The sequence below is a fragment of the Pseudoalteromonas sp. KG3 genome (assembly GCF_030436385.1).
GTDB classification, from domain to species: domain Bacteria; phylum Pseudomonadota; class Gammaproteobacteria; order Enterobacterales; family Alteromonadaceae; genus Pseudoalteromonas; species Pseudoalteromonas prydzensis.
Map to the genome: position 1 here is coordinate 2099243 of NZ_CP098523.1, position 57671 is coordinate 2156913.

The 57671-nt window shown below is 36.9% G+C and carries 47 protein-coding genes and 4 pseudogenes (1 of these 51 cut by a window edge); 6 read left to right on the forward strand and 45 right to left on the reverse strand.

Annotation, left to right across the window (positions count from 1 at the left end; translation table 11 throughout):
• Nucleotides 1-300 precede the first annotated feature (300 nt).
• The 3 genes and pseudogenes from NDQ71_RS09940 to NDQ71_RS09950 form a co-directional block, all read left to right on the forward strand.
• Nucleotides 301-1001 (forward strand): annotated as a pseudogene (locus NDQ71_RS09940) (IS3 family transposase); the annotation flags it as partial.
• Nucleotides 1002-1667: 666 nt separating this feature from the next.
• Entirely contained in the window at nt 1668-3191 is a 1524-nt protein-coding gene (gene ltrA, locus NDQ71_RS09945; RefSeq protein ID WP_192543234.1) for a group II intron reverse transcriptase/maturase, read from the forward strand.
• A gap of 80 nt (nt 3192-3271) precedes the next feature.
• Nucleotides 3272-3739 (forward strand): annotated as a pseudogene (locus tag NDQ71_RS09950) (IS3 family transposase); the annotation flags it as partial.
• 1797 nt (nt 3740-5536) lie between these two features.
• Here the strand turns inward: NDQ71_RS09950 and NDQ71_RS09955 are convergent.
• The 36 genes and pseudogenes from NDQ71_RS09955 to NDQ71_RS10125 form a co-directional block, all read right to left on the reverse strand.
• Entirely contained in the window at nt 5537-6712 is a 1176-nt protein-coding gene (locus NDQ71_RS09955; protein WP_301561541.1) for a DegT/DnrJ/EryC1/StrS aminotransferase family protein, read from the reverse strand.
• 20 nt (nt 6713-6732) lie between these two features.
• Nucleotides 6733-7737 (reverse strand): ATP-grasp domain-containing protein, encoded by a 1005-nt coding sequence (locus NDQ71_RS09960; protein WP_301561542.1) that lies wholly within the window; start codon nt 7735-7737, stop codon nt 6733-6735.
• Nucleotides 7734-8264 carry a GNAT family protein gene (locus tag NDQ71_RS09965; RefSeq protein ID WP_301561543.1) on the reverse strand — a complete coding sequence of 177 codons (531 nt, stop codon included), beginning with the start codon at nt 8262-8264 and terminating at the stop codon, nt 7734-7736. Before NDQ71_RS09965 ends, NDQ71_RS09960 begins: the two co-directional genes overlap by 4 nt.
• A complete protein-coding gene (locus tag NDQ71_RS09970) occupies nt 8248-9165 on the reverse strand; it encodes a 1-aminocyclopropane-1-carboxylate deaminase/D-cysteine desulfhydrase (protein ID WP_301561544.1) in 918 nt (305 codons plus the stop codon). The genes NDQ71_RS09965 and NDQ71_RS09970 overlap by 17 nt, the downstream gene beginning before the upstream one ends.
• On the reverse strand, nt 9158-9769 hold the full coding sequence (locus tag NDQ71_RS09975) for a sugar transferase (protein WP_301561545.1): 612 nt from the start codon (nt 9767-9769) through the stop codon (nt 9158-9160). Before NDQ71_RS09975 ends, NDQ71_RS09970 begins: the two co-directional genes overlap by 8 nt.
• Complete coding sequence (locus NDQ71_RS09980; RefSeq protein WP_301561546.1) at nt 9750-11021, reverse strand: glycosyltransferase family 4 protein; 1272 nt, start codon at nt 11019-11021, stop codon at nt 9750-9752. Before NDQ71_RS09980 ends, NDQ71_RS09975 begins: the two co-directional genes overlap by 20 nt.
• 1 nt (nt 11022) lies before the next feature.
• Complete coding sequence (locus NDQ71_RS09985; protein ID WP_301561547.1) at nt 11023-12171, reverse strand: glycosyltransferase family 4 protein; 1149 nt, start codon at nt 12169-12171, stop codon at nt 11023-11025.
• 22 nt (nt 12172-12193) lie between these two features.
• Nucleotides 12194-13465, reverse strand: a complete 1272-nt coding sequence (locus tag NDQ71_RS09990) for a hypothetical protein (protein ID WP_301561548.1) — start codon at nt 13463-13465, stop codon at nt 12194-12196.
• Nucleotides 13466-13639: 174 nt separating this feature from the next.
• On the reverse strand, nt 13640-14686 hold the full coding sequence (locus NDQ71_RS09995) for a TDP-N-acetylfucosamine:lipid II N-acetylfucosaminyltransferase (protein ID WP_301561549.1): 1047 nt from the start codon (nt 14684-14686) through the stop codon (nt 13640-13642).
• A 1-nt stretch (nt 14687) separates the two neighbouring features.
• Nucleotides 14688-15695, reverse strand: coding sequence for an ATP-grasp domain-containing protein (locus tag NDQ71_RS10000; RefSeq protein ID WP_301561550.1), 1008 nt, complete (start codon nt 15693-15695; stop codon nt 14688-14690).
• Nucleotides 15692-16606, reverse strand: a complete 915-nt coding sequence (locus NDQ71_RS10005) for a 1-aminocyclopropane-1-carboxylate deaminase/D-cysteine desulfhydrase (protein WP_301561551.1) — start codon at nt 16604-16606, stop codon at nt 15692-15694. Before NDQ71_RS10005 ends, NDQ71_RS10000 begins: the two co-directional genes overlap by 4 nt.
• Nucleotides 16603-17055, reverse strand: a complete 453-nt coding sequence (locus NDQ71_RS10010) for a GNAT family N-acetyltransferase (RefSeq protein WP_301561552.1) — start codon at nt 17053-17055, stop codon at nt 16603-16605. Before NDQ71_RS10010 ends, NDQ71_RS10005 begins: the two co-directional genes overlap by 4 nt.
• Nucleotides 17048-18139 carry a DegT/DnrJ/EryC1/StrS aminotransferase family protein gene (locus NDQ71_RS10015; RefSeq protein WP_301561553.1) on the reverse strand — a complete coding sequence of 364 codons (1092 nt, stop codon included), beginning with the start codon at nt 18137-18139 and terminating at the stop codon, nt 17048-17050. Before NDQ71_RS10015 ends, NDQ71_RS10010 begins: the two co-directional genes overlap by 8 nt.
• Nucleotides 18132-19586, reverse strand: a complete 1455-nt coding sequence (locus NDQ71_RS10020; RefSeq protein WP_301561554.1) for a lipopolysaccharide biosynthesis protein — start codon at nt 19584-19586, stop codon at nt 18132-18134. Before NDQ71_RS10020 ends, NDQ71_RS10015 begins: the two co-directional genes overlap by 8 nt.
• The gene (rfbA, locus tag NDQ71_RS10025) at nt 19583-20461 is read right to left on the reverse strand and encodes a glucose-1-phosphate thymidylyltransferase RfbA (RefSeq protein ID WP_301561555.1); all 879 of its coding nucleotides are present in this window, start codon (nt 20459-20461) and stop codon (nt 19583-19585) included. Before rfbA ends, NDQ71_RS10020 begins: the two co-directional genes overlap by 4 nt.
• 106 nt (nt 20462-20567) lie before the next feature.
• Entirely contained in the window at nt 20568-20927 is a 360-nt protein-coding gene (locus NDQ71_RS10030) for a four helix bundle protein (protein WP_301561556.1), read from the reverse strand.
• 145 nt (nt 20928-21072) lie between these two features.
• The gene (locus NDQ71_RS10035) at nt 21073-22242 is read right to left on the reverse strand and encodes a dTDP-glucose 4,6-dehydratase (RefSeq protein WP_301561557.1); all 1170 of its coding nucleotides are present in this window, start codon (nt 22240-22242) and stop codon (nt 21073-21075) included.
• A 1025-nt stretch (nt 22243-23267) separates the two neighbouring features.
• Nucleotides 23268-25502: a polysaccharide biosynthesis tyrosine autokinase gene (locus tag NDQ71_RS10040; RefSeq protein WP_301561558.1), complete on the reverse strand. Its 2235-nt coding sequence runs from the start codon at nt 25500-25502 to the stop codon at nt 23268-23270.
• Nucleotides 25503-25516: 14 nt separating this feature from the next.
• On the reverse strand, nt 25517-25951 hold the full coding sequence (locus NDQ71_RS10045) for a low molecular weight protein-tyrosine-phosphatase (RefSeq protein WP_192542882.1): 435 nt from the start codon (nt 25949-25951) through the stop codon (nt 25517-25519).
• Nucleotides 25952-25964: 13 nt separating this feature from the next.
• Nucleotides 25965-27083 (reverse strand): polysaccharide export protein, encoded by a 1119-nt coding sequence (locus tag NDQ71_RS10050; RefSeq protein WP_301561559.1) that lies wholly within the window; start codon nt 27081-27083, stop codon nt 25965-25967.
• 1108 nt (nt 27084-28191) lie between these two features.
• On the reverse strand, nt 28192-28680 hold the full coding sequence (gene rfaH / locus NDQ71_RS10055; RefSeq protein ID WP_301561560.1) for a transcription/translation regulatory transformer protein RfaH: 489 nt from the start codon (nt 28678-28680) through the stop codon (nt 28192-28194).
• A gap of 162 nt (nt 28681-28842) precedes the next feature.
• Nucleotides 28843-29958 (reverse strand): non-hydrolyzing UDP-N-acetylglucosamine 2-epimerase, encoded by a 1116-nt coding sequence (gene wecB, locus NDQ71_RS10060; RefSeq protein ID WP_301561561.1) that lies wholly within the window; start codon nt 29956-29958, stop codon nt 28843-28845.
• Nucleotides 29959-30023: 65 nt separating this feature from the next.
• Nucleotides 30024-31262 (reverse strand): UDP-N-acetyl-D-mannosamine dehydrogenase, encoded by a 1239-nt coding sequence (wecC, locus tag NDQ71_RS10065; RefSeq protein ID WP_301562668.1) that lies wholly within the window; start codon nt 31260-31262, stop codon nt 30024-30026.
• Nucleotides 31263-31540: 278 nt separating this feature from the next.
• Nucleotides 31541-32639, reverse strand: a pseudogene (locus NDQ71_RS10070) (ISAs1 family transposase).
• A 29-nt stretch (nt 32640-32668) separates the two neighbouring features.
• Nucleotides 32669-32824, reverse strand: a complete 156-nt coding sequence (locus tag NDQ71_RS10075) for a hypothetical protein (protein WP_301561562.1) — start codon at nt 32822-32824, stop codon at nt 32669-32671.
• A 217-nt stretch (nt 32825-33041) separates the two neighbouring features.
• A complete protein-coding gene (locus tag NDQ71_RS10080) occupies nt 33042-34253 on the reverse strand; it encodes a hypothetical protein (RefSeq protein WP_301561563.1) in 1212 nt (403 codons plus the stop codon).
• Nucleotides 34246-35151 (reverse strand): Wzz/FepE/Etk N-terminal domain-containing protein, encoded by a 906-nt coding sequence (locus NDQ71_RS10085; RefSeq protein WP_301561564.1) that lies wholly within the window; start codon nt 35149-35151, stop codon nt 34246-34248. The genes NDQ71_RS10080 and NDQ71_RS10085 overlap by 8 nt, the downstream gene beginning before the upstream one ends.
• Nucleotides 35152-35658: 507 nt before the next feature.
• On the reverse strand, nt 35659-35784 hold the full coding sequence (locus tag NDQ71_RS24390; protein ID WP_367318015.1) for an SWIM zinc finger family protein: 126 nt from the start codon (nt 35782-35784) through the stop codon (nt 35659-35661).
• 1334 nt (nt 35785-37118) lie between these two features.
• Nucleotides 37119-37595: pseudogene (locus NDQ71_RS24395) on the reverse strand (glycosyltransferase family 2 protein); the annotation flags it as partial.
• Complete coding sequence (locus NDQ71_RS10095; protein WP_301561566.1) at nt 37588-38616, reverse strand: glycosyltransferase family 4 protein; 1029 nt, start codon at nt 38614-38616, stop codon at nt 37588-37590. The pseudogene NDQ71_RS24395 and the gene NDQ71_RS10095, both read right to left, overlap by 8 nt.
• A 33-nt stretch (nt 38617-38649) precedes the next feature.
• A complete protein-coding gene (locus NDQ71_RS10100) occupies nt 38650-39240 on the reverse strand; it encodes a sugar transferase (protein WP_301561567.1) in 591 nt (196 codons plus the stop codon).
• Complete coding sequence (locus NDQ71_RS10105; protein WP_301561568.1) at nt 39225-40199, reverse strand: Gfo/Idh/MocA family protein; 975 nt, start codon at nt 40197-40199, stop codon at nt 39225-39227. The genes NDQ71_RS10100 and NDQ71_RS10105 overlap by 16 nt, the downstream gene beginning before the upstream one ends.
• A gap of 2 nt (nt 40200-40201) precedes the next feature.
• Complete coding sequence (locus tag NDQ71_RS10110) at nt 40202-41296, reverse strand: DegT/DnrJ/EryC1/StrS aminotransferase family protein (protein ID WP_301561569.1); 1095 nt, start codon at nt 41294-41296, stop codon at nt 40202-40204.
• A 23-nt stretch (nt 41297-41319) separates the two neighbouring features.
• Nucleotides 41320-41916, reverse strand: coding sequence for an acyltransferase (locus tag NDQ71_RS10115; RefSeq protein WP_301561570.1), 597 nt, complete (start codon nt 41914-41916; stop codon nt 41320-41322).
• Nucleotides 41917-41924: 8 nt separating this feature from the next.
• Nucleotides 41925-42947 carry a DUF354 domain-containing protein gene (locus NDQ71_RS10120; protein ID WP_301561571.1) on the reverse strand — a complete coding sequence of 341 codons (1023 nt, stop codon included), beginning with the start codon at nt 42945-42947 and terminating at the stop codon, nt 41925-41927.
• Between the two features lie 396 nt (nt 42948-43343).
• Nucleotides 43344-44492: a polysaccharide pyruvyl transferase family protein gene (locus NDQ71_RS10125; RefSeq protein WP_301561572.1), complete on the reverse strand. Its 1149-nt coding sequence runs from the start codon at nt 44490-44492 to the stop codon at nt 43344-43346.
• Between the two features lie 134 nt (nt 44493-44626).
• Here NDQ71_RS10125 and NDQ71_RS10130 point away from each other — a divergent pair, with 134 nt between their 5' ends.
• The 3 genes from NDQ71_RS10130 to NDQ71_RS10140 all read left to right on the forward strand — a co-directional run bounded on the left by NDQ71_RS10130 (nt 44627) and on the right by NDQ71_RS10140 (nt 48830).
• A complete protein-coding gene (locus NDQ71_RS10130) occupies nt 44627-45934 on the forward strand; it encodes a flippase (RefSeq protein ID WP_301561573.1) in 1308 nt (435 codons plus the stop codon).
• Nucleotides 45931-46827 carry a sulfotransferase family 2 domain-containing protein gene (locus NDQ71_RS10135; RefSeq protein ID WP_301561574.1) on the forward strand — a complete coding sequence of 299 codons (897 nt, stop codon included), beginning with the start codon at nt 45931-45933 and terminating at the stop codon, nt 46825-46827. Before NDQ71_RS10130 ends, NDQ71_RS10135 begins: the two co-directional genes overlap by 4 nt.
• 140 nt (nt 46828-46967) lie before the next feature.
• A complete protein-coding gene (locus tag NDQ71_RS10140; RefSeq protein WP_301561575.1) occupies nt 46968-48830 on the forward strand; it encodes an acyltransferase family protein in 1863 nt (620 codons plus the stop codon).
• 159 nt (nt 48831-48989) lie between these two features.
• On the opposite strand, the gene NDQ71_RS10145 is transcribed toward NDQ71_RS10140, so the two are convergent.
• The 9 genes from NDQ71_RS10145 to NDQ71_RS10185 all read right to left on the reverse strand — a co-directional run.
• Complete coding sequence (locus NDQ71_RS10145) at nt 48990-49586, reverse strand: hypothetical protein (protein WP_301561576.1); 597 nt, start codon at nt 49584-49586, stop codon at nt 48990-48992.
• An 81-nt stretch (nt 49587-49667) separates the two neighbouring features.
• Entirely contained in the window at nt 49668-51152 is a 1485-nt protein-coding gene (locus NDQ71_RS10150) for a hypothetical protein (protein ID WP_301561577.1), read from the reverse strand.
• A 457-nt stretch (nt 51153-51609) separates the two neighbouring features.
• Nucleotides 51610-53673: a secretin N-terminal domain-containing protein gene (locus NDQ71_RS10155; RefSeq protein ID WP_301561578.1), complete on the reverse strand. Its 2064-nt coding sequence runs from the start codon at nt 53671-53673 to the stop codon at nt 51610-51612.
• Nucleotides 53663-54139, reverse strand: coding sequence for a hypothetical protein (locus tag NDQ71_RS10160; RefSeq protein ID WP_301561579.1), 477 nt, complete (start codon nt 54137-54139; stop codon nt 53663-53665). Before NDQ71_RS10160 ends, NDQ71_RS10155 begins: the two co-directional genes overlap by 11 nt.
• A complete protein-coding gene (locus NDQ71_RS10165; protein WP_301561580.1) occupies nt 54136-54699 on the reverse strand; it encodes a hypothetical protein in 564 nt (187 codons plus the stop codon). The genes NDQ71_RS10160 and NDQ71_RS10165 overlap by 4 nt, the downstream gene beginning before the upstream one ends.
• Complete coding sequence (locus NDQ71_RS10170) at nt 54689-55798, reverse strand: hypothetical protein (protein WP_301561581.1); 1110 nt, start codon at nt 55796-55798, stop codon at nt 54689-54691. The genes NDQ71_RS10165 and NDQ71_RS10170 overlap by 11 nt, the downstream gene beginning before the upstream one ends.
• Nucleotides 55788-56684 carry a general secretion pathway protein GspK gene (locus NDQ71_RS10175; protein WP_301561582.1) on the reverse strand — a complete coding sequence of 299 codons (897 nt, stop codon included), beginning with the start codon at nt 56682-56684 and terminating at the stop codon, nt 55788-55790. The genes NDQ71_RS10170 and NDQ71_RS10175 overlap by 11 nt, the downstream gene beginning before the upstream one ends.
• Nucleotides 56684-57388 carry a prepilin-type N-terminal cleavage/methylation domain-containing protein gene (locus NDQ71_RS10180; RefSeq protein WP_301561583.1) on the reverse strand — a complete coding sequence of 235 codons (705 nt, stop codon included), beginning with the start codon at nt 57386-57388 and terminating at the stop codon, nt 56684-56686. Before NDQ71_RS10180 ends, NDQ71_RS10175 begins: the two co-directional genes overlap by 1 nt.
• Nucleotides 57382-57671, reverse strand: the 3' portion of a protein-coding gene (locus NDQ71_RS10185; protein WP_301561584.1) for a prepilin-type N-terminal cleavage/methylation domain-containing protein. Its footprint extends 118 nt past the window's final position; the window shows 290 of its 408 coding nt (coding positions 119-408); its start codon lies off the right edge, out of view — the gene reads right to left on this strand; its stop codon occupies nt 57382-57384. The genes NDQ71_RS10180 and NDQ71_RS10185 overlap by 7 nt, the downstream gene beginning before the upstream one ends.

Consider the following 57671-nt stretch of genomic DNA (forward strand, 5'->3'; position numbering starts at 1 on the left):
CCTTAGCTTTAGCGATCACTTATTCACTTTATTGTCCTGAAAGTGAATAAGTTACATAAAATAGTTTTACCACCGAGAACACCGAGGCGCTTCGCTACACCGAGATAAGGCCAAAAAATAAATCTATTAGCTCTTTAATCTCTACCTCTGTGCTCTTCGTGGCCTCTGTGGTGAATTGACTTATTTAATTTTTTACCACCGAGCACCGAGACGCTTCGCTACACAGAGAAAACCTGTAATGGTCTAATGAAACTGGACAGGTTTATAGCGTAAAATGAGCTAAACCCAAAAGGTATCACTATGACCAGAAAATCAAAAGTAACACTCAGTGCACAACAAAAACTTGAATATGCCAAATTAATGGTAGAAGAAGGTTATACCAATAAGCAAATTGAAGAGATGTCTGGCGCAGGAAAGTCAGCAGTATCACGTTGGAAGCAACAATATCTATCTGAGCTAGATGGTAAGAGCCCGGGAAATGTACAAGCACTCACACCAGAACAGCAACGTATTCAATTGCTAGAGAAGCAGCTACAGCGAGCTTTAAGGGATAATGATATATTAAAAAAAGCCACCGCTTTCTTCATTCGCGACAATCAAAATTTAAAGTAATTAAAGCGTTGAAGAAAGCGACCCCAAGCTATACGGTATCTGAGTTGTGTCGTGCTTTAGAAGTCAGTACAAGTAGTTATTACTATGCGCCCGTCGCGCCAAATAAGTCAGAGCAGGCACTGCTGGAGTTAATTAAATCTATCGCTGACGATTCTGGTTATACGTATGGTAGACGCAGAGTGAACGTTGAACTGAATGCGTTAAATCATACGATTGGAATATATAAAACAGCGGCACTGATGAAAAAGTTGAATATAAAAGCCATCAGGCCGAAGAAAAAACATTACTACCCTAACTCAGGTGATGAACATAAGTACGCACAGAACCTCTTAAAACGAGAGTTTAACCCTGATTCACATAACACGCATTGGGTCGGTGATATTACCTATAGTGTGCTCGGAGTTCAGCACTAGCAAGGATTGCTTTAATGAACTACAAGTCTATTTGAAATGCGTAAATTAAATAGCAGAAGCTAGCTAATTTGCGTCGCTACTTGGTTGTGCAAGTAGTTGAGTCTGGGCAGCGGTGACTCATTGTATGCTAATGAGGTGACGTAACCTGCTGACAACGGGAAGTGAGGCGAATTCGTTAAGCCAAGATGCTTCTCTAGACTGAGTATTGGACGGATGAAGAACATGAACCGATTAACCCGCATCTGTGGGCTGAAATGTCGCCACTGCCTACACGAATTAATAGGCAGTATGATACTAATAGAGTGTTATAGGTAGGTGCATTCTATTCGATTTAGTAGATGACAAATATGCATCTATTAATGGACAAAAGTTTACGTCACAATTTAAGCGTTTGAGTATCATCACCTTACAGCACGATAAGGTTAAAGACTGCGATCGGCATCCCCCCCAATATGTTTGAGTTCAAATAGGTGAACCGAGGAAGGCTTGCAGTGAATGTTAAGGGAGCAAGACCCCGATGACACGCAAGTTGGCGGAGCGTTCGTAGTAGTCCGAGATGGGGAAAGCCCATTACATGGCGAAGGGGCGCAGTTTAATTGATTTGCGTGAGCAAATTATCTGACCTTAATGGGGTGAAGACCTTTGATAATCAGTGAAATGCAACGTAAATTAGCAACATGGACAGCAACCGATAAAACGCATCGCGTTAATCGATTACTGCGCCTTATCAGTCACCCGCAATGGCTTTGCCAAGCGGCCGAGGTAACGCTTTCTTCAAAGGGGGCCAAAACACCTGGCATTGATGGGATAACGAAAATTCATTTACAGGCTAATCTGAATGACTACCTAGATGAAATCAGAGATGATTTACTCTCAGGTAATTATCAACCTATGCCTGCCAGAAGAATTTATATTCCTAAAGCCAATGGGAAGCAACGCCCTTTAGGTATACCAACCTTAAGAGACAGGATAGTGCAACGTGCCATGCTCATGGCGATGGAACCAATATGGGAAAATGACTTTCATTCATTATCTTATGGTTTTAGACCTGAGCGAAGCGTTCATCATGCCATTCGTACAGTTAAGCTACAGCTAACTGATGCAAATGAGTCGAGGGGACGTTGGGTAATTGAAGGAGATCTATCAAGTTACTTTGATACAGTTCACCATCAATTATTAATGAAATGTGTGCGAAAGCGTATTAGTTGCCAGAGATTCAATAAATTACTTTGGCGATTTATAAAGGCAGGTCACATTGAACGTAATTTATTCTGTGCTACAAGCGAAGGTGTACCACAAGGTGGTGTTATTTCTCCACTGCTATCAAATATCATGCTCAACGAGTTTGATCAGTATTTGGATAAATGTTACTTAGGCAAGAAAGCACGTAAAAATCGTTGGTACTGGAATCGTACTATTCAAGATAAGCGCAGTATTGCACTAAAGGAAAATAGACAATGGAACCCTGCGGTTGCTTATTGTCGTTATGCCGATGATTTTCTCGTGATTGTCAAAGGTAATAAACAACAAGCAGAAGCAATTCGTGATCAGTGTCGAAACTTCCTTGAAGGTAAGCTAAAACTTACGCTTAATATGGAGAAAACCCATATTACCCATGTAAATGATGGGTTTATCTTCCTTGGACATAGGATTATTCGAAAGCGTGGACCAAAAGGTAATATGCGTGTGGTGTCTGGTATTCCACATGGTAAAGCTAAAGCATTTTCTCATTCATTGAGCCAAGCTTTATCAGGAGATCATAGTTGTAGCAAGATAGACAAAGTTGAACAGCTCAATCGTAAACTTAAGGGCTGGTCACAATTTTATCGACACACTGATTATACCGCTAAAGTTTACAGTAAAATTGATCGTATTATTTTCTGGAAACTTGCTAAGTGGTTGGCGAGGAAATATCGCTGCTCTATTAAGTCATTAATGATGAAATGGATCAAACGGCCAACGCCAAATCAGGCAACGACATGGGTGTTGTTTGGTGAAAGTAATCGCGGTAATTTATGTGGTGCATCACTATTTAGGTTAGTGAGTAGTCCTAAATTACAATTTCGATGGCGATTACCCGAATCAAACCCATATCTTAGAGATGAAATTAGAAACACCGTCACGTCTCGCTATAACGATGTTGCAATGGCTGTTAGCCACAATTAAGCGGAGAGCCGTATGCGCTGAAAGGTGCACGTACGGTTCGGAGAGGAGAAGCAGAGAAATAGTTCGACTACGCTCTGCCTCTTACTCTACTCAGGAACCATCAAGGGTGGAGCTACTTGGCCTGTGTGTTAGACTTATCAACGAGGGAAGTTGTAGGGTATGCCTTATCAACAAGCCCAAATGCTGAATTGGCTATAGCAGCATTGAATAATGCTATTAAGCGTCAACAGCCGGTTCTTAATCAACTGATGTTTCATTCCGATCAGGGGTGTCAGTATTCTGCGGCCTCGTTTAGAGCTCGGTTATCACAACTAACTATAACGCAAAGTATGAGTCGTCGAGGTAATTGTTGGGATAATGCAGTAATGGAGCGATTTTTTAGAAGTTTAAAAACAGAGCGACTGAATCGCCTGTCATTTATAAATCATCATTCAGTTATAAGTGAGGTGGACAATTATATTCAGTTTTACAATTACAAACGTAGGCATTCTACGCTTAATTATATGACGCCACATCAGAAATATAATGAATTAAAAAATGCCGCTTAGAATCTCTACAGAATTTGTTGACCATTACAACCCCAATAAAAAGTAAATATGGATTTGTTAGGTCTCTAATCTCTACCTCTGTGCTCTTCGTGGCCTCTGTGGTGAATTGACTTATTTAATTTTTTACCACCGAGCACCGAGACGCTTCGCTACACCGAGATAAGGCCAAAAAATAAATCTATTAGCTCTTTAATCTCTACCTCTGTGCTCTTCGTGGCCTCTGTGGTGAATGAACTTATTTAATTTTTTACCACCGAGAATACCGAGGCGCTTCGCTACACAGAGAAAACCCCAATAAAAAGTAAATATGGATTTGTTAGGTCTCTAATCTCTACCTCTGTGCTCTTCGTGGCCTCTGTGGTGAATGAACTTATTTAATTTTTTACCACCGAGAACACCGAGGCGCTTCGCTACACAGAGAAAACCCAAATAAAAAGTAAATATGGATTTGTTAGGTCTCTAATCTCTACCTCTGTGCTCTTCGTGGCCTCTGTGGTGAATTGACTTATTTAATTTTTTATCACCGAGAATACCGAGGCGCTTCGCTACACAGAGAAAACCCAAATAAAAAGTAAATATGGATTTGTTAGGTCTCTAATCTCTACCTCTGTGCTCTTCGTGGCCTCTGTGGTGAATTAGTTTACTTAATTTTTTACCACCGAGGGCACCGAGGCGCTTTGCTACACAGAGAAGAGAGAATACATATAAAATGAATCTCTTTTGTTTCCTCTGTGCTCTTCGTGGCCTCTGTGGTGAATGAACTTATTTAATTTTTTATCACCGAGAACACCGAGGCGCTTCGCTACACAGAGAAAACCCCAATAAAAAGTAAATATGGATTTGTTAGGTCTCTAATCTCTACCTCTGTGCTCTTCGTGGCCTCTGTGGTGAATTGACTTATTTAATTTTTTATCACCGAGAATACCGAGGCGCTTCGCTACACAGAGAAAACCCAAATAAAAAGTAAATATGGATTTGTTAGGTCTCTAATCTCTACCTCTGTGCTCTTCGTGGCCTCTGTGGTGAATTGACTTATTTAATTTTTTACCACCGAGAACACCGAGGCGCTTCGCTACACAGAGAAAACCCCAATAAAAAGTAAATATGGATTTGTTAGGTCTCTAATCTCTACCTCTGTGCTCTTCGTGGCCTCTGTGGTGAATGAACTTATTTAATTTTTTACCACCGAGAACACCGAGGCGCTTCGCTACACAAAGAAAACCCAAATAAAAAGTAAATATGGATTTGTTAGGTCTCTAATCTCTACCTCTGTGCTCTTCGTGGCCTCTGTGGTGAATAAATCACTAAAAAATTTTACCACCGAGAGCACCGAGGCGCTTCGCGCTACACCGAGAAAGTAAAGTTAAGCCTAGCTCCTAGTCACTTCCCTAGAACCTAGCGCCTTTTCTTTTCCTCTAAAGCGCAGCGCCCTCTTAACCTCTTTGTGAATAAATCACTTAAAACAATTTTTACCACCGAGCGCACCGAGGCGCTTCGCGCTACACTGAGTTAAGACCAAAAAATAAATCTATTAGCTCTTTAATCTCTACCTCTGTGCTCTTCGTGGCCTCTGTGGTGAATTGACTTATTTAATTTTTTATCACCGAGAAGCTCTTTTCCAAACATCCAGTTTTTCAAATTGCATAAAAATTACCATCCTTAGTTTCCTAGACTTCTTCTAGCACCCAGTCACTTCCTAGCCCCTAGTCAGTTCCCTAGAATCTAGTACCTATTTCTTAACCTAGCACCTAGTATCTTCCCTAGCACCTAATATCTTCCCTAGAACCTAGTTACCTTTTACTTACTCGCTAACTGAAAAACTTCTTTCATTACCTCTGTTGTTTTTGCAATTTCTGCAACAGTAAGTGTAGGGTGAACCAAAAACATGATTGATGTTTCGCCAAGTTCCACAGCATTAGGAAGACGTTTTTCAGGACGCCATGGGGTGTTATCAAATGCTTTTTCTAAGTAAACCTCTGAACAGCTCCCCTGAAAACACGGCACGCCGCGATCTACAATGGCATTAACTATGCGGTCGCGATCCCAGCCAGAGGCCAATTGTTCAGGCTTAATAAACATATAATGTTTGTATTCTGCGTGTTCAATGTAGTTAGGAACTTCAACTAAACGAATACAATCAAAACCACTCGCCGCTTGATCAAGTTGTGCACCATAGGCTTGGCGTTTTGCTGTCCAATCGTTCATGCGGGTTAGTTGAATACGACCAAGTACCGCTTGCATCTCAGTCATGCGCCAGTTGGTGCCAAAGCTTTCGTGTAACCATCTAAACCCTGGTGGGTGTTCGCGATTATAAATTGCATCAAAGCTTTTGCCATGATCTTTATAACTCCACATTTTTGACCATAACTCTTTTGAGTTAGTGGTTACCATGCCGCCTTCGCCGCCAGTGGTCATAATTTTATCTTGGCAAAAACTCCATGCGCCAATGTGGCCAATACTACCAACCGATTTACCTTTATATTTTGCACCATGAGCTTGTGCGCAATCTTCAATTACATAAAAGCCATGTTCTTTACTGAGTGCCATTATGTCGTCCATTTCAGCAGGCATACCCGCTAAGTGCACTACAATGACCGCTTTAGTTTTTGGCGTAAGTACGGCTTTAATAGATTCAGCAGTAATGGCTTGGCTGTTTAGGTCAACATCAGCAAATACAGGGGCTGCGCCAGCAGTAACAATACTTGAGGCAGACGCTAAAAAAGTACGTGGTGTAGTAATTACTTCATCACCCGCCCCTATATTTAACGCTTTAAGCGCTATATCAAGCGCTAAAGTGCCATTACCAAGTGCGATTGCGTAATCGCTATCTGCCCAACTAGCAAACTCTTTTTCAAATTCGCGACCTTCAGTGCCGGTCCAATAATTAACTTTATTTGATAAAACGACACGACTTACAGCATCTGCCTCATCAGTAGTGAAGCTAGGCCAAGGAGAAAATGGGGTATTTAACATTGAATATTCACTCTTATTAACTAACGTGCAGCTACGATTGTATCGCATTTAGCAAATGTTTTATTTATATCGTAATTGACAACAATTTCATCATTACGATTCATAAGGGAAAGTAAAAGGGCTTTAACTAAATTAGCGCCAGCTTCATGAGAAAAAGGATATCCCCCTCCAAATCGTGGATTTAATTCAAGTAAATAAAGCTGCCCATCTTTTTCTAAAAAGTCGCAATCCATATTACCAACATGCTTTAAGCTTTCACCAATGGTAGTAGCAAAACCAGAAAAACGACTCGCATCTACAGTCACTGCTTTATCGGTTTCTCCAGCCCTCATAGATAACTTTTCTTTACAAACAACACCACGATACTGACCATTCATATCGTTAAAAATATCTAAACCGTATTCTTTCCCTTTAATATACTCTTGGATTAAAACATCATCATTTGATTCTTTAAATTGTGCCAGATATGAATTACTTAATGCTTTTTTGCAAGTATTGTAAGCTTCTACAAGCTCTTCTTCATTTTCAACCACATACAATCCAAAAGAAGCTGATCCCCATCTAGGCTTAACGATAAGAGGAAAATCGAGCGACTTTGCATTAATCGAAGCTAAAGCACTTGATAAGTTTACAAAACTAGCTGGCACGGGAATATTATTTTCTTTACAGAATAAATAAGTTTTATATTTATCAGAACATATATCAATTGCATTATCGTTAGCTAAAACGAGGGTGACACCTGCACTTTCAAATAAAGAGCGATGCTTTGCTAGAATAGGTAGCTCCATATCATTTAACGAAATAAGAGCATCAATACCTTCTAACTTACATACTTCTAATAAGCGTTCTATATAACTTGTATCGTATACACTTGGTACTAAATGCCACTTATCACAGCCAGCTAAAGCTGGAGCCGTTGCTGACATGTCAACCCCAACAACTTTCCCATTATTTGCTAATTCACCTTTAAAGTAATCTACTAAATACTTTCTACGGCCTACGCAGGTAAATAATATATTTTTCATTCAACATCATTCCTTAATAATGACATATGGTAACAATCTAGATATCGACCTTGATGATAAAAATGCTGTCTTAATTTGCCATCTTGAACAAAGCCACACGCTTCATACAATTTTTTTGCTCGCTCATTATTCTCTAATGTCGTTAAATAAATTTTTCGTAAATTCAACTCAGAAAAACCAAACCTGATTAAAAATGTAACTATTTTTTTGCCTAAACCTCTTCCTTGGTACGTCTTATTTCCTATAGTAATAAATAGTTCTGCTCTGCGATTATTTCTATCTATGCCAATAAAACCACCAAAACCTAATGGGATATACTCATCGTTTTCTTTAAGGAAGAAGCTCAAATTTAATTTACTATTATCTGTAATTGTTGATTCAAACCACTTTTCGGTTGATGCCAAACTAACCGGTGTAACAAAAGTAAGCGTACTGTTAATTTCAGGGTTATTGATCCACGCAACTCGATGCACTAAGTCTGAACGTTCGATTTTTCGATAAAAAAGATCATTAGATATTTGTATCATAAACTTTCCTAGCTGACTGTAAATTCAATAAACCGCCGGTATGCCAAAAAAGCACCTTGCTCTTAGCAGGAATCCTTGATTGTTCAAGTAATTGGGTAAGGCCGTACAGAGCTTTCCCTGAATAAACAGGGTCAAATGGCACACCGGTTTGGCTGGTAAGTTCTCGTATAAATTTAATTAACTCAGCATCATATTTAGCATATCCGCCAAAAGTGAACTCATCTAAAAAAATAATCTCATCAACATTATGCTGAATGTTAAGCTCAGCACACAGAGGTGCATATAATTCATCAATAGCTGCTACACCACGCTCCGCTTGCCTAGCGATAGAAATGCCTATTACTTGAGTTTTCCAATTTTTTTTCTTCACTCCAGCCAGTAAACCAGCATGAGTAGCCCCAGTACCACTAGGGAAAATAATATAATCAGGCTCTTCTGCTAATTCATCTACTGCCGCAATATAAGCCCTTGCACCATCCAGAGAATGCCCACCACCAGGTATTACAAACACATCAAGCTCTTGCGACTTATATTTTTTTTCTGCAATTTCTATTGTTCGCGCTATTTCATGACTATTTACATAGTTTATTTCGGTGTTAGTAGATTCAATAAAAAACTTATTACCGTGGAAATAATCAGACTTATCTTCTTCACCATGCAACACAAGGTGGCACTTAATGCCTAAACGAGCTGCCATTAATGCACAAACTCGAGCATGGTTAGATTCTGCGCCACCATTAGTAATAATGACATCAGGTAAGCAAGGCAATGAGTTTAAAATATAACTATTCTTACGAACCTTATTACCTCCCATAAAATCAGGTAATAAATCATCACGCTTTATTTTAAACGTGCAGTCATTTAATGAAAGATTAAACGAGCACTCTGGCGAGTTATGCATTGTTATTTTTACTCCTTTCATCACTCAATTTGCCAAACTTTGATGAAGGAACGACTACAACATCTTCTTTTTTAATCACTTTTATAAATGTTAAATAAAGAATTTTTAAATCTAAAAAAAAACTCTGATTCTGAACGTATTCTACATCAATTTCTAATCGCTCATCCCACGCTAAATTATTACGACCAGAAACTTGAGCTAATCCGGTTAAACCTGGTCTAAGAGAGTGGCGTAACTGCTCTCGTTCAGTGTAGTACTCTAAATATTCAACTAATAACGGTCTAGGGCCAACTAAGCTCATATCCCCTTTTAAGATATTCCATAAACCAGGCAATTCATCTAAGCTCGAACTCCTCAAAAAGCTACCAAATTTTGTTAATCTAACTTTATCCGGTAGTAATGCGCCAGATTCATCTCGCTCATCAGTCATACTTCTAAATTTGTACATTCTAAATATTTTACCATTTAGACCCGGCCTTTGTTGCGAGAATAAAATCGGAGAACCTAGTTTTACTCGAACTAATATTGCAACAACAATGAAAACGGGTAGTAAAGTAAATAAAGCAAATAAAGCAAATAAAAAATCAATCGTCCGCTTTAACATTATATTCTCCTGGTGCAATGGATGCTGCCAATGCGGCTTTATTTTCAACAGCGGCTTCAATAACGCTCATAAATTGTAATGCGAGTTTATCACGGTCAAACTCTTGCTCTGCAAGAGCGCGAGCTGCATTACTAGCCTCGTTTAGCCACTGTGGATTACTTAAAACATCAGCGACGGTGTTTGCAACATCAGTTATGGGTTTGCGCCACATGGCTAAACCACATTCATGATTTTGCACTAACTCATGCATCCATCCACCATAATTAAGTAACACGGGTGTTCCTGATGCCAACGCATCAAAAAATTTGTTGGCCGAATTAGGTTGCATTTCAGGCATATCTACAAATAAACAAGCAGACATGTTCGCTGCTGAGAGTAATGCAGGCATTTCTTTCTTTGGTAAACGGCTTTCCATAAATAAATTTACACCTAGAACACCACACTCTTGCGCTCGCTGCTCTACTAACTCTTTATCAAAACCGCTACCAACAAGTAATATACGTATTTCAGGGTTAATAACTAATAATGCTTGGGCAAGCTCAACCATATACGCCACGCCATTTATTTTTCCAAATGTCCCTGTGTATACTAGCAGTGGACGGTCACCTAGCCATGAACGCTTAGCTCTAAACTCTGCGGCAGCCGTTTCACTATATAAAAACTCTTTATTATCACTACTATTAGGAATTACCGCTACATTACTGGCAGGATACCCTGTTTTTACAACACCTTCTTTCATACCCGGAGAGAGAGCAATCACAGCTTCAGAATGGGTGTATGCCCACTTTTCTAATTTATAAGCGAGCCAACGGGTTACAGGATTTTGTAATGCGCCTATAGCAATCGGTAGTTCAGGCCACAAATCTCTAACTTCAAACACCATTGGAATATTTTTACTTTTCGCTGCAAATACACCTGGCAAAGCAATTGTTAAAGGGGTACTCGTAGCAAAAATAACATCGCCATCAATGCTTTTTGCTTTACTCATGGCTTTATAAGCAAAACTAAAAAATGCTTTAATACGCTTTTGGTAAGATAGCTTATTTGTATACGGAACAGGTAACCAATGAACGTTAATACCAGCTTCATTGGTAGTAAACCAATCATTTTCATCACACTCTTCATCTCGAAAAGAGGTAATCATATGAACCTCATGGCCAGCAGCAACTAAACGTCTTGCCATCTCATACGATCGAGTACCACCACTCATTGATGGCGTATTAAAATATTGGTGTAGGTAAATAATTTTCATATTAGTCCCTATAGATATCAATGTACTTTTTGGCTATTTCAGCCCAATTATGATTTTTTTCTATCAAATTCAACGGGATCGAATAATTATTTTTATTTTCAATCATTTTAATAATTTTACTTTTAATCTCATCAACCGTCGGTATTGAAATCTTCTCGCCAATATTATCACTATAAAACCCATCAATTCCTTCACCTTGGGTATATAATATCGGTAATCCCTGTGTCATAGCTTCCACATAAACTAAACCAAATGTTTCACGAGAAGAGGGCATTACAAAAAAGCTACATTTTCGATATAGCCCCCTTAATACATCTTTATCATAAACTTTACCGTGATAAGTAAAGTAGCAAGGAAACTGTTTTACAAGTTCAAAAACTTGTTCTTCATGTTTCCCTCCCCCTCCTACGATGTTCAGATGAACAGAAAGCGTAGAAAACTCTTTATTTATAGCAATTACTGCCTGCTGGATAAGCAGTAAATTTTTTCTCGGAATAAAAGTACCCACATAAATTAAATCAATTCTATTTTCATATTTAATTTCACCACTTCTATTATTTATTTTTTTTATATCTTCTAGCCAATACCTATCTACGCCATTAGGTATAACATTTAATTTCCTATTTAAAGTGGCTTTAACTCTTTTAAGAGATGGTTCTTTTAATAGTTTATTCTTATAAGACTCAGAGATTAAAAACAAACTTTTAGCAGCTTTAATTATTTTAATTCCAAAAGGTCTAAGATAAAAAAGCTTTTCATGGAAGACATTTAAATCAGTGCTTCTTATTGCACATACAAAAGGAATATTGTATTTCTTTGATAAAAAATACGCGACCCCACCATCGCTATACCAGGTATGAGCATGAATCAAATCAATTTTAGAAAAGTCCACTCTCTTCTGAATATCCTTATAAATTTTATAAATTTTATAAGGATAAAAAACTCGATCAACATGCCAGTTAAGTATAGGTGAGTAAATTATTTCAGAATTACTATCCGTTAATTCAACAGAGTTAACGCCAACTCGATTCAAATCACGCAGAGGGTGATAAACAATTTGCTTTATTCCGAGTTCATCAAGTTCTTGAACAAGATTTTTATAAACTGTAGAACCTGAATAATCATTAGATATATGTAATACAGACTTCATAATATTTTCCACATTGATCTACTTACCTAAAACTCTTTGAAACTTGTAATAGCTTAACAATCATGGCAATCAAGAACATACTAATAACAGTCAGTTTTCCCTCCTCAATCATCAACCCACTAAACTGAGTTAAAGGTAGAAGCAAGATCCAGAAAAATAGTGTTTTTGCTAAGGATGATAAACGATAGTGGCTTTGCTTTTCAAAAGTAACGCTAACTTCTCCAAGCTTATATAAAGTATAAATATACAAGAAAAATATAAATGGAAAAATAATGAAACCATATCTATAGATCACCTCAGCTGGCCAAGACTCTAAATAAAGGTCACGACCTGCCCCAGCTCCAAATAAATAGTAGTTATGAGAAACAGCACTAATACTTTCTATAATCTGGTCTACCCGGACAGACAAGCTACCCGACTCTTCTGATTCATCTAACAACCTAATAATACCTCTTGCTGCTATAGAATCATTATAGAAAAAATTAGATATCACTAATGCAAGCTGCTTTATTAATGAATATCCCAAGGTTAATAATACAACACTAAAAAATATAACAAACTTTAACTTAGCTTTTTTAAAAAAACAAAAATATGTTACTAGGATTAATACACTTAATATTATGGGTTTGCTTTGTGATAAAACAGCAACAATTACGACTCCGGCCCAAATGAAAAATTTAATAACGTTAGATTTATAATGAAAGGCTGGAATAGTGAGAACCAACAAGCTAAAAAAGAAAAATCCACTATGATAGGAAGTAGAAAAGAAAGTAGTTATATAATCATCCAATGACGCTATCGTTGTTCTTTTATATAATAAAGCTTGAAATGCAGTTATACCCCAAAAGACTTCAAGTAAAGCTAAACAAAGCCCTGAAACTATAATTACAGTTAAAAAAGAATTAAGCTTTTTAAATATAATATCAAAATCATCTATCGACTTTATAGGCAGCATACACCCTAAAAAAATAGAAAAGACCAAAAACAAATATGTAGGCCTAAGCATACTTATTATATAACTCATTGTTACATCTACTTGTTCTATAGTAAAGAAAGCAGTCAAAATCAGAGCGATTTGCATCGGAAGGAAGAACAAGTAGATATTAGCCAACTTAATAAAACCAAGTTTAAGCAAGCCAGCTGAAAATGGTAATAACAAGATTAAAATAGCAAAGTTGACGTTATAGCTAGAGGCTCTTGCTTCACTTGGAAATAGTGGCAATATAAGTACTAAAAGTAATAAAAAACCAATTTCATTACCAACTCTAGAAACATTATTATTTTTATAAAACAACTAGCAACCCCGAATAAAAAATTTCAATATGGAAAATAAGAATGATACTTAACCTTATTTACCCCAATCAAAACAACGTCCTTTCATTCAAACACTCATCAATGCAATAAAAAAACATAAAACCTATAAAAATAAAAAACTGAGATAATTAAAGATTTAACTTTATAAAAAAGCTCAAGAAACCAAAGCAAAAACAAGTCTTTCCGTTTTTCCCTTCGAAACATCAGGGTTAAAATTCTCAACACTTAGCTTTTTATTAATAGTCATATCCTTTTCCAGTAGAGCAGAAAACAAATTAGATTTTAATTCAGTTTTTTCAAAAATTTTAAAACCGAACTGTTTAAAATATGAATGTAATGGATTTTCCTTATCTAGTATTACTTTAGCACCTAATGATAACATAATAAGAATATTGCCAGCCGCTTGTTGTCTTTTATGATTCATAATGACAAAAGCGCAACGCTTAAGAATAGAAAAATATTCTTCCTGGGTTAAAAAATCCCTTAGTACTGTGTAGTTCAATGAAGTAGATTTTAACTTAGCAATGATCATTTCAGCATAGTTACTATTACCATACGATAATGGTACGATGATTTCTCGCGTCTCATTTAATTTAACTAACTCATCAATTATTTCGAGATGATTATTTGTTTCAGATGCGCTATTTCCCAGCAATATAGAATCACCATCAACGTAATCATTTTTCAACTTATCAACAATTTTATCAGAAGAGCCATAATTCCAATCTAAATATTGCGCATTTAACCTTAATCGTGTTGAAGCCTCTTCAAACTCACTTTCTAAAACAGGACAAAAATAATTTATTCGTTGATATGATGAGTTCAATATATATTTTTCTATAACATATTTAACTCCTTTTTTTTCTGCATACCCTTTAATTAACTTACTGTAGTCATAATAATCAAAACCAAAACCAATCCAACAAATTTTCAATTTTTTGGGTAAAAATTTTATAAATAATTTAAATTGATTACCTAATGAATGAAAAATGACAGCATCGTGATTTTTAAACTTACCAAGAAGAAGTTTAACTAAGAATGACCACCTTGATTCGACAGTAACATTTTCATTTTTTACGTATTTTAACTCATTTTTTGCGATTACAAAAAAATCGTTTTGTACATTGTCAATAGTATTAAAATTAGTGATCGCAAAGTCTATAAATTTCTGATCAGTACACACATGCAAAATTTTTTTCACATCACAACCTTACCGGTTTTATATCTTTACTACATAAAATGTCAGTATTAATTGTCGTCAACTCTTGATTAGTTTTTAAACCTGTACACCAATCGACTATTTGCTTAGGGATATTAGCCCCCGCCAAATGTGAAAATGGGTACTGACCGCCAAATCGTGCGTTAAGCTCTAGCACATAAAACTCATTATTTATTTCTAAGCAATCAGAATCTAGAATAGCACTATGACCTAATGCTGATGATAAACGTTGTCCAATTGCTGACAATTTATCATTTTTGATGGTGATAGCTTGATCTGTTTCACCTGAGCGCATAGCCAACTTTTTCTTGCAAAATGTTGTTACGTAGTTTTTTTGTAGGTCATTAACAACTTCAATACCGTATTCATCACTGGTAATGCACTGCTGAATTAATATTGCTTGGTCGATATCGGCGCTCGACTCAAATTTTAAATAAGATGATTCAATTTCATTGCGTACCTTTTTATAAAGTACTTTCAGCTCTTCTAAATTATCGGCTTTATAAATACCAATTGAGCCCATACCCCAACGCGGTTTAATAATGACAGGGTATGCAAGCTCTGTATTATTAAGGGCTGTAACAGCCTCTGCAAATGAGATATAGGTTGTCGGTGTATTGATATTATGCTGAATTAAAAACTGATAGGTTTTCCATTTGTCATTACAAATATCAATCACTTCGGGGTCAGAAACAATAACATCAACACCAATGTCTTTAAAACGCTGTTTGTTTTTAGCTAATATAGGTAAGTCGATATCAAAAAGTGAAATAAGCACTGTAATTTTATTTTTTATACAGTAGTCAATTAAAAAATCTATGTATTCAGCCGAGTATATTTGTGGTGTTAATGTAAACGCATCCGCTTGTTGTAATGCATATGTTTCTATGCTATTTGCAGCAAATACTTTACCGTTTAACGGTTTGAGTGCATCTTTAAAATAGTTAACGAGGTAGCTTCTGCGCCCTACTGAGGTTAATAATATATTCATATTTGCTTAGTCGCCATTAAGTTCAATAATCCACCAGTGTGCCAAAAAAGTACATTACTACCCGGCTTCACTTTTCCACTTTTAATATACTGTTGCATACCATACCATCCCTTACCTGAGTATGTGGGATCGAGTATGATTCCAGTCTGTTCAGCCACGCTTTTAATTACATTTAACTGCTCAGGGTGAGTTTTTTCATACCCCCCTGCAATAAATTTATCATCAAATATTATATTTTCTGATAGTTGAGTATCTAACCCGTTTTCTTTAACGAACTCTAAAACAGAATGGCTGATCGCCTCTGTGCCGCGAGGGTTTTGCCGAGCAACACTAATACCAATAACCTGAGTCGCTAAATTTATTTTTTTAAATCCTACATGTAACCCAGCTTGGGTTGCACCAGTACCACTTGCATGAAAAACAAAATCAAAGTGTTGCTTAGCTTGTGCGTGCGCTTCAAATGCAGCATCGTAAAATGCTTGCGTGCCCTCTAAACAATGCCCGCCCCCCCAAATATAAAATGGCTTTAAGCCTTGCTTTGCATGCTCAGCCATTTCAGCGTCCATTACTTTTGCAACATCAGCCATGTCACAATAGACTATTTTGACACCAAGCAGCTGCAATAATTTGAGATTACCATTAGACTCACTCGGCTCAGAGGCGTGGATCACTATTGTGCATGTAATACCCAACTCTTTACAACGTATTGCTGTGGCTCTTACGTGGTTTGATTGTGCACCTCCACAGGTTACAACTGCATTACAACCGTCAGCTATGCATTTAGCTAAAATATATTCCGCTTTACGACCTTTATTACCACCACCAGAAATGGGGTATAAATCATCTCGTTTTACGAACAGGTTCACACCCAAATAGCTAATTTTTATTAGTGGCGTTGCTGTTAACCTCATAATAACTCTAATTCCATTTTTAAACCTTTAATGCAACTATTTTCATAATTAAATTCATTAATAACTTTAAACCCCACTTTTTTATATAAATAACTAGCGGGGCTATCGGCTCTAACGGTGAGTGATAGGCTATTAAATTGCTTAGATTTTAATTCTGCAATAGCAAGTTCAAGTAATCGTTGACTTAACCCCTGGCCCCTAGAGTTTGGTAATATAGCAATAAATGGACAAAAGGCTATTTTACTCTCTAGATCGTTCATATACACAGCGATTGCACCCACCAACTGGTTCTGCTTATATACTCCAAAAACAGTTGCAACCTTTAGTAACTTTAAAGCATATTGCTCTAAGTTGACTCGTGATGACAATGTAGGTGAAAAGTCAGCATCAACTTCGTTTAAAAGCTTAAAAAAGGGTGTAAAGTCGCCCTCATTTAATAAATTAACCACAAATAACCTCTATAACTTTCATTTGCTCTTCTTCTGCTAAAGCATTATGAATGGGTATACACAATACTTGCTCTGAAATTGATTTAGCATTAGGAGTACTGCTAACGTAGTCCTTATAAAGCTCAAACTGGGTTACTAATGGGTAAAAATAACGTCGAGCAAGAATGTTATTAGCCTGCAGCTTTTCAAGTAACTCATCACGATTTAAACCAAACTCTGCTTCGTTAATTAAAATAGGGTAATATGAATAGTTCAATTCTAGGGTAGGGTTATTATCAAGTGTTTTAATACCAGCTATGTTACTAAATACCTTATCATAGTTGTTGGCAATGAGTTTACGTTTAGCTATTGACTCGTCAATTTTGGTTAAAGCAACAAGCCCAAAAGCAGCTTGTACTTCGTTGAGTTTTGCATTCATTCCACAAACACTTATTTGTGTTTCAGACTCAAAGCCAAAGTTTTTTAATTGATCTAACCTTTGCTTTTGTTCTAGCGTTTTACAAACAACCGCTCCGCCTTCTATAGTCGAGTAGGCCTTGGTTGCATGAAAACTTAAAATAGATAAATCACCATAATTTAGCACTGACTGATTGTTTTGTTTTACTGCAAATGCATGAGCAGCATCATAAATAACTTTTAAGCCATGTTTTTGAGCGATCGCGTCAATTGCAGCATCATTACACGGCGTACCATACACGTGAACAGGCAAAATAGCCGAAGTTTTCTCGGTTATAGCCGCTTCAATTTTTGCCGGATCGATATTAAATGTAGTAGGGTCAATATCAACAAAAACCGGGGTTAGGTTATTCCACTTTATTGCATGAGCGGTTGCGACAAATGTGTAAGGCGTTGTAATTACTTCCCCCGTCAGTTCTAGCGACTGCAAAGCGGTTATAAGTGCCAATGTCCCGTTAGAAAACAAACTTATATAAGGTACATCAAGGTAGTTGCATAGCTCATCTTCAAGCTGTTGATGGTAATGGCCGCTATTAGTTAACCATTTACGTTGCCAAATATCTTCAAGATAGGGGGTTAATTCATCTAAAGGCGGTAACAGTGGTGAAGTGACTGTTATTTTATCCATTTTTTAATTCAACCTTTTTTCTAAAAATCACATGTAAAATTTGTGTATATAAATCGTTTGCTGTCCAACGAATTAAAACTAAGTAAATCAGAGGCATCACAGTTAGGTTAATACCTAAGTGAACGGCTGGGTTTGAGATATAGTTTGTTGCCACATACCAAGATACAATATAAGTAAGTAACCCACTAAATATTACACAACCCCAAATGGGGAGTAATGCGACCAACTGTTTAGTTGTTTTTAAACGACTAAACCGACCTGTATAAAAAGAATTAATAAAAAACGCAATGAACGAATGGATTAATAAGCCAATACACATAGCTTTGACCCCTAGGGGTATAGTAATAACTAGCATAACTGTTATTAAGCTTTTTTTAATAATCTCTAATTTTAAAAATATATCTGAGCGACCTTTGACTTTCAGCAAATTTAAATTTATTGCATGAATTGGGTAAAGCATAAAAGCCAAACTCAAAATAGTAAGTAATTCTGCCGCAGGTAACCACTTGGCTCCAAGTACCACATTAATAAATGGCTCTGCTGAAATGCTCAATCCCGCCATTAGAGGGAACACGACCAACGCAGCAAGTCGTAGTGTTAGTAGATACGTTTCTTCAAACTTATTAACATCATTCTGAATATTGCTTAGCATGGGGTAAGTAACACGCTGTATTACTGTAGTCATTGTCATTGCAGGCATTAGAGATAATTGATTCGCTTGAGTAAACAAACCAACTTGAGTCGCACTAAATTGCTTACCAATTATAATTTGGTAAATGTTTTTGAATACAGTGTCAATGAGTGATGCAGCTAATAACTTAGAACCAAAACCAAATAAGTAATTAAAAGACTTTTTACTAAACCCCGTTTTTGGCAACCAAGGATGAAAAACATTTAATAAGATAACCAAAAGCAGCGCATTCGATAATGCCTGACCTACCAAAGCCCACACACCGTAGTCTAGTTCAGCCATATACAAGGCCACCCCACTGCTGATAACAACGCTGAGTAATGACGCTTTAGCCTGTGTTTTAAAATCCATAGCAATAGTTAACTTAGTTCTTTGTACAATTGCAAAACTATTTATAACAATAGTTAATGCAAGCACCCTCATTAAATTAACTAATTCAGGCTGTTCATAAAATTTAGCGACACTAGGTGCCGCAAAAAAGAGAATTAAGTAACAAAATAAACCAACTAAGATATTAAAGTAAAAGGCTGTTGAGAAATCCGCTTCCTTGCGTTCTGTATAGCGAATCAAAGCAGCCGTAAAACCACTATCGGTGAAAACCTGGCTTATGGCTATAAACACGGCTAACATACCCACTAAGCCAAATGCATTTGGCCCTAACAACCTTGCCAGAAACAACATAACTATCAATTGAATGGCTTGAGTAGCTAATCGCTCAATAGCGCTCCATTTCAAAGCATTTGTAGAGGATTTCATATATTTTTCAATAAATCCGCTAAATAGCCACCATAGCCATTTTTAGCCATTAGCTTAGCTTTTACTGCCACCTCGTCAGCCGTTAGCCAGCCATTGTTAAACGCAACTTCCTCTAAACACGCTATTTTATAGCCTTGGCAGCGTTCAATGGTTTCTACAAATTGTGCTGCTTCAAGTAAACTTTCATGCGTCCCTGTATCTAGCCATGTAAAACCACGCCCTAACATTTCAACATTAAGCTTATTTTGCTTTAAATACATTTCATTAAGGCAAGTGATTTCTAACTCACCGCGATGCGAAGGCTCAACTTGTTTTGCCAGTTCTACAACTGAATTATCGTAAAAGTAAAGCCCTGTTACCGCAAAGTTCGATTTCGGTTTAGTGGGTTTTTCTTCAATAGAAATCGCTTTTTTATTTTCATCAAATTCAACTACGCCAAAACGCTCAGGATCTTTAACTTGATAACCGAATACTGTTGCGCCTTGGCCCTCTTTTGCATTTTGCACTGCATGCTTAAGCTTACTAGTAAAGCCTTGACCGTAAAAAATGTTATCGCCTAATACTAGGCATACATCGTCATTGCCAATAAAGTCTTCACCAAGTATAAAAGCTTGTGCTAGCCCATCTGGGCTCGGTTGTACCGTATAACTAAGCTCAATACCAAATTGTGAACCATCACCCAGCAAACGTTTAAAAGAATCGCAGTCTTCAGGGGTTGTAATAATGAGTATTTCACGAATACCCGCGAGCATTAAAACAGATAGCGGATAATAAACCATCGGCTTATCATAAATTGGCAATAACTGTTTTGATACACCCATAGTGATAGGGTAAAGACGAGTGCCAGAGCCACCGGCGAGAATTATTCCCTTCATATTGTTTCACCTGTAAAGCGTGAAGTGTGAGGTGTTAAGTGTGAAGTGTTTTTACTCTTCCCACTTATCTCTTCGCTATTCACGCTCAATACCTTACTATTTAATATCATTTTTCTTTCCTTGCTTTTAAGCTGTTAATTAACCCACCCAATTGAGCAAAGGTGTTTTCTATTAATTCTGCTGTTGTTTTATTTAATGGTGCAAATCCGAGACGGTTAGCAATTTTTAATTGGGTTTGCACTTCACTTAATGAGCCTCTAGCTATATATAGAAAACGTATAAATTCAGCATCACTACCCCTAGCTCCGCCCTCAGCTATATTACTGGGTACAGATACAGCAGCTCTGCGCAACTGGTTAATTAAACCAAACCTTTCATCGTTTGGATAGCTAGCTGTTTCTTTATAAATTGCTTCCACTAAATCCATACTATATTGCCAAGCTCTTAAATTTTCGTGAGTGCGCATAGCTCCTCCCTTTACTTTTGAGTATTAGATGTTGTGAGGTGGAAGCTGTTTTTACTCTTAACCCTTAACATTTTGTGAAGTGTAAAGGGGGAGGTGTGAAGTGTGGTGTTTTACCCTTCACTCTTAACCCTTCACTCTTAACCCTTCACCCTTCACTCTCTATCCCTAATCGCTCTCTTTGATACGAGCCATCTTGTACATTTTGGCACCACGTCTGATTATCTAAATACCATTGCACTGTTTTACGAAGTCCTGTTTCAAAGGTTTCAACTGGTGTCCAGTTTAACTCTCGTTGCATTTTACTTGAGTCAATCGCATAGCGTCTATCGTGACCAGGGCGATCGGTTACGTATGTAATTAGAGAAGAGTAAGTTGTTAAGGGTTTTCCATCTTTACACTTTACATCTCTCGCTTCACTTGACGCTAGTTCATCTAGTATTTCACAAATAGCTTGCACAACTTCAATATTTTGTTTTTCGTTATGTCCGCCAATATTGTAGGTTTCACCTACTTTACCTTCAGTCACTACTTTATATAAAGCACGGGCGTGATCTTCTACGTATAACCAGTCACGTATTTGGTCGCCTTTACCATAAATAGGTAAGTCTTTACCCTCAAGTGCATTTAAAATCACTAATGGTATTAATTTTTCAGGGAAGTGGTAAGGGCCATAATTATTTGAACAGTTGGTTACTATAGTAGGAAAACCATAAGTTCTTAACCAAGCTCGTACTAAATGATCGCTTGACGCTTTGCTTGCTGAATACGGGCTACTTGGGGCGTAAGGCGTTTGCTCAGTGAATAAGGGTAAATTTTGTGAGGTGTGAGGAGCTAAGTGTAAAGAGTTTTCACCCTTCACATTTCCCGCTTCACCCTTCACATCATCAGGATGCGGTAAATCCCCATACACTTCATCTGTAGATATATGATGAAAGCGGAAAGCATTTTTAGCATTAGTATCTAATGTATTCCAATACTCGCGAGCAGCTTCTAACAGAGTGTAAGTACCAACGATGTTGGTTTGAATAAATTCCGCAGGGCCAGTGATCGAACGGTCTACATGGCTTTCTGCGGCTAAATGCATTACAGCATCAGGGGTGTGCTGTTTAAAAACACGGTCAAGCTCTGCTCGATTGCAAATATCAACTTGCTCAAATGTATAGCGGTCGCTACCTTCAATAGACTCAAGAGACTGTAAATTACCAGCATAAGTTAGCTTATCTAAGTTTATAACTGAGTCACTGGTGTTTTTAATAATGTGGCGAATAACAGCCGAACCAATAAAACCAGCCCCACCTGTAACGAGAATTTTCACAATCAATCCTTTATTAGTTTTAAAATCAGAAATCAGAAATCAGAAATCAGAAATCAGAAATCAGAAATCAGAAATCAGAAATCAGAAATCAGAAATCAGAAATCAGAAATCAGAAATCAGAAATCAGAATAGCGTTTTTTAGTTACGCTACTGTGTCAAATAATATCTAGGTTCTAGGTTCTAGGTTCTAGGTTCTAGGTTCTAGGTTCTAGGTTCTAGGTTCTAGGTTCTAGGTTCTAGGTTCTAGGTTAATCAGTTTAAAAACAGCTACGGGCTTTGTGCAACGAGCAGCAAGCTAATTAATCTAGCAAAAACAATTTTTACCACCGAGGCGCTTCGCTGCACTGAGAAGAGAGAAAACAAATCTCTTTTGTTTCCTCTGTGAACTCTGTGTTCTCTGTGGTGAACCTTTTACTTTTTCGCTTAAAAACGCGGGATAAACCCGAGCCTACAAAACAATTTTTACCACCGAGGCGCTTCGCTGCACTGAGAAGAGAGAAAACAAATCTCTTTTGTTTCCTCTGTGAACTCTGTGTTCTCTGTGGTGAACCTTTACTTTTTCGCTTAAAAACGCGGGATAAACCCATGCCTACAAAACAATTTTTACCACCGAGGGCACCGAGTCGCTTTGCTGCACTGAGAAACCATTCGCGGCTAAAGCCGGCTCCTACGTTTTAAGACATAGGTGCTAGGTTTTAGGATCTAGTCTCTTTCCTAATACCTTTAATCTAGTACCTTTAGTCTTCGAGGCCTCTGTGGTGAACCTTCCTCTTTTTCGGGCCAAAGCCCGACCTACATAAACCATTTACACAAAAATAAGTGCGCTAGGGTAAACGAGAAGAGATTAACGCATGCTTTACAAAATCTCTTAACGCAATGTCTCACATTCAAATTTTTACGTGTTCTTAATTACAATTGCGCGACATAAAGCCCCGCCTACATTTGAAGCCAAAGGTTTTAGGTGCTAGTTACTTCCCTAGCAACTATTTAACTCTTTTGTCGCGATATAAAATCGCTGCTACATTTTACTTATCCGATTTATATTCGTAATTGTAGTAACCGTAATAGCCGTAGGCGTTACTGGCTTTTTTTAGTACGCCGTTGAACACTACACCTTTAACGTCGGTGCCGTTTTGTTCAAAACGGTTACGGGTTAGTTCTATTTCTTTAATATGGTTTTGGCCAAAGCGGGTTACTAATAACGTAGTACCAGTGTGAGCACTTACAATTGCAGGATCTGTTACTGCAAGAATTGGTGGCGTATCTACAATTACTATATCGTATGCTGCGCTTACTTCTTCCACTAGCTTGCTAAAGTTACTGTGCATTAATAGCTCTGATGGATTTGGTGGTATTTGCCCGCGGGTAATCACGTTCAACCCTTCAACCTGAGTTTGCTTAGTTACTTGCTCAAGGTTTAAACGCCCTGATAAATAATCACTCAAGCCGTCATCCCACTTTAAGCCAAATTGAGTTTGTAAGTAGCCTTTGCGCATATCGGCATCGATGATCAGTACTTTTTTACCGCTTTGCGCCAATACTGCGGCTAAATTTACTGATACAAATGATTTACCTACGCCAGGGCTTGGGCCTGAAATAGCAATTAGGTTATTTTTCGCTTCCATCATCGCAAAGTGTAAGCTAGTACGTAAGCTGCGCAAAGCCTCAATTGATAAATCGGCTGGGTTATCAAGGGCTAATATTGATTTAGCTTTATTATTACCTTTACGGGCTTTACCAAACCCGGTGAGTTTTTCTTGGTAATCCGAGTACGGGACGCTGGCGTAAACAGGCAAGCCAATTGCCTCAATCTCATTTGGATCTTCAACGCCTTTATGCATAGCTTTTTGCACCAATACAATGGCCACCGCTAACATGCCACCCAGCATTGTCGCCATTACCACAATTAAGGCTTTTTTAGGTTTCACTGGCTTTGAGGTATTAACTTCAGCGTAGTCAATAATACGCACATTACCTACAGTGCCGGCACGTACTATGTCGAGTTCTTGGGTTTTGCTAAGTAGTAACGTATAAATCTGGTTGCTTACTTCAACATCGCGTTTTAACCGCAGCAGCTCTTGTTGCGTCTCTGGTAGATTACCTACTTCACCAACCAGTTCTTTACGCTGTTCTTTTACTGCATCAACCTGCTCAACTAAGCCTTGGTAAGTGGGGTGATCTTTTTTAAACTTACGGCCTAATTCTAAGCGTTTTAGTTCGAGCTCTTGTAGTTTAGTTTCAAGCTTAACTACTTGCTCAAGCACGCCTTGGGTTTCAAGGGAAATATTAATAGATTGGCGCTGAATTTGGTAATCGTTAAAGCGTTGCTCGGCAAATTCTAACTGCTTTTTGATCTCTGGTAGCTGTACTTCTAAAAACTCGAGTGATTTTTGTGCCTCTGCGCTGTTGCGCTCTACGTTACGGCGTACATAAATACCCGCTACTTTGTCAAGTACTTTTTCAGCATAATGTGGTTTTGCGCTTTGCAAGCTCAAGTTAATAATACCGGAGTCTTTACCCTTTTCACTGGCGCCAATGGCGGCTTGTAAATCTAAAATAGTGTTTAAGCGGTCTTTACGTACTAGGGTAAACTCGGTACCAGGGCGCGCAATTAAACTGCGTACGGTTAAATTAAATTGGCCGTTAGTTAGCTCTTGGCCTACTTTACCTTTTAGTATTACTTCGTCTTCACCGTTTAGCAAAGTTAAGCTATTAGCCTCACCAGCTACTAGTACAAACCCTTTACCAATCGCAGAGCTTGGTACATCAAACCTAAATACATCAATGCTCTCACCGCCCCATGCATACGAGCTTGCCCCAAAGCTAGGTTCAGCAAGCCCACCTTCAGTCATTGGTGTAAAGGTGCGGTAAGCACGGCTACCAATAAATGGGAATAGCTTTGGCCCTGCAACTACATCAAGGTTTAGTGTATCTACTGCTTCACCGATTACTGAGCGTGATTTTAACAGTTCAATCTCTGTAACAGCAGCCGATGTACTTTCGAACATACCGGCCATGTCATCAAAACCAGGGACCGAGGCACTGCCTTTTTCCACTTGGATCATCGCGGTTGCTTGGTATACGGGTGTTGACAATACCGCATACACAACCCCCATAACCATGAACGCAGCTGTTAAAGCAATGATAAAATACTTACGATCAATTAATGCACCTAATAATGCAATTAGATCGATTTCTTGGCTTTCTTGTTCTATTCTATTTTGTTTTTTTTCTGCCATAGCAGTGGGCTGAGCATTCATGTACTAGCCTATCCTTATAAATACTTTTGCCAAGCGCTACAGGCGCTATCGATTAATGTGTAAACATGCTCAAAGGCCTCTTGGCTTTGGCGGTAAGGGTCGGGTATTTCTTTATCGCCAATCCACTTACCTAGCAAAAAGGTTTTGCCGCGGGCTTCAGGGTAGCGGGTGCATAAGTCGCTTAGGTGGCGTTGTTCCATCACTAAAATAACACTATTTTGCGCAACTAAACTTGTGCTAATTTGCCTACCTTGATGCTCACTCATGTCAATACCATTAACGGTAGCAATTTGCTGCGCAACTGCGTCAGCAGGTTTGCCTTCAAGGGCGGTTAAACCCGCCGACGATACCGCTACGTTTTTACCTACTAATTTATTTTTTAATACGTATTCAGCCGTAGGGCTGCGGCAAATATTGCCCGCACACACCACTAATACAGAATCAAACATCTTTTATTAACCCTTAATTAGTGTTAGCTACATCGTTAACCGCATCAACTGTAGAAATTGATGGTAATAGTAAACTAATTACACGGTTCCAACGAGCAAGCGGTGCAGAGGTTACATACACAATATCGTGTGGTTGTAGTTCGAATTGTTCAGCAAGTACCAACGCCGCTACATTTTTTGCATGCAGCTGATATACATCGGCAATAACACCGTCGGTTTCAAAGTTACGTTTACGTAGTACAAACACACCATTGGCATCGGCGGTGTTTTCGTTTAAGCCCCCTGAATCACTAAGCGCTTGCGCCAAGTTTAAACCATAACGATTAACCCCAACTGTACCTGCGCGTTTAACATCACCTAATACAAACACTTTTTGTAAATCGTTGCGATTTACGTGCACTATATCACCGTGTTGTAGTAAACGATTTTGCGAAATATCACCATGGGCATAAAAATCATCAAGTTTAATAATTTCGGTTTTATCACCACGGGTAAAAGTAACGGTACGCCAATCAGCCGCCGCGGTTAAACCACCGGCTTGGTTTAAGGCATCAATCAACGTGAGTGGCACTTCTGTAACAGGTAATACACCAGGTTTATTAACTTCGCCCGTTATATAAGCTTTTTGGCTTCTAAAACCAACAATTTTTATATCAACTTGCGGATCTTCAATCACTCGACTTAAACGCTTAACTAACTCTGCATGTATCTGTTGTACAGTTTTACCTGCTGCTTGAATATTTGGTGCATATGCATAGGTAATTGTACCGTCGGCTTGCACGCGAAAACCATCGAACTCAGCAGTACGTTGCACTGCTGCTGGAATAGTTAGTTCAGGATGATCCCATACACCAATGGTTAACACATCCCCCACACCTAAACGGTATTCGTAATCAGATGCATCAATACCATCAAGGCTTGAAGGCTTGATATTTTTTGCTTGAGAAAGTTTTTGCTCATTAATAAGTGAAGAATCGATGATTTGAATATTTACTTTTTCAAGGTCTTGTTCTAGGTTTTTTGTTTGTTCACCCGATTCGATTCCTTCGAAATGGCTACCGGGGATGATTGTACAACCTGTCATTGTTAGCAACGTGAGTGATGCTACAAGTGTTTTATAGCTTAGCGCCATTGTTTATTCCCAAAATAATATTAAATTCTAAAACTTTCAGCTTAGTTATTGATATGTGCTGTTATATTTTCGCTGGCTAATTAAAGCATGGCTACCCTTGCTTCGCAAGGTTGACTGCACGTTTAGTGTGCAACCAGTTAACTTTTTTGTTAATTTAGTTAAAAGGTTCTAGGTTCTAGGTTCTAGGTTAAAGTTCACCTAAACAAAACCATTTTTTCACAAAGAGAAGTAAATGAGCGTAAATGAGAAGACAAAAATATATTTCACTTCCCTAGAACCAGTACTAATCCCTTTAATCTCTACCTCTGTGCTCTTCGTGGCCTCTGTGGTGAATTAGTTTACTTAATTTTTTACCACCGAGGGCACCGAGGCGCTTTGCTACACAGAGAAGAGAGAATACATATAAAATGAATCTCTTTTGTTTCCTCTGTGAGCTCTGTGTTCTGTGGTGAATTTTTTACTTTTTCGTTTAAAAACGCGATATAAAATCGCTGCTACAAAAACCACTTTTTTGCACAAAGAGAAGTAAATGAGTGGAAATGAGAAGATAAAAATATATTTCACTTCCATAGCCCCTAGTCTCTTTCCTAGAACCTAGTTCCTTCGCTTGCACCTCATCAGCGCAGCGCCTCTTAACCTCTTTGTGAATAAATCACTTAAAAATTTTGCTTGTCTAGTCCTTCGGACACGCTTCCGCCCCTAGGTTGCAGTTCCTACGTTCTGGTCAGTTTAATTCAAATTGTAAAATACAAAACCTTTCGCGGTAGCAAGCTACTCGCCTACAAAACTGTTTTACCACCGAGGGCGCAGAGATGCTTCGCTGCACCGAGAAAACACTTATAAAACCCTTAGGGCTAACTTCTTATCCCTTCTTCTGTGATCTCGGTGTTCTCTGTGGTGAATCTTTTACTTTTTCGCTTAAAAGCGCGGGATAAACCCGAGCCTACAAAACAATTTTTACCACCGAGGGCACCGAGTCGCTTTGCTGCACTGAGAAACCATTCGCGGCTAAAGCCGGCTCCTACATTTGGAACCACAGGTACTAGGTTTTAGGAGCTAGATCCTAGAACCTTTGTCTTCCTAGCTCCTAGTCACTTCCCTTTAACCTTTAACCTACTTTTCTTACGTCGCTGTTATCTACGCTCATCTCTATTTGTTTGTTGAGCAGGTTTACCAACAAAATGCTGCGCATGTCGCCGTCGGGCTCTTTAAATATTGCTTGTACGTCTTTAAACGAGCCGTTATTTAGGCACACTAAATCACCGGGCTGCGGCAAGTTATTACTATCTTGAGTTAGCTCGAAATTTTTTAATTCGTTGATAAGTTGTTCTGGAACTAATTGATACGATGCGCCATACGACACAAAACCACTAATACCACGGGTATTTTTTACCGCAGCAAAGTTGCCGGTGTGAGGATTTAAGCGAACAAATAGGTAATTAGGAAACACTGCAGATTGCTTAAAAGTGCGACGACCTTTAATTAGCTGCTGTTTTTGTAGCTGAGGAAAAAAAGCTTCAATCCCTTGGTTTTGCAAATTAACTTGGGCACGTGCTTCTTGCCTCGATTTACAAAATAATAAGTACCAACTATCCATATCAATCCCTAAAATACTGACTTTTTGCCTGCTAATTATTTTTATTCTTCTACAGACGGCAGGGATTATACGTGCGACTTTAGGCTGATGTCTATAAAAACCCCATTAAAAGTTTTCATGTTTAATGGGGCTATATATGTTTAGTATTTTGCGATGTTAAATTTATCCATGAAGTAATGACTGAATAATTTTACTGCACGCATTACCATCACCATATGGGTTATGCGCAACGCTCATTGCCTGATAAATAGCACGATCAGAAAGTAATTCAGAAACTGCACCTACTATTTTAGATACATCAGTTCCAACAAGTTTCACTGTCCCTGCATGTACAGCTTCTGGTCGCTCAGTAGTATCCCTCATTACAAGTACTGGCTTACCTAAACTTGGGGCTTCCTCTTGAATTCCACCAGAGTCGGTCAATATTAGTGTTGATTTATCCATTAGATATACAAAAGGTAAGTAATCTTGTGGTTCTATTAACTTTACATTTTCTAACCCTGCTAATAAGCGGTTTACTGGCTCTTGTACATTTGGATTTAAGTGCACCGGATAAACAAAATTATACTGTGGATATTGCTTAGCAAGCGTAGCTATGGATTCGCAAATACGCTCAAACCCACCGCCAAAGCTTTCCCTTCTATGCCCAGTAATTAAAACGAATGGTTGGTTTGTTACGCTAGCAAATTGTGCCTTAAACTGCGTTTGATACTCAGTTAAGTTTAATACATCGTGTTTTACTTTTAATAGCGCATCAATAACAGTATTACCCGTCACAACAATATCGCTTTGCTTTACATGCTCTCTTAGCAAGTTATTGGCTGACCCCTGCGTTGGCGCAAAATGACGATTAGCTATCACACCAGTAATGGTGCGGTTAGCCTCTTCTGGCCATGGGCTATATATATTACCTGTACGCAACCCTGCCTCAACATGCCCCACTTTAACTTGCTTGTAAAATGCAGCCATAGAGGCTGCGAATGTTGTTGTTGTATCACCATGAACCAAAACCCAGTCAGGTTTAAAGTCATCAAGTACATCGCGTAAGCCAAGTAATATTTTGCTGGTGATGTCGTATAAATCTTGCCCAGCTTTCATAATATTTAAATCGTAATCAGGAGTAATTTTAAAGAGCTCTAACACCTGATCTAGCATTTCTCGGTGCTGAGCAGTAACACACACTTTAGCTTCGATCCCCGGTGCGTTTTCTAAGCCTAAAACTAAAGGGGCCATTTTAATAGCTTCAGGGCGAGTACCAAATACAGTTAAAACTTTCATTTACTTTCCTAAACATAAAAGCCCACCAAGTTTTTGGCGGGCTTTTAATTTTATAATAGTGTTATTTAAAAAATACCACGGCTATCTACAATTATTTTTTTAGCCACATGTTCTTTTGGTATAGCTTTGAATTCTTTGTGGTCAACCAATACTGCCAATGTATTACTACGAGCTAATGCCTGTTCAATAGTAACAAGCTCAACACCTAGCTTAGTTAAAGACTCAGGCAAAGCATGAATATTTGGTTCTACTACAAGTATTTCAGCTAACTTTAGCTCTGCCAACATTTTAGTTATATCTAATGCTGGGCTTTCGCGTAAATCATCTATATCAGCTTTAAAAGCAATACCTAAACATGCAATAATTGGTTTTTTAAACTGATCTGCCGCATCTATAATTTGCTTCAATACATAGTGTGGTTTGCTATCGTTTACTTCACGTGCTTGACGGATCAGCTTTGCAGTGTCAGGCGCTGAGCTGACAATAAACCAAGGATCAACCGCAATACAATGCCCACCAACACCTGGACCGGGATTTAAAATATTAACCCGAGGGTGGCGATTAGCTAACTTGATTAATTCCCAAACGTCGATATTTAGTTTATCGCAAATCATCGAAAGCTCATTAGCAAATGCAATATTTACATCTCTAAATGAATTTTCGGTTAGCTTTGCCATTTCGGCTGTACGAGCATTAGTTAGCAAGCATTCACCTTTAACAAATATTTTATAAAGCGCTACGGCTTTGGTCGAGCAAGCTTCTGACATTCCACCAATAACACGATCATTTTCTACCAGCTCACGTAATACATGCCCTGGTAAAACTCGCTCAGGGCAATGAGCAACATTTATGTCAGCATTACTTCCCGCGGTTTGAGGAAATGTTAAATCAGGTCTGGCTTCAGCTAGCCATGCTGCAAGCTTTTCAGTTGCACCTACTGGGGACGTAGATTCTAAAATAACTAAGTTGCCTTTTTCTAGCACCGGTGCAATTGATTTAGCAGCCGATTCTATATAACTTAAATCAGCTTCGTAGTTATCTTTAAATGGAGTTGGTACTGCAACCATAAAAACATCCGCTTTTTCGGCCTGAGTGGTTGCTTTTAAATTACCAGCCTGAACAGCACTGCGTACAACCATGTCTAAATCTGGTTCTACAATATGTACATTACCAGCATTAATTGTATCTACAGCATGTTGGCTCACATCAACACCAATTACATTGATCCCGCGCGATGCGATAACAGCTGCTGTTGGTAAGCCAATATAGCCAAGACCAACCACTGATACACTTTTAAATTCCATCATGACTCCAAACGGGTAAAATTGCCGAGCATTATAACCTAATTCAACGCTTAAATGCCAAAATAAATACGCAAGTAATACCATGTAAGAAAAGAGGATACTTAGTTCGTATTGTTTGTATTATATAGTTATTACACATAAAAAAACCTAAGCCCAGATTGTTACCGAGCTTAGGTTAAATTTATACATATTAAAGAATCAAGACGCTAAATTAAAGTTTATACATTTTATAAAAACACTCACACCAGTTATCAGGGCGGGAGCATACTTTGATTAATTTATAATCCAAAAGATATTCTCGCCCAATAATCATCACTCAAGCTTGCCCTTTTTGATTTTGCTACGTTGACTTGGGGCCCCGCATTCGCATTGCCTCAAAATGTTCATTACAAAGCGCCTAAATAAAGCGAGGTTTTCAACTGCCCCCTCTAACGCTATTCTTCACTCATCTTCTTTGAAAACAGCATATAAAACATAATTTTGACTATTTTCAATACGCCAATGTTGCCGTATATAATGCCCTTGCATTTTGTGTTTAGGTGACATTGAACTTATGTAATACGACGTGTCTATACTGCACTTATTCTTTATTGTTCTGTACCGTTCAACTGCGATTATACTTCTTATTGTTGGCCACTTCTGGGCAAGCTCTGTCGGCAGGTTCGCTTTTAATTGATAGACGTAGCGCTCTTCTTTACGACCATGGATTTCTTGCGTAATGTGTGTGACGACTTTTTCTTTATGTGCATCAAATACCGCTTGAAATGCATTCGATACAGCCCCATACAATTTGGGTTGATTTTTCTTAACCGGAATAACAACATGTGCTTTTTTTATCTGAAATTATTTCGAGTGTTTCGTGTTGGCAATGAAGTGCATCCATCGTGATGACACTTCCTTTTACATCAAGTATATCAAGCATTTGACGAACAACACTTATTTCTCCGTTTTTTGTTTTTGTCGGTTTTTGACTCAATACTAACCCTCGCTCAGTATCGTACGCAGTTACTAATTGCAGCGCTGTTTTTCTATCATTTAGATAAGAGCCGCGTAGCATCTTTCCATCAAAGGCAATGATGGGTTTATTTAATGACTGACGCTGTTCATTTAACCACAACGCTAAAGCGTCTAATAGAGACTCAGCAACAACACTGCGTAGTATACGTGCTATCGTATGCCGACGAGGGATACCATGCTTAAAAGCTCGATATTGTCTGAGCCATGAGAGTTTTTCATCGCCATAAATTTCAATATCTTGCCATCCCTCCCCTGAGGATATGGCTTTAATTATCAAGAACATAACATCAATTAAATTATGTTTTTGGTTGTATCAGAACGCGTTTATTCAATAACAGTAAGGTGGTCTAAGATGCTCAAAATTGAATGCTATAAGTGAATTTTCTCTATTAGATCATACTTTTATTTAAAGTGCGATCCCGCCCTGCAGTTATGTGATATTCAAAAAAATCATCTCCTGAAAAAGGAGTTGTAGATGTATAAATAATATTATTTTGATCAATAGTTAATTGTTCACCTTGGTTTGATATTTCATCTACCGACATTTGATAAACTGAAGGTAGATTTTCATCATTAGATATAACGTCAAGTACAGATTTTTAGCTTGCTTTTATACTAAAATTATCTTGAGCAATTTTTATATTAACTTCATTTTTTCATTATCGGTACTTCTATTTTCTGATTTATCATTACATGCAAAAGAAAGCTTGTAATAAGCACTATAAAAAATTTTTAATAATAGATTTTTCATCCTATAAATCCTTATTTTTTAAAAATCACATCACCCATCTTACTTATAAATATAATCAGCATATAGATGAGTAAAACATATAATATTAATGGATCGAGCATTCCAGTGTGTATTGATATAGTTAAAAGTATAAATACAATTAAAAAAGGAGCGCTTTTAATTGGCCGGTTTGCGGTCAAAAATCGATTGCTTCCTAAACAAATGAAAAGCCCCAAAAAAAAACACAAAAAGTAAGTTCCATATTGCCCTACTTCTAAATAAAACTGACCTAAGATAGATGACGTGGTGGTAGACTCTTGCCAATTAGTTCTACCTAGCCAGTAAGATAATAATGTTCTACTATGAGTTTGCTCTCCTGGTAAAACCGTAGAAAAGCCAGCTAGTGTGAACTGCCCATACTGAAGACCAACATCCGGAAGAATCATCGCTATTCCCTTAACAACACTTGCTCCTTCTGCAAACACCAGAATAAATGGTGCAAAAACAAACAATTCTTCAGGCATATCTAAGTTTGCTAGTAACTTTACAACCGCTTCAGGATCATCCTGAAATCTAAGTAGCGGGTATAGTGTTAAAACAGATAAAAGTAAAAGACAGCCAAGTAGCTTAATATTTCTAGTTAAAACAAACCTACCGTACTTAATATTCAAAAAGATGAACATCAAAATAGTTACAACTAAAGGTGTTCTATATCCCATCGTTAGCATAATAAAGCCAACTCCAAAAGTTGCTGCTAATAGATACCTTTTAGGAAGCCAAACATATATAAATGGATAGATAATCCAAATCAAGCCGATTAGATAAGTAAAAAAACCAGACACCTCTGTTCGGTCTCCTATGTTTAGTACTGGTAAGCCATGCAATAAAATTAAAATTAGATAACTACAAAAAGCAACAAAAACACATGAAATTAAAGCTATTGTTAGTAACGGATTAAATTGTATTCCTTCCTCTGGGATTGAAAAATCAATACGTTTAGTATCAGCTTTTTGGAGTTTTCGAATTGCAATAAAGCTATTTCCCATAACTACACCACACATTAGAGAGAGTGCAGAAATTGAGTAAAAGGTTAACTGCCAAATATCAACATATTTAGCGAAAACCCACCCTAAAAAAAAGTAGGCTGTAAAACTTCCAACATAAACTTGCACCAAAGAATTTTGCGTTCTCAGCATTAGTATGATGAAAATTATTACGGATAATGCTAGGTACTTCTCAGGCATGTTTTATCAATCGAATGTATGTTCTTATAAATGCTAACAGCAAGCCAAGAATTCCACCTATAAAAGTAAAAGCGATAACGATAAATGCACGTTTAGGGCCCGCTTTTTCTTCTGGTAAAAATGCACTATCTCTAACTTCAAAACCAAATGTTTTCTTAACCTTAGCAAGGGTTAGCTGCTGATATTGCTCTTGCAGTAATTGGGATAGTGTTACTTTTAAATCTGTGTTGTCGACTTCTTTATACTGAGATTCAATAAACTCTATGCTCTGCTGTGCGTCGACTAAATCTCTACCTCTTAAGTATTCACTTAGATGAATCAATAAAGAATCTAACCATTGCTTTGATATTTCGGGTGAATAAAAAGTAATTGAAACAGTGAGGAGATCTGTTTTCTTATTTTTTGAATAGCTTAATATATCTTGAAACTTCAAAAACAACTCTTCCAATGATGGCTCCACAGACTGGTATGGCTCTACTTCTCTTACCCAAGCTTTATTTTTTCCATCATAAATTTTATCATCTAATAAGAGTTTATTAGTTTCACGTTCCCAGTTTTTTGCTGCAAAAAGAGCTATAGCTATGTCCTCTTTTTCAATAAAAGATTTTATAAAGTCCCTAGACTCTAATGTTTCAACTATCACATTAACATCACTACCACCTAAAGAAACTCCAGCCATGCTAGCCAATCCACCGAATTGGCTTGCCAACGCTCCTAGGTTTGAAGATTTATCTTCACTAACAGCTGATATTTTTGAAAATGAACGATATTCATTAGGTAAACTTAACGAATAAAAAATTGATACGACAGAAAAAATTGTCGTAACTAGAAATATAATTAAAAAGTTATCTTTAATTATTTTAAAGAATGCAAGCATATCACTACTTTTTGTTTTCATTATTTATCCTAAATAAAATTATTTTCGTCTTAATTGAAAGTCCAGAGAACCTTATTTCGATTACATTCTTATATTTATGCCTCTTATTATAAACACCAAACGAACAATGAGAAACAATGAACTTATAATACTCATACTTAAACTGATAAATATCTATAAAAGCAGCTGTACTATATATCCACTATATTTTACTTAGCTACAAATGCATTTACTTGAAGGGACTTAACAGTATCGAATAGGTATAAAACGACAGCCAAAACTAAAAAATAAATTACTAAGGTTTTCACTCACTATTGAGTACGTTTTTAATAGCACCAACCGCTGATATCATTCTAAGATCTCCTGTTCGCTCTTCTATTGCTTCATAATTCTCGTAGCATATAATTACTCATATGAAATCTTTAATGAGTAATTCGGGTTATTACTTTTTTTGCTTGTATATTTCGAACTACAAATGTTATGCAAATAATAGGGAGTAATAGAGCAATCATTTCTATATTAAAAACTTTAAATAATAATAGACTGAGCGACGCAATGGTAACAAGCAAAACCATTAAATTTAGCTTCGCTACAATCGCATCTTTTCCGCGCAAACTTAATGTTGTTAGATAGATAAAACCATATTGCGAACATAAAAAGAGGCACATAATAGCTGCTGGTATGCTAAAAGCTAAATCCCAAGGAACGGCTAACAGTTTTAAATAGCACGCTGTTATTAACAAGCTAACTAAACAACTTCCCCAAATCAGTTTACTGTAACTCTTATTGATATTTATTAGTACATCAGCTGATAAGCTATCTAAGCCTAGCTTTGGTAAAGACTTATTCGCTTGAGTTCGAGGGATCAGCATTGCAATAGAAAAGCACGAAATAGTCAAAGCTACGTATGATGCAATTTGAGGTTCTAAAACCAACTTTGCTGTATACGGGAAACAAAATAGCGCAAAAACACTCGCTGCTGTCGAAATAGCAATATTTATGACTTTCTGCCTTGGTATTTTTTTATTTTCAGGGCTGTTAATTTGTTTTTCATTGAAGCTTAGTACTACAAGTAAACCAATAAAAGATGCTACTACGTAAACAATATATGGTGCGTTAAGATGTTCAATCTGTAATTTACTTAGAATAATTGGAGCAAAGAGACAAATTGCAGAAATAAAACATTCTGCAATAGCTAAAATAAAAAAACCATGCTTAGCTATTCGCTTAAACCTAAACAAATAATAAAAATGTAATGTTATAAGTAGAGGAGCTGAAAAAACTAAATTTGAAATTATTTCCGCAAAATATAAACCACACAAAATGGCCAATGAGATGACTAGCCCACTTAGGGACTGAGTTATCACGGCATTAAATGAATTTCCGTACTCTTGTTTGAGTATAAAAAAGCCATAACTTTGACTAAACATCGTGTTTAAGAGCATTAGAATAAAAAAATCACTACCAAAGGAAGCGGTATTACTCGCACCTAAAAAGAAAATGCAGGATGATAATAAAATGACTCGTGATGCACCTGGACCACCTGTAGCAATAAGCGGAATAAAAACCGTTAATAACCAATTCGCAACTGGTTGTTCAACCTTGTTGTTATGCATATAATCTAAACGATACTTAGCTAACTTGCTTAAATATTGAGATAGAGTATGCCTCGCTTTTAATTTGAATAAACCATGCTGGCTAGAGCTTAATAGCTCCAAAAAAGAGACTTTTTCACCTTTTATTTTTTTTCGATAAAATGCAAAGTTTTCTTTATTTCGTTGATTCATAATTGAAATATGCTTTTTTTCAAATAAATCAATTGCATAAAGCTTATTCTTTACGGATGAAATACGTTCTAACTCTTGATCATCATTAACAATATAGAGCTCTTCACCTAAGCGATAAGCGTCTCCATATTTTGCAATTAATCTTACCCACAAATCATGATCTTGTAGCGCAGGTAATTCAGGATCAAAACCGCCAACCTCTAAAATTCTTTTTCGTTCAACAAGTATTTGATTTGAACACTGGTTTAGATCTAGAGCTGCTGAGACTGAGATAACTTTATTACTAGAGAACAATGATTTTTTATGTGCGCCATAGTCCCAATAATAGCCACTACAAACAAATGCATAATGAGGATCATACACAGCAATTAAGCGTTCTAAACGCTCAGGCAAAAACACATCGTCATCATCTAGGCCGGTGACTAACTCTGTATCTAGCTCTTTAATTGCGCGGTTTCTTGCATTGCATGCCCGTTCAGATTGCTCATTACGAATATATGATACGCGAGGATCCGTTATTGATTTTAGGTATTCAGGTGTTGTATCGGTTGAGCCATCATCTATAATTAACAGCTTAAAATTGCTATATGTTTGCGCTAAAACAGAATCCACAGCTCTTTTTAACAGTTCGACTCGGTTTTTTGTGGGTAGATAAATACCTATCGTCTTATTAAGCATTTTTAGTACCCAGTAGCTGGTTATAACAATCAACAATTAATGATGTTGCTTTTGAAAGTGAGAAAACTTTAGCATCTTTTGCTAGTTTTGTTCTAATTACATTTTGCTGCTGTGGTGGTAGCGATAAATAACGATCTACTGACAGGTAAATCGACTCCACAATTTCACTCTCTGCAACATCACCTGTTTGTTTAATAATAAAATGATCGTCATGTATTTGTGCTAAAGAGCCATCTGTTTTAGTTGCGATACAAGGAACACCCAATGCATGCGCTTCAGAGATTACCAAACCGAAAGATTCATTACGAGATAGAGATAGTAATAAATGTGATGAAGATATAGCTGCTTTTAGTTTATGTGGTTCTAACGAGCCAAAATAAGTTAAATTACTAGTTTTTTGTTCAAGCTTAATAAGTTGGGTATGATAAGAACCACTGCCAACTACAGCAAAACGAAGATTGGGGTACGTTTTAACAAGAGTTATGAAGCGATCCAATCCCTTATTATGATCAAGCGAACCTACAATTATACAATCTATAGACTTATCATCTACATCATTATATTGATAAACAGCATCGTCATAGCCAGCACAAATCACACTGGCGTTTTTTACTGGCTTAAAAAAACGTTTTTGCAATGCTGCTGACGTAAATATCCAATGGTCAACTAATGTTGATAGTCTCTTATATATAGTCTTAGGTGGATCATAACAATAAATATCACCACCATGGCAAGTCACTATAATTTTGACTCGTTGATTACGGCAATACTTATAAATTAAGGCGGTAATAATAGTTGGGTAATAGTAATGAACATGAATGATGTCGTATTTCTTGATAGAAAAAACGTGTTGAATAAAAAAGCTTATGAAAAAATAAGGATATTTTACGGCCTTATGAAAAAGAGAATCTCCGTTAAATTTCATATAAAAATAACTTAAATATTCCACTTTTCGCTTTAATAGAGCAACTTGCTTATCAACAAACAGCCCTAATGTTGGATTCGACTTTTTAGAACCCATATTTGATACAACTAAAATTCTCATGGTGTGTTTTTAATAAACATTTTTCATTTTTGTCGTACTTAATACGGTTTGCATCAAAACTGTAAAGTAACGCTTAAGACTTTGCGTTTGAACCCATTCAATATCAAGTTCAACGATCTTAGCCATATCTAAATCACTGCGACCGTTTATTTGCGCGAGACCTGTAATACCTGGTTTTGCGTTTAAGCGAGCAAACCACTCTTTAGGTAAGTTTTCATACTCTTCAGGCACCCAAGGACGAGGTCCCACAAGCGACATATCACCTTTAAGCACATTGAACAGTTGTGGCAATTCATCAAGGCTCGATTTACGTAAAAAAGAACCTAGCGGAGTAATTCTAGGATCATTTTTAAACTTAATCGTATGCTCGTTTACCTTTTCAAGTTTTTCTTCATTAATAACTTTACTGCTATCCATGCTTCTAAACTTTAATACAGTAAAAACTTTACCATTATAACCTAATCGTTCTTGTGCAAAAAATACAGGAATCCCCATATTAATAGCGATCAAAAAATAAATCACTATTAATATAGGTGAAAGCAGAACAATCGCAATGATCGAAAGTACAATATCAATAAAACGAATTAGTTTGCTTGGCACTGCTTTTGCACCTCATTTGCTAAACGTAACGCTTCTATACCATCTTGGATGCTTACTCGCACTGGAGTATCGTTTAAAATAGCATTTGCAAAGTCAACATGTTCAGCCATCAGCGGCTCGACATTTGGCACAAAGACGCGTTCAACTAGTTGCTCTTGCTTATATTTAACCTCTGAACTATCAGAAACATAAGAACCTTGAGCATGACGATTCAATTCAATTTCTTTACGTAAAAAGTCGACCGAAATGAAGCAGTTTGAACATGAGATTTGTAACGACCTATGCTTTGTTTGAGATACTTTACTCGCTGTAATATCGCATACGATACCACTTTCGGTTTTAAGTAACGCTGTTGCATAATCTAGATTTGATGAATGAAACGCGCCACCTACAGCACTAATTACATTGAGTGGTTCAGATACCAAGCAATTTACGTTGTCTAAATCATGAATCATTAAATCGAGCACAACATCAACATCATTTGCACGATTAGTGTTATAACTTAAGCGGCTTGCTTTAATACTCAGAACTTCTTTATCTTCAAGTATTTTTTTGAGCTCAGGATATACTGGGTTATAACGCTCAACATGACCTATTACTACTACAAGCCCTTTTTCTTCCGCTATTTTTTTTAGCTCTTCGGCTTCACTTATCTCGACTGTTACAGGTTTTTCAATTAAACAATGCTTACCTGCTAATAAGGCTGTTTTTGCTAAGTGATGATGTAGCGTTGTAGGAGCTGCTATTATAACTGCATCTACAGCAGCTAGCATTTCGTCATAGTTATCGTAATAATAACAGCTATATTCATCCGCAACCGCAACACCCGTTTTTTCATTCGGATCAAAAATTCCTTTACATTCAACTAAAGGATTTGCAACTGCAACACGTGTATGGTTGCGGCCCATTGAGCCTGCACCAACAACTCCTACTTTTAGTACTTTTCTAGGGTGATTCATAGTTATTTACTCAGTCCAATTGAATTTAATACCCGGCAAACCGCCTCTATATCTGATTGATTCAAACCTGGGTGAACAGGTAAAGATAACACCTTACGAGATATTTCTCTAGATATCTCGTCGCCTACATTTATGCTTTTATCTTGATAAAACTCTTGTTCCGTCATGCTATAAGGATATACAACTGCCGAGCCTATATTGTTCTCTTTTAAAAGTGACTGAACTTCGTCACGAGCTATATCTTCGACAACAACCGTATATTGGTGATAAACGTGCTTAAATGTAGATGGTAATACAGGTGTTTTTATGTAGGCATTCGCTGCTAAAAGTTCATTATATACTTGTGCATTACTAATGCGCTGAGCATTCATAACAGGTAACTTTTTAAGTTGCTCTAAACCAATTGCAGCACAAATATTAGTCATTCTATAATTATAACCAAGCACATCATGCTTATATTGGTCAACACGTCCATGATTAACATATTTACGAGCAAGGTCAGCTTTAGCTTGATCTTTAAATAATGAAATACCACCTTCGCTAGTAGTCATGTTCTTCGTTGGGTAAAAACTAAAGCATGCGGCATCACCAAAGCTACCCGCTTTGACACCATTTATTTCAGCACCGTGGCTTTGCGCGCAATCCTCAATCACTTGTAAATTATATTTTTCTGCGATCTTCATCAATCTTGGCATATCACACGCCAGACCAAATAGGTGAACCACTAAAATTGCTTTAATACTTGAATCATTGGCATTTTCTAAATACTCTTCCAATCGATCAAGGTCAAGTAAGAAGGTATCTTTGTCAATATCGATAAAAACAGGAGTTGCGCGATTAAATAAGATAGAATTGCTTGATGCAATAAATGTAAAAGGAGTCGTTAATACTTTATCGCCCTCACTGATACCAAGTCCTAATAAAGCTGCATGCAGAGCTGTAGTCCCATTTGATGATGCAACAGCAAAAGGCGCACCGATATAATCCGAAAATGCACTTTCAAAATCAGTGACTATAGTCCCTGATGCAATCATTCCTGATTTCATTACTGCAACAACAGCATCAATTTCTTCTTGGCCTATTTGAGGCTGAGCCATGTTAATCATTTATAAACTCCACTTTAAATTGGTAAAACTTTAATATTCTGCAATGGTAAGCTAAGCTTTTCTTGGCTCTGAGGATGTATAAAGACAGCTTTATTGCCTGTTATTTCAACTAAGTGTTCTGTCGCTACTCGCTCACCATTTTTATAAACAAAACCGACTGACTTTGCAGGGTTTCCAACTACAAGTGCATGTGCTGGAACGTCTTTATTCACAACCGCACCTGAGCCAATCATTGCATATTGACCCACTTTAATTCCGCAAATAAGTGTAGCCCCCGCACCAATAGAAGCCCCTTTTTCTATCAAAGTAGGTGTTACCTTCCAATCATCATTTACAGCTCGTGGGCGAAAGTCATTGGTAAAAATAGCTGATGGACCAACAAACACATCATCTTCGATTGTAACTCCATGATACACAGAAACATTATTTTGTATTTTCACATTGCGACCAATTTTCACATCAAAATCAACATACACATTTTTTGAAATAATGGTATTATCGCCAATGGATGCATTTTCGCGAATCTGCGCTAAATTCCAGACTTTAGTATTTCCACCTAAAATAGCTTTGTCGCTTACTTCTGCGGTTGCGTGAATAAATACTTTACTCATTTTAATCCTTAGGTAAGTTGATTTATATGTTGGATGAAGTCATCTATCGATTGTGTAGATGGCTCGTATATCGCCATATTTTTTTGATTAAACTTTAAATTACTTACGTCAGCTTCTGTAGTAAGCTGTTTTAACATGCTTTTTGATTGTAGAAATTGATCAATCGCACATAGCTTGTCAGAAAATACTGATATTGCTTCTGTTCCTAAGCATGCGGCTTCTCGATTCATACTCCCACCACCACTGATTAACCCATCAGCGTATGCAACTAGTTGAAGCCCGTCTAGAGTAATGTCAGAAAAAAAGAAATCTGGAAATTTAGATTTAATTTCATCTGCCTGCTCACTTGTACGAGGCACAATTAAAGTTGTGCAGTCTAATGAATTTAGCTTAACAAGTACCAACTGAAATATTTCATCATCATTATTATGATACAACGCTAGACTCGGGGGAGGTCGAACTACGATCACTGGTTTATCTAAATCAGCCTTTTGTAACTTAAAAGCTTCAATTAACTTTAACTCAAAACCAGGATCTATTGAAAAATCAGCTAAACTTATGGTTTCTTTAATACCACGATAGAAACGAACATTCTTAGCGCCAAATCGTTTTAAATCTTCTTTAGGAAACACCTCAGGAACAGACACTAATGATGCTAATCGAAAAGCAATATGGTTCGCTGGTTGGCCTTCAAAGTCCATACTGGTTAGGCTTTTAATTCCTAATAACTTTGCAGCAGCAAGTTGAAAATATGAATTATGAGATACAGCAATATCAATATTTTTATTTCGCGAAAAAATTATCAGTTGATAAGTACGACTTATTAAGTTTTTAATCTTACCAAGTTTTGACTTTCCACCATGACCATCAATTAGCGTGGCTTCAAAGGGAGCATTTTCTACCAAACTTTTAGTTTGAGCGAAATCACGATAAGTAACTATAGTTTCATGCCCAGCAGCCTCTAAGCGCTTTATAATTGGTGAGAAAAAAGTCACATGTGGGGAGTTCGTTAAATCTATCCATATTTTCATCAAATAACCCACAATTTTAAAAGGAGAGAATAATATAAGAATAAGCTTAAGCTTAAGCTTACAAGTCAGGCCACGCTAAAAACGATGTGGCTATTTATCAATAGGTATTAAACAACACCAAGCAAAATCAGCAGCTATATTTAGAAAAAATATCAACTCGAAATGTTCTAGAGGTATAACACATAACCTTTAATGTTATGTCAGTAGAGTCCCATTCATAAAATACTGATTCCGCTGAACTATAAATCACTAAGCCAAATTTACAAAGTGAATCAAGACTACAGACACAAAACACTTACATAAAATTACAATAAAACACATTCCCTCAACATCACTAAGGTTATTAGCTGTTTTTAGGAGTGGCTCTATTATGTATAAATTAGGGTATTGTAGAGTTTATATTTCGGCGAAAATCTTTTTCCACATTTCTGTACTTTGAGCTTTATATTGTTCACTTGTGGCGTGAAGCGTGTCAAGCCATTGTGGTTCTGGGTTTAGTAAGCAATGTAATTTACTCTGTAAAACATATTCATCCATTTGTGAAGTCAACAGCAAGTGCTCACTCTTGTATTCCCTAAACAACTCTTGGTATTTATGACTCCAACCAGTGGCAATGCACGGAATACCTTGTGATAAAGCACTAACGCAGCCATGAAATCTTGAGCTTACTACTGCTCTGGCCATGCCAATGACGTTTTTAACTGCAATTGCTGTGGCAGGTTCGATTATATCGCATGGACTATTGACACCTTGCTGGATGACTAAACATAAATCACGATCATCGTGACCGCTGTGATTTAGGATAACAACAGGGACCCCTTCATTCATTGCTTGATTGATCAATGTGACCATCATAGTTGTATAGTTTGTTTTCCAATGTTGGTCTTTATTTTTACTGCTTAACATTTTTGAATTTGGTATCACTATAAGATGATTCTTATATGCAATATATTGTTCATCCGACATGGCGGTAACTAAATTTGTGAAATCAGGCATTTGGTAGTAATTACGAGTAGTGCTTGAAAGCAAATCATGAATATATTGATACGATGGTTTTTCACGCGCAAAAACAATTTTCGCATCCGAAAATGCTTTTGTGGCGTATAGCTTATTTTTTTTCCGAGTAAAAGGGCCTAATGATTGCGGCATAAAAATGTATATTTTTTTCTTTCTCTTAAGTCGTGAAACTTCACTCGCAACTTGTCGTAATATCAAGTCAGGCCACTGATCACCATAACTGAATCCTGAAGCATCAAGTACAACATCGACGTCAGCTTCAGTTACTACGCCAAAACGCTCTTTAAAATAATTACGGGCTTTAGCAGGAACAAAATAAAATATAGAATTAAAGTCGAAAATATTCTTTCTTAAATTTATTTTTTGAAAAGCACCTGCAGCAGCACGCTTGCTATAGGGTGAGTTTGCATTATGAGCCAAACAAACTTCGGCATCTGGCAAATGTTTTTTTAGCTGTTGTAAAATAGCAAACAACATTAACTCCGCACCTTTATTTACAAATTGCACACCTTTAATTTCAATTAGCACACTATGACCTTATTACTAGTGTTTACAAAGCATGAAGCTTATACGCCATACCTATGGCATTCAAGCTTTCAGTGCCAATTTCAACAGGGTAATATATAATATCCTTTTTACTAATATAGAAACTTATCGCTGAAATGGCCTCAAGTGTTAAAAATAGCCTGCTATTAATCTTTGAAAAAGTCATTTTACTTGGCCTTAGCTTTATCAATAGCATTTTGCTGGCACGTCTAGCTGGCCCTTCCCTGTTTGGAGAGTACTCTTACATACTCTCTTTTGCTGGTATTTTTGCGCCACTTACCGCAATGGGCCTTAACAATATCATTACTAAGTACGTTGTTAAGCACCCAACAAATAGCCACTACTATATTTCCAGCGCTTTAGTTATTCGCTTTATAGGTACACTCTCCGCAATTGTAGCAGCCTCATTTATTTGCTTTAGCGCAGCCCAACAAAGCAATAGTTCGGTGCTAATTGTTGTTTTAGTTGCAATGCAGGGCTTTAGTTTATTTTATGTCATTGAATACTATTATTTAGCAAAAAGGCAAGTGAGCCTGTTGTTAACACTAAGGTTATCGACACTTTTTATAATCAATGCATTAAAACTCATCGCAATACTTAATAGCGCGACATTAACAACATTAGTTTTATTACAGGGCTTAGAGTTTGTAGTTATTGGGTGCTGCTATTATTTTACATATGTATACCAGCAACATCATAAAAAGATTAAAAAACGCCCTACCAAAAACACTTATTTTGCGCTTTTCCATAAGGGAAAGTGGCTTCTAATGTCTGGTATAGCAGCCATTTTATATTTGAAAATTGACCAAATAATGATAGCACAACTAGTCAATAGTGAAGCTGTTGCATATTACGCTGCGGCAGCTAAGTTATCTGAGTTTTGGTATGTATTTCCGATATTAATTGCCAATGTATTCACCGCGCAACTTAGTCAATACAAATTCAGAAACCAAAAGCAATACACTATGTTGATCCGCCAATTAATTTGTCTAATGACTATGGCAGCTATTATTTTAAGCATTATCATATGGCTAATTTCCGAACCTTTAATTACATTTTTATATGGTGAGGTATATCAACAAAGCGCAGCAATATTAAGTGTGCATATATTTGCCAGTATTTTTATTTTTCAGCGAGCTATACTTTCAAAGTGGCTCATTATAGAAAAATTATATAAATTTAGCTTTTTATCAAGCATACTTGGAGCGATAACAAACATCATTTTAAATTTAATTTTTATTCCAAAATATCAAGGGCTTGGAGCAGCTTGGGCTACTGTTATTTCGTACATGGTTGCAAGCTATGGTTTTTTGTTTTTTAACATAAAAACCAAACAATATGCCCTGCTATTACATCAAGCTATGTTAGACTCTCCGTCCATCGTTAGATCATCTATAAAACAACTAATATCACGCCGCCCATGAAACTATTTATAAAACACAATGCAAAACGTATTTTCCATAGCTTAGGTTATGATGTTCAATTACATCGAGTCGCGCAACACCCAACAAATGGGGCCCCTATAGCGTTTGTTCATGTACCAAAATCAGGCGGTATTTCAATAGATTTAGCAATGCGTGAGCAATTTGCGATTGCAGGACAGTCTCGCTTTAGCCGAGAAGGTGCTATTGCCATGAGTCTAGCTACATTTAATCAACCTATTACAGGTCTAGATAGCATCAGCCAATTTAGTGACCACCATTCGGGACAATTAAATGGCTTATTGGCATACCATTTAGCCCAAAACTGGCCTTATATAAGTGGCCACGTTTGTACTAATAAGCAGATTATCGAGCAATATTCAGAGCGTTATAATTTTGTCACTGTGCTGCGAGATCCCGTTAGCCGCTTTACTTCAAACTACATATTTAATAAATTAACTAATAAATTACCCATTATGGCACCCAACAATCTGAGTACCGATGGTTTAACTGCAGAGGTTGATGAAATACTTGCTCATCGTCGTGGTTGGCAAATGGCAAATGTAATGAGCATGTGTATTACAGGGCGCTTTGCAAAAGATCACGATGACGCTAAATTAATTCAACAAGAGTTTAGCTATAATTTAGAGCGTTATAAAGTAGTCGGTTTTTTAGATGATTTAACAAGCTTTGCAGCGCAAATAAAGCAACTTACCAATAAGCAAATAAATATTGGCAGTCATAACGTAACCGCCAGCCACCTAGAGCCAAGCCAACAACACGTTAAAGAGACTCTACAATCGTATTTAAACGAACCTAATATCAAAAAACAAATTGAGCACTTATGCCGGTTTGATTCTGAAAACTATCTTCGAGCGAAAGATAAATACAAATAAAACAGTAGGTGCGAAACTTGCCCGCGCGAAACGTGAGATTGCCCATATTATATATAGAACTTGATACATAAAGTTTAAATTAATTACTACTTTTTATTTATCTAATATTATTTATTTAATTTTATTAAGAAGGCTCCGCTTTGCAGTTTAGAAAAGATATAAACGGACTTAGAGCTATAGCAGTCATCGCTGTTGTTTTATACCATTTTAATGACTCTTGGATGCCAGGTGGCTTTGCCGGAGTAGATGTATTTTTCGTTATTTCAGGCTTTTTAATGACGGGAATAATATTCAGAGGGATAGAGCAGCAAGATTTTTCGATTCTGAAGTTTTATATAGCACGTGCAAAAAGAATAATTCCCGCATTAGCAACACTATGTATAGCACTATTAGTTTTTGGCTGGTTTTTTGAACTCGATCATGTTTACACAACAATGTCTAAACACATATTCGTTTCATTGAGTTTTTTTTCTAACATGACTTACTGGAAAGAGTCTGGTTATTTCGATGCTGTATCACATGAAAAATGGCTACTACACTCTTGGTCACTTTCAGTGGAGTGGCAGTTTTATATACTTTATCCATTAGCACTTACTGCAATGACAAAATTCATGTCAGTAAAGACGATAAAAATAACTATTTTACTTGCTACAGTATTAAGCTTTCTTGTATGTGTTATAGCCACTAATAAATGGCCTACGGCGGCTTACTATTTACTACCCGCACGCGCCTGGGAGATGATGCTAGGAGGGTTAGCTTTCCTTTATCCAATGGCGGCTCTAACTAATACAAGAAAAAAACGATTGGAGTATCTTGGTTTAACATTGGTTATAGGTTCTTATTTTTTAATCTCAAAGGAAAACCTTTGGCCTGGCTACTTAGCAATATTTCCAGCCCTTGGTACATTTTTTATAATTCAGGCACAATCTAACAATAATGTCGTTACTAATAACATTCTATTCCAAAAGCTAGGAACGTGGTCTTACTCTATCTATTTATGGCATTGGCCATTAGTCGTTTTTATGAACAGTTATTTAACTAACACTACTAAAAACTCTTTTCTATTAATCATACTATCTCTTTTCTTCGGTATGCTTTCTTATAAGGTAATAGAGAAAAAGACTTCAGGGGTAAGAACCGTTTTTTTAATGTTAACAGCACTGGGACTTGCCTCTTTTGTTTATCTAAATAATGGTAATTTTAGTTTTAGAGTAAAGTCTCAAGATCCAGCAAATCAATTTATTAATACTTACAAAAATTATGTCATGGATCCAACTGGTTTATTTTTGAAATGCAACGCATCTTATCGAATTCTTAAAACACACACTCCACAAGTTAGCGATGAATGTATAAGCTCAAAAAAAGGTGGTGTCTTTTTATGGGGTGACTCACATTTGGGTGCGATATCTACTGGCTTACGCGCTGTGATGCCTCTGAATATGCCTTTTAGTTTATTAGCATCATCGGGTTGCGCCCCATCTTTTATTCATAAAAGAAATGGCTTTAACCGCCATGATGTCGGTTGTGATTACTCAAACAACTTAGCTTACCAAGCTATCTTAGATACACAACCTGACATGGTAATATTAGCTCAGCGTGGCTGGCATGAAAAAAATGACTGGGAAAATACTATTAATCAGCTATATAGCATGGGGGTTTCAAAAGTCATAGTGATCGGCCCGCTACCACAATGGAAGCCTTCACTCCCTGTGATTTATTTAAAAAGGCATAAAGGCCAAGAGTTTATTTCTGACCCTAATTTTGATGATATGGCTTTAAAAAGCAACTCTTATTTATTAAATTTCCATGCAAAGAATAACAATTTCATATTTGTAAATATGCTAGAAAATTTGTGCTTTGATCATGATAATAAACTTACTTGCAGAGCGAAAGTTGGAGATACATTAATTGCTTTTGACTACGGGCATTTGACTCTCGAAGGCTCTAAATTTGTAGCAAATAAATATATCCTTCCTGCAATTATGGCTCCGTCTGTTCATTAATACAGTGCTGTGTGGCCCTAGTTAGGACTGCCGCAGCATTCTTAGGTTAACCTACGAATGTCATATTTTCCACCGCGTAAAAGGCAAGGCGTTGCTCACACGGTTAGAGCAACACCTAATGATTTGATTTAACCTGATAACAACCTAAAGTAGTCGTGCCTAGAGGCTAAATGAATTAATGAGGTTTTCGTAGTCCTTTTTAATAACACTTTCTACTTTTTCATTGCCGCTGACCGAGAATGTAATCACTTGATTATTTGCTTTATCAAGCACTGCTAGGTTATGGATTATTTGCTTATTTCCATCTATATCGCCTGTGAAGGTATATTCATAGTTAGGATATTGCCCTTTATAAATAGCGTCATCAGTACCTACTTTAGTAAATTTTAAGTCTTTAAAACCATGCTGAATCATGCCTTGAACTGCAGTGTTAAGAAAACCTTTCCACTCTTCCTGTGAGCCAGTGTACTGTTGACCTATTAAATGCTGGCAAATAACATTACTGGCAATATTAGCGCCATTTTTGGTTCGTACGGCAACATATTGCTTTAGTTTTAACTCTACACCTTTAGAAATGTTAATCGTTTGCTCTTTTACACTAGGGTCTGTTAAAAAGCTGACATCAAATTTGCAACTACTATCACTAATTCCAGATATATCTTTGACACCTGACTCTTTAGCATTAACAGTATTTAGGCCTACACTTGAGTTTAAAAATATTAGAGCACAAAGTATTAAAGCGGGTTGTAATTTCATAGTTATTCCTCATCATTCATAAATATTAAATACAAAAAACCCGGCCTAAGCCGGGTTTTTTAACATATTGACTAAACAATATTATTTTTGTTGTGAGCTAGATACTTCAGTACGGCCTTGGTCATTTTGGCTTACTGCGTATACGCCTACATCATTTTTAAACGCATCAAGATTGAATGTGATGCTTAGTTTAGTTGACTTACCTTGAAGGTTGAATAACTCATCCATGTATTTCATAGATAGTTTTTCAACTGTGTCAGGGCGAAGGTTAAAACCAAGATCCATTGGACCATACTCAAAACCGTTGTTATCGATAGCAGTTACGATAACATCAACTTCACGATTGATTTCGTTAGAGAAGTGGATGAATGAGTTAGTGCTTGGAGCATTGATTGGCATATATGGTACGTTAACGATAGTCGCGTCAATAGTCCACTTACCTGCATCAACATTGTCATACAATGGGTACCCATTAGTTGGGATATCTTTTACGTTGTTATCAGCATTGTAAACTGTAACAGTCGCTTTAACATCACCAGTTACTGGGATTTCAGTCGCTTCATCGTCGTTCGGTGTAGTTGAATCATCTTCATTAGTGAAAACTAGTTGCTCTGAAACAGATTGCTTAAGACCTACTAATGAATCATAACGAACATCAACAGCAACAGTTTTACCTTCAGTGTTTGTTACAAGTGGGCTTAAAGCACCTTGTGGCACAGTTGCTGGAGCTGAAGTTACTTTAAGGTCAATCGCAGGGCGAGATACGCCAGAGAAATCTTCTACGCCATCAAAGTTACCGTTAAATACAACTTTCAAATCAGCGCCTAAAAGTGCTAAACCTAATGTTTCATCATTAGTTAAAGTGTATTCAATCTCATCAGATTCAATTGAAGTGAAGTTAGTTTTTGCCCAATCAGTCTGGTCAGTACGGCTGATAACACCGTCTAATTTTTGAGTGATGCCAAAGCTGAACTGAGAAACTTCTTTAGCAAGCTCACCAACACCAGTTTCGATTAGAGAACCATCTGCTTTATTTGAGATATAGTTGATGTTAGATACACCAGCGATAAATACTTTATCTGAAGCTAAACCAAGATCTGCACCAGTTGAATCAACATCAAGACCGTGTTCACCTAAAGTTACACGGAAAGCAGAGTTTGCTGTTAATGGGTTACCAAGGTTTACTTTGAAGCTAATTGCGTCAGTTTCGCCTTTAGTTTGATCACGGTCGAAAACTTTAACGTCATCGAATGTGAAGCTACCAGTACCATAGTTGAACGCTACATCGTTAGCGTATGCAGTACCGCCACCAACTGTTTGAGTAACTGCACCACCAACTAGACCGTTGATATCAACGTTTTTGTCGAAGTTAATAGTGATTATAGATGCTGATGGGTGATCTTTGTCTACCACTACATCAAAAATTACAGTTTGTTCTGTTGGTAAAACACCTAGTGCTGCACCTTCTTTAGAAAGGCTTAGAGCATCACTAGAGATCGTTGCAGCTTGTGCACCCATTGCACCAAATACAGCAGTTGCTAAAAGTGCTTTTTTGAAAAGTTTCATTTTATCCATTCTCCTAGTTTCATGAAACTTGTGTATAACTAATTTTAGCGATACACCAAGACTTATTATTGTTCTGACAGGAGGTTGTCAGATCAATGCAAATTTAAGGGCTTATTCTAACTATGTCAAGTAAATAACATACTATTGCTAGTATTAACGAGTAATACTTAAACATAGCATTAACGATTACCTCACACTAATGTGATTGTGTAATACGAACTTCGCCCAACTAAAACTATAACTAATAGCTCATCAATTATTGAATCATAACTAAATTACTATGACATTACAGTTTACAGCTCCTTGACTTCCTTTAATACGTACAGCGTCAATTAGTATAAGATAACTATATACGTAACCCCACTCTACGGTCTACGCTAGAATAACTTTTCAGCTGTAAATTTTCAAGTAAAAACCTTACTTTCTAAGCTATAAATTAAACAAAAAATAACTACAATTAGAATGTAATATTTTCTAACTCTTTTAGAAAGCTTTCTTTAACACGTTGCCAATCTTCACTATTTTGTACAATTTTAGGTGTAACTAAAATTACTAACTCAGTTTTATCAGAACTACTTGTATCCGATCTAAACAAATGCCCTAACAATGGCAGGCCACCAAAAAATGGGACTGACGATGCGCCATTTGATTTATTTTCACTAATTAAACCACCTAACATGACCGTTTGCCCATTCCCCGCAACCACCTCTGTACTTAAGGTCCGTTCAAAAATAGACGGATTTCCTGCTACTCCTGAGCCACCGGTCGATACATTCGATATATTTTGATTGATAGTCATTATGACCGTGCCTTGGGCATTAATAGTAGGTGTTACAGTTAAATCAACACCTGTTTTTCGATAGGACACTTCTGTGGTTTGACGATCACCACTTATAGGATCTGTAGTAGTACTACCTACGGTAGGTATATCATCACCCACACTTATATTTGCAGACACGCCATCACGTACTAATAACGTAGGGCGAGATAATACATTAACTAAGCCATCTGTTTGCGAGAAGTTCACACTAATATTGCCAGGCAAACCAACTATTGAATAATTAAAACCTTCTTCACTATCAAAACCAAAGCTCTCTTTACGACCTGAGGCTTCGCCACTTTCAATGGCAAATTGCACTCCTTTAGAGAAAGCACCAGTAAGCTTTACTTCAGCAATTATAACTTCCATCATTACTTGCTTTGGCATTATATCAAGCTGACGAATTATTGGTTGCAACTCTTGAAAGTGTTGTCCAGTAGAATAAAAGATAAGTGCGTTTGCGCGTCCATCAACTACTAGCCGAACATTATCACCCTCAATTGTTTGTACACTATTACCATCAGCTCCATTAGTTTTTGGAGTGCTGGCACTGGAGGTTCCTTCATTAGTAGATGATGCACCTTTAGAGCTTGATGTGCTTCCACCAAGTAATGGCGCTAAACTTTCACCTAAATCAGATGCACGCGCATAGCGAGGATTATAAATATAAAAGCTTTGCTCTGCTCCAGCAACTGGTTTGTCTAGCTGATTTCGCCAAAATGAAACTCGATCTATAATTTCATCGCTGCTTGCAAATACAACTATCTTACCTAAATGTTCGAGTGGTACAAATTTAACACTAGCTGCACGCAGGCCTGTTGTGGCCACACTAATACCTTCTTCTGCTAAGATCTCTGTTACTTTCTCCGTAAAGGTTTCTGAATTTATATAATCAAAGCTTAGCAATGCGCTGGATTTGTTGTACATAAATGGACTATCGAGTAAACCAACCAATGATAAGGCTCTAAGAAGCTGCTCTCGTAAGCCAACGATAGTTAACAGACCCTGCGTTGCATCATAGTCTGTTTTTGCATCAACCAATTGATTTATAATATTTCGTAACCCTGGCTTCATATCGTAAAGAATTGGCACTAGTTGTACTATTTCACCGGATACATTAGGTACAGAGTCTGCTGTTCGACCAAAGCCAAATGCTTTATCTGTTTTGGTATTTGCATCACTAGTATGTAAATAAAAAATATGATCATTTTTTACTATGTTTACTTTGTTTTGTGAAAGTATCTGTTGAGTTAACAAAAATAATTCTTTTGCAGGTATTTCTTGCTTAAGATTTAAAGTTACAGGTGTTGTATTAGCCTTTACACTTGCTTCAAGTAAGTACGAAACATCTAGCAGCTCACCAAACACATAATGGATAAAGTCATTAAGTGGCAATGCGTTTACAGATACTTGGAACGTTTTATTACTTTTTATACTATCAGACAAATCCAGCTCTAAAGTTGTTCCTTGCTTTGTACCAGATAAACGCGTTAAATATTCTATTTTTCCATTTTCAGTTCTGTTTTCTTGCTCTGTAACAGCTTTAACTTGAAGGTCACTTTGAGGCTCGTCAAGATAAGATGTCTCAACATTGACACGCTCAGCTTGAACATGAGACTTAGGATCCAACAATGTTGCACAGCTGGTCAATCCAAACACTACTGGAAATATAATTGTTACTTTAAATAATCTATTCACCATGGTCACTTCGTTCAAAAAGTTTAAATTTTATTAATTCACCACCCTGAGACAAGATGATAGCGGAAGCGGCTATTGTTTGAAGTACAACGCCTTCAGAAAGAGTCGCACCTTCTTTTAACTCGATTAATTTCGAATCAGGCGCTTTTAATAATATGAATGGTTGGTTATCTTTTTTTAAAATCCCTAATAACTGATAGTTTTTATCACCCACAGTTAAAGTAGGATAGGGTGGTTTTTTTGCTTGAGTTGATTTTTGTTCTGGCTCCGGTGTTTTAACTTCCGTCTCTTGTAAGTAAGCCAGCCATTCTTCCTCGACAGGTAAGATTTTCTGTTCTTTAACAGGATCAATATTATTGGGTAATTTATATAAATGTGACTTCTCAGTTACTACTTCCTCTGAAAGTGATAACTCATCAAACAAAGTAAAAACCGTTAGAATACACAGGAAACCAATAAACCATTTCATAATGCTACCCCATGAGCGTTTTGCCACATTACTAGATTTAATTGAATAACCATACTATTTCTTTTACTGCCAGAAACTTCACTACCACCGAGAGAATAACTGGCAATATTTATGACTGGCGTTTGTTCTTCTATTGTACGTATTGCTTTTAACGCGCATTCTGCATTTCCTTTATATCTTGCTTCAAGCGTCCATCGTATTAAACTCTTCTCTATCTTAGAGCGGCTTTTCCAACCAATACTATCAATATTACAATTTGCGTTCGCTAATATTGATTCTATTTTTCCTTGAGCCAATAACTTAAACTCTGATTCTGAACTTGCAGGAAATAAATACGGTTGCAGCTTAAGCCGTTTAGACGACATTAGTTCGACTTGTTCATCAACTTGGTCTTCAACAGAAAGTAAATTAGTTATCTTAGCTGCTTTCTTTTGCATCAACTGCACTTTATTCTGCGTATCAAGTGCATATTGCCATAGCGGCTCAAGAACAAAATTGGCTGTAATGAGAGCCACTAACAGCAATAAATAATGCTTATATTTTATTATTTCACTTTTCATTGGTTGTCGCTAACTTCAAAGTCATTACAAAGTAGTCTCTTTTCCCTGATTTTCTCACAGGACCATTAAATTGCGCGCTTGTTAATTCGGGTAACTCACTTATTGCAGACAATACCGTCGATGCTGAATTAGCAAAACCTCGTAATGTGATTTCATTAGAGTCCCCCCTGAACTGCTGAATATCCATACCAGCTTTAATTGCTTCATGTGCAATTTGAAAATGGCTTAGTACCCTAGGTAAACTCGAAAGCTCCGAAGAAACATCCAGAACATAGCTATTAGTGTCATCAATACTCTGCTTTTTTGATAATAGCGAATTTATTTGCTGAGTATTTTCACTTAACTGATCTTCTAACGCGCTATATTGTAACATGAAGTAGCCGTTCACAATAAAGATAAATAGCGCAGCACTGATCAGAGGGGCCCAGTATGTAGCATGCAGCATATTAGTGTTTATACTTTTTCTAAAATCACTCGAAACTAGCTTATTAATTTTTGATAAAGGGTAATTTTTTAATATCGCCCATAACTTTTGGCTGTATTGGGTACTATCTAACTCAACTTGTTTAGCTTTATCCGATAATCCCACACTCAAAGAAAAAACATTTAACGATGATACCAAGCCTTTTTTATAGGCACTGTGAGTTTTACCCTCAGTTAGTGCATAAAATAGCGAACCAGCTGGAGTTTCTAACTCTAAAACAACATTTTCAGACTCATAATCATGCGCAATTAGATCTGTTTCCGGCACCAAAAAGCACTGAGAGTAATTTGTAGATATAAGCTCATTAAATTGAGTAGTTCTAACATCAAAGCCTTCTTGTTGCTCATTTTTACTATAACTTTGTTTTATAATAACGCTTTGTTTAGCATTCTGCTGAAGCTTTAATAATTCCTTCAATTCTTTTAAGCTAACCGAAGGATATGTTTGCCAAGATTCACTATAATATTTTCTAGCTACAATAATAATTTTTGGGACATGCTCTATCTCAACAAATCCATTTGATGTTAGTGTAAATAATTTTTCGTGAAAGTATGCAACATGATTTCTGAGCCAATCCTTGGTTTTTATGTTCTGAATTAAGTCATTAATTTTCATATTCATTCCATACTACATTTGTAATTACTATTGGACGAGTTAAAGAGCGAACTTTAAGTTTAACTGTAAAAGTTTTTGTTGTTTTTTGTAGCTGATTTTTTGTTGTAAGAGTGATTTTTAGGCTATCACCAGTTAGAAAACTTAGAAACTCATCTGAATCTATCCCTGTCTCAATATAAAACAAATGCCTATTTAGCTGTCCATTATCGCGTAGCTCAAGCAGTTTAGCTACCTTTGTATCACTTTTAATAAAAGACTGTAATATTTTTTCTGGTGAATTAGCGGGGTTAAAACCATTCACGTTAGCGACTGTAAAGTACTTATACCAATATTCTTCAGATAAAATTTTATGATTTTTAATATAAAGTACTTCTGCAACAGACTGTAATAAACCATTTCGCGGTCCAGGCAAGCCCTCTGCCTCGTAATAATCTCGCTCAGCACCATTGTATTGCGTTTCATTGTCTTCATCAATCCAATCAGATAACGAGGCAATGAATTGATTACTTAGGATTGGATCCACATTCAATTGTAGAAAAAAATCCTGTAAGGTTGATTTGCTAACTTTATTTAAACTAATTAAACCATTTAAATCTTGTATTTGTATAGTGACACTTCCCAGCTCAAATGGCTGATTATGAAAGTTCCATTGTGAAGTAAGCTCATTTTCACTATTTTTATCTCTAACCCTAAATTCACTTAGTAGAGCGTGAATAACTTTGGATTCAGCATTTTCAATCTCAACCCTTTGCTCAAATGCTGTTTTTATAGAGCGAGTAATTGCGATTTGGTCTCTACTCGATTGTAAAATATATATCCCTAAGATACTCAATACCATAGTAATAATAAGGACTTGAATTAGTGCTATCCCCCGTTGTGAAAACATTAGATTTCTTCTTTTATATAATCAACCAAAACACTTGCAGCTTGGGTGGGTAATGACACTGGGAATCTGCTTTGTTCACCATTTTCTGCTTTTAAATTAATGTACAGACTTACTGGTAACACTCTTCGTTCTTCCATAATATGTTGTTGATAAAAGCTTGGGGTTGCACTGTTTTCATCATCATCATCACGAACTAATACACTTAATACTTGTTCGAGGTTTTTCCACCCATAATATTCAAATGATATATCTTGCAGGTTTTCTAAAAGCACTATTTGATGCTGCCAAATAATCACATCGGATTGATTTAGCAATAAGTTATCACTCATTGATGCCTCATTATAAGCAAGCGAATAGCCATCGGCGTTCTGTAATATTTTAAACTCAACAACTGACGTTTTATTACTAAATAAGGGTGAAGTAGTAATGAAAATAACACGATTCTGATCGCCTGAAAAATACTGTGCAGGTTCGTTATTATCTGATTTAACAATGTATGGAAAAGTAGATTCAAAAACACGAGTAATAACATCAAATGCTAAAGTTTGTTGAGTTTGCTGCCAAAAATATTGCGTTCTTTTTTGCCATTTATCAGCAAATAGTCCATAGCCATAGTAACCAGCAAATAGCACTAACATAAGTAAAGTTGTTGCTAGCATTAACTCAATTAACGTAAAACCTTGCTGCGCCTTTTGAGTTACCATGTTGCTACCTCAAACGAAAAGTCTCTTTCTTTATCACCTTGTTTAACTGTGACTTGTACAGTGTAAATAGAAAAACGTGGTCTTTGTGTGAACTCATCAATTTCAGATGCCGGTGCTGCTTTGAAAGAAATGCGTTTAGCTTCCCAGTTGTAATTAATATCAAAAAGGAGAACGGCACCTTCTGCCATTTCAATATTCTTATTATTGACCTGTTCACGCAAGTTAGCTTTTATTGCGCTAATAGCCGCGGGAGTGATTTGGTAATACTGTGAGCTTGTTACCA

Excerpts from the sequence above, each read along its gene's own strand:
- NDQ71_RS09955 (WP_301561541.1), bottom strand. The coding sequence starts at position 6,712 with ATGTTAAATACCCCATTTTCTCCTTGGCCTAGCTTCACTACTGATGAG.
- NDQ71_RS09960 (WP_301561542.1), bottom strand. The coding sequence starts at position 7,737 with ATGAAAAATATATTATTTACCTGCGTAGGCCGTAGAAAGTATTTAGTA.
- NDQ71_RS09965 (WP_301561543.1), bottom strand. The coding sequence starts at position 8,264 with ATGATACAAATATCTAATGATCTTTTTTATCGAAAAATCGAACGTTCA.
- NDQ71_RS09970 (WP_301561544.1), bottom strand. The coding sequence starts at position 9,165 with ATGCATAACTCGCCAGAGTGCTCGTTTAATCTTTCATTAAATGACTGC.
- NDQ71_RS09975 (WP_301561545.1), bottom strand. The coding sequence starts at position 9,769 with ATGTTAAAGCGGACGATTGATTTTTTATTTGCTTTATTTGCTTTATTT.
- NDQ71_RS09980 (WP_301561546.1), bottom strand. The coding sequence starts at position 11,021 with ATGAAAATTATTTACCTACACCAATATTTTAATACGCCATCAATGAGT.
- NDQ71_RS09985 (WP_301561547.1), bottom strand. The coding sequence starts at position 12,171 with ATGAAGTCTGTATTACATATATCTAATGATTATTCAGGTTCTACAGTT.
- NDQ71_RS10000 (WP_301561550.1), bottom strand. The coding sequence starts at position 15,695 with ATGAATATATTATTAACCTCAGTAGGGCGCAGAAGCTACCTCGTTAAC.
- NDQ71_RS10005 (WP_301561551.1), bottom strand. The coding sequence starts at position 16,606 with ATGAGGTTAACAGCAACGCCACTAATAAAAATTAGCTATTTGGGTGTG.
- NDQ71_RS10015 (WP_301561553.1), bottom strand. The coding sequence starts at position 18,139 with ATGGATAAAATAACAGTCACTTCACCACTGTTACCGCCTTTAGATGAA.
- NDQ71_RS10020 (WP_301561554.1), bottom strand. The coding sequence starts at position 19,586 with ATGAAATCCTCTACAAATGCTTTGAAATGGAGCGCTATTGAGCGATTA.
- rfbA (WP_301561555.1), bottom strand. The coding sequence starts at position 20,461 with ATGAAGGGAATAATTCTCGCCGGTGGCTCTGGCACTCGTCTTTACCCT.
- NDQ71_RS10030 (WP_301561556.1), bottom strand. The coding sequence starts at position 20,927 with ATGCGCACTCACGAAAATTTAAGAGCTTGGCAATATAGTATGGATTTA.
- NDQ71_RS10040 (WP_301561558.1), bottom strand. The coding sequence starts at position 25,502 with ATGAATGCTCAGCCCACTGCTATGGCAGAAAAAAAACAAAATAGAATA.
- NDQ71_RS10045 (WP_192542882.1), bottom strand. The coding sequence starts at position 25,951 with ATGTTTGATTCTGTATTAGTGGTGTGTGCGGGCAATATTTGCCGCAGC.
- NDQ71_RS10050 (WP_301561559.1), bottom strand. The coding sequence starts at position 27,083 with ATGGCGCTAAGCTATAAAACACTTGTAGCATCACTCACGTTGCTAACA.
- rfaH (WP_301561560.1), bottom strand. The coding sequence starts at position 28,680 with ATGGATAGTTGGTACTTATTATTTTGTAAATCGAGGCAAGAAGCACGT.
- wecB (WP_301561561.1), bottom strand. The coding sequence starts at position 29,958 with ATGAAAGTTTTAACTGTATTTGGTACTCGCCCTGAAGCTATTAAAATG.
- wecC (WP_301562668.1), bottom strand. The coding sequence starts at position 31,262 with ATGGAATTTAAAAGTGTATCAGTGGTTGGTCTTGGCTATATTGGCTTA.
- NDQ71_RS10075 (WP_301561562.1), bottom strand. The coding sequence starts at position 32,824 with ATGTCGGTAGATGAAATATCAAACCAAGGTGAACAATTAACTATTGAT.
- NDQ71_RS10080 (WP_301561563.1), bottom strand. The coding sequence starts at position 34,253 with ATGCCTGAGAAGTACCTAGCATTATCCGTAATAATTTTCATCATACTA.
- NDQ71_RS10085 (WP_301561564.1), bottom strand. The coding sequence starts at position 35,151 with ATGAAAACAAAAAGTAGTGATATGCTTGCATTCTTTAAAATAATTAAA.
- NDQ71_RS24390 (WP_367318015.1), bottom strand. The coding sequence starts at position 35,784 with ATGTTCGCAATATGGTTTTATCTATCTAACAACATTAAGTTTGCGCGG.
- NDQ71_RS10095 (WP_301561566.1), bottom strand. The coding sequence starts at position 38,616 with ATGGGTTCTAAAAAGTCGAATCCAACATTAGGGCTGTTTGTTGATAAG.
- NDQ71_RS10105 (WP_301561568.1), bottom strand. The coding sequence starts at position 40,199 with ATGAATCACCCTAGAAAAGTACTAAAAGTAGGAGTTGTTGGTGCAGGC.
- NDQ71_RS10110 (WP_301561569.1), bottom strand. The coding sequence starts at position 41,296 with ATGGCTCAGCCTCAAATAGGCCAAGAAGAAATTGATGCTGTTGTTGCA.
- NDQ71_RS10115 (WP_301561570.1), bottom strand. The coding sequence starts at position 41,916 with ATGAGTAAAGTATTTATTCACGCAACCGCAGAAGTAAGCGACAAAGCT.
- NDQ71_RS10120 (WP_301561571.1), bottom strand. The coding sequence starts at position 42,947 with ATGAAAATATGGATAGATTTAACGAACTCCCCACATGTGACTTTTTTC.
- NDQ71_RS10130 (WP_301561573.1), top strand. The coding sequence starts at position 44,627 with ATGGCCTCAAGTGTTAAAAATAGCCTGCTATTAATCTTTGAAAAAGTC.
- NDQ71_RS10135 (WP_301561574.1), top strand. The coding sequence starts at position 45,931 with ATGAAACTATTTATAAAACACAATGCAAAACGTATTTTCCATAGCTTA.
- NDQ71_RS10145 (WP_301561576.1), bottom strand. The coding sequence starts at position 49,586 with ATGAAATTACAACCCGCTTTAATACTTTGTGCTCTAATATTTTTAAAC.
- NDQ71_RS10150 (WP_301561577.1), bottom strand. The coding sequence starts at position 51,152 with ATGAAACTTTTCAAAAAAGCACTTTTAGCAACTGCTGTATTTGGTGCA.
- NDQ71_RS10155 (WP_301561578.1), bottom strand. The coding sequence starts at position 53,673 with ATGGTGAATAGATTATTTAAAGTAACAATTATATTTCCAGTAGTGTTT.
- NDQ71_RS10160 (WP_301561579.1), bottom strand. The coding sequence starts at position 54,139 with ATGAAATGGTTTATTGGTTTCCTGTGTATTCTAACGGTTTTTACTTTG.
- NDQ71_RS10165 (WP_301561580.1), bottom strand. The coding sequence starts at position 54,699 with ATGAAAAGTGAAATAATAAAATATAAGCATTATTTATTGCTGTTAGTG.
- NDQ71_RS10170 (WP_301561581.1), bottom strand. The coding sequence starts at position 55,798 with ATGAAAATTAATGACTTAATTCAGAACATAAAAACCAAGGATTGGCTC.
- NDQ71_RS10175 (WP_301561582.1), bottom strand. The coding sequence starts at position 56,684 with ATGTTTTCACAACGGGGGATAGCACTAATTCAAGTCCTTATTATTACT.
- NDQ71_RS10180 (WP_301561583.1), bottom strand. The coding sequence starts at position 57,388 with ATGGTAACTCAAAAGGCGCAGCAAGGTTTTACGTTAATTGAGTTAATG.